General features: G+C 66.3%; 52 protein-coding genes and 3 tRNA genes (2 of these 55 cut by a window edge). 34 read left to right on the top strand and 21 right to left on the bottom strand.

Annotation, left to right across the window (positions count from 1 at the left end; genetic code table 11):
* The 3 genes from murJ to trxA form a co-directional block, all read left to right on the top strand.
* Positions 1–462, top strand: partial view of a murein biosynthesis integral membrane protein MurJ gene (gene murJ / locus ACQ3HE_RS11965; protein ID WP_079704314.1) — the final stretch only. Its footprint begins 1155 nt before the window's first position; 462 of the gene's 1617 nt are visible here — the last part of the coding sequence; the start codon falls outside the window, past its left edge; its stop codon occupies positions 460–462.
* A gap of 151 nt (positions 463–613) precedes the next feature.
* Positions 614–1624, top strand: a complete 1011-nt coding sequence (trxB, locus tag ACQ3HE_RS11960; protein ID WP_086472471.1) for a thioredoxin-disulfide reductase — start codon at positions 614–616, stop codon at positions 1622–1624.
* Positions 1625–1669: 45 nt separating this feature from the next.
* On the top strand, positions 1670–1990 hold the full coding sequence (trxA, locus tag ACQ3HE_RS11955) for a thioredoxin (RefSeq protein WP_064294045.1): 321 nt from the start codon (positions 1670–1672) through the stop codon (positions 1988–1990).
* A 227-nt stretch (positions 1991–2217) separates the two neighbouring features.
* Here the strand turns inward: trxA and ACQ3HE_RS11950 are convergent, their stop codons facing one another.
* The 8 genes from ACQ3HE_RS11950 to rpmH form a co-directional block, all read right to left on the bottom strand.
* The gene (locus tag ACQ3HE_RS11950; protein WP_430892903.1) at positions 2218–3276 is read right to left on the bottom strand and encodes a ParB/RepB/Spo0J family partition protein; all 1059 of its coding nucleotides are present in this window, start codon (positions 3274–3276) and stop codon (positions 2218–2220) included.
* On the bottom strand, positions 3276–4178 hold the full coding sequence (locus ACQ3HE_RS11945; RefSeq protein WP_274500041.1) for a ParA family protein: 903 nt from the start codon (positions 4176–4178) through the stop codon (positions 3276–3278). Before ACQ3HE_RS11945 ends, ACQ3HE_RS11950 begins: the two co-directional genes overlap by 1 nt.
* 2199 nt (positions 4179–6377) lie before the next feature.
* The gene (gene rsmG / locus ACQ3HE_RS11940) at positions 6378–7019 is read right to left on the bottom strand and encodes a 16S rRNA (guanine(527)-N(7))-methyltransferase RsmG (RefSeq protein WP_430892902.1); all 642 of its coding nucleotides are present in this window, start codon (positions 7017–7019) and stop codon (positions 6378–6380) included.
* Positions 7020–7049: 30 nt separating this feature from the next.
* The gene (locus ACQ3HE_RS11935) at positions 7050–7553 is read right to left on the bottom strand and encodes a Jag family protein (protein WP_064294041.1); all 504 of its coding nucleotides are present in this window, start codon (positions 7551–7553) and stop codon (positions 7050–7052) included.
* Positions 7554–7561: 8 nt separating this feature from the next.
* Positions 7562–8545 (bottom strand): membrane protein insertase YidC, encoded by a 984-nt coding sequence (gene yidC, locus ACQ3HE_RS11930; protein WP_124767832.1) that lies wholly within the window; start codon positions 8543–8545, stop codon positions 7562–7564.
* A gap of 9 nt (positions 8546–8554) precedes the next feature.
* Positions 8555–8866: a membrane protein insertion efficiency factor YidD gene (gene yidD / locus ACQ3HE_RS11925; protein WP_079003764.1), complete on the bottom strand. Its 312-nt coding sequence runs from the start codon at positions 8864–8866 to the stop codon at positions 8555–8557.
* A complete protein-coding gene (gene rnpA / locus ACQ3HE_RS11920) occupies positions 8863–9225 on the bottom strand; it encodes a ribonuclease P protein component (RefSeq protein ID WP_274498867.1) in 363 nt (120 codons plus the stop codon). Before rnpA ends, yidD begins: the two co-directional genes overlap by 4 nt.
* Before the next feature lie 7 nt (positions 9226–9232).
* On the bottom strand, positions 9233–9370 hold the full coding sequence (gene rpmH / locus ACQ3HE_RS11915) for a 50S ribosomal protein L34 (RefSeq protein WP_056010217.1): 138 nt from the start codon (positions 9368–9370) through the stop codon (positions 9233–9235).
* A 327-nt stretch (positions 9371–9697) separates the two neighbouring features.
* Here rpmH and dnaA point away from each other — a divergent pair, with 327 nt between their 5' ends.
* The 11 genes from dnaA to ACQ3HE_RS11860 all read left to right on the top strand — a co-directional run bounded on the left by dnaA (position 9698) and on the right by ACQ3HE_RS11860 (position 21601).
* Complete coding sequence (gene dnaA / locus ACQ3HE_RS11910; protein WP_064294038.1) at positions 9698–11119, top strand: chromosomal replication initiator protein DnaA; 1422 nt, start codon at positions 9698–9700, stop codon at positions 11117–11119.
* Between the two features lie 468 nt (positions 11120–11587).
* Positions 11588–12739 (top strand): DNA polymerase III subunit beta, encoded by a 1152-nt coding sequence (dnaN, locus tag ACQ3HE_RS11905; RefSeq protein ID WP_064294037.1) that lies wholly within the window; start codon positions 11588–11590, stop codon positions 12737–12739.
* A gap of 17 nt (positions 12740–12756) precedes the next feature.
* Entirely contained in the window at positions 12757–13647 is an 891-nt protein-coding gene (gene gnd / locus ACQ3HE_RS11900; RefSeq protein ID WP_064294036.1) for a phosphogluconate dehydrogenase (NAD(+)-dependent, decarboxylating), read from the top strand.
* 160 nt (positions 13648–13807) lie between these two features.
* The gene (gene recF / locus ACQ3HE_RS11895; RefSeq protein ID WP_430892901.1) at positions 13808–15037 is read left to right on the top strand and encodes a DNA replication/repair protein RecF; all 1230 of its coding nucleotides are present in this window, start codon (positions 13808–13810) and stop codon (positions 15035–15037) included.
* Positions 15030–15554, top strand: a complete 525-nt coding sequence (locus ACQ3HE_RS11890; RefSeq protein WP_079704322.1) for a DciA family protein — start codon at positions 15030–15032, stop codon at positions 15552–15554. The genes recF and ACQ3HE_RS11890 overlap by 8 nt, the downstream gene beginning before the upstream one ends.
* Before the next feature lie 123 nt (positions 15555–15677).
* Complete coding sequence (gene gyrB, locus ACQ3HE_RS11885) at positions 15678–17687, top strand: DNA topoisomerase (ATP-hydrolyzing) subunit B (RefSeq protein ID WP_079704323.1); 2010 nt, start codon at positions 15678–15680, stop codon at positions 17685–17687.
* 107 nt (positions 17688–17794) lie between these two features.
* Complete coding sequence (gyrA, locus tag ACQ3HE_RS11880; RefSeq protein WP_159876516.1) at positions 17795–20419, top strand: DNA gyrase subunit A; 2625 nt, start codon at positions 17795–17797, stop codon at positions 20417–20419.
* Complete coding sequence (locus ACQ3HE_RS11875) at positions 20409–20816, top strand: DUF3566 domain-containing protein (RefSeq protein WP_056010202.1); 408 nt, start codon at positions 20409–20411, stop codon at positions 20814–20816. Before gyrA ends, ACQ3HE_RS11875 begins: the two co-directional genes overlap by 11 nt.
* An 87-nt stretch (positions 20817–20903) precedes the next feature.
* A tRNA-Ile gene (locus tag ACQ3HE_RS11870) sits at positions 20904–20977 on the top strand.
* Positions 20978–21032: 55 nt separating this feature from the next.
* Positions 21033–21105: transfer RNA gene (locus ACQ3HE_RS11865), tRNA-Ala, on the top strand.
* Between the two features lie 73 nt (positions 21106–21178).
* Positions 21179–21601 (top strand): NUDIX hydrolase, encoded by a 423-nt coding sequence (locus ACQ3HE_RS11860; protein WP_430892900.1) that lies wholly within the window; start codon positions 21179–21181, stop codon positions 21599–21601.
* A gap of 70 nt (positions 21602–21671) precedes the next feature.
* Here ACQ3HE_RS11860 and ACQ3HE_RS11855 read toward each other — a convergent pair whose 3' ends face one another.
* On the bottom strand, positions 21672–22196 hold the full coding sequence (locus ACQ3HE_RS11855) for a hypothetical protein (RefSeq protein ID WP_079704327.1): 525 nt from the start codon (positions 22194–22196) through the stop codon (positions 21672–21674).
* Positions 22197–22300: 104 nt separating this feature from the next.
* Between ACQ3HE_RS11855 and ACQ3HE_RS11850 the strand changes: the two genes are divergently transcribed.
* Together ACQ3HE_RS11850 and ACQ3HE_RS11845 are read left to right on the top strand one after the other, a co-directional pair.
* The gene (locus ACQ3HE_RS11850) at positions 22301–22858 is read left to right on the top strand and encodes a peptidylprolyl isomerase (protein ID WP_064294028.1); all 558 of its coding nucleotides are present in this window, start codon (positions 22301–22303) and stop codon (positions 22856–22858) included.
* Between the two features lie 165 nt (positions 22859–23023).
* On the top strand, positions 23024–23716 hold the full coding sequence (locus tag ACQ3HE_RS11845) for a rhomboid family intramembrane serine protease (protein WP_430892899.1): 693 nt from the start codon (positions 23024–23026) through the stop codon (positions 23714–23716).
* A 488-nt stretch (positions 23717–24204) separates the two neighbouring features.
* Here ACQ3HE_RS11845 and ACQ3HE_RS11840 read toward each other — a convergent pair whose 3' ends face one another.
* Positions 24205–24450, bottom strand: a complete 246-nt coding sequence (locus ACQ3HE_RS11840) for a cell division protein CrgA (RefSeq protein ID WP_064294026.1) — start codon at positions 24448–24450, stop codon at positions 24205–24207.
* Between the two features lie 78 nt (positions 24451–24528).
* Between ACQ3HE_RS11840 and ACQ3HE_RS11835 the strand changes: the two genes are divergently transcribed.
* The 3 genes from ACQ3HE_RS11835 to ACQ3HE_RS11825 are packed head-to-tail and all read left to right on the top strand — an operon-like array spanning position 24529 to position 26131.
* A complete protein-coding gene (locus tag ACQ3HE_RS11835) occupies positions 24529–25335 on the top strand; it encodes a class E sortase (protein WP_139382341.1) in 807 nt (268 codons plus the stop codon).
* A 2-nt stretch (positions 25336–25337) separates the two neighbouring features.
* Entirely contained in the window at positions 25338–25499 is a 162-nt protein-coding gene (locus tag ACQ3HE_RS11830; RefSeq protein ID WP_164486886.1) for a hypothetical protein, read from the top strand.
* The gene (locus ACQ3HE_RS11825) at positions 25496–26131 is read left to right on the top strand and encodes an anthranilate synthase component II (RefSeq protein ID WP_430892898.1); all 636 of its coding nucleotides are present in this window, start codon (positions 25496–25498) and stop codon (positions 26129–26131) included. The genes ACQ3HE_RS11830 and ACQ3HE_RS11825 overlap by 4 nt, the downstream gene beginning before the upstream one ends.
* A 94-nt stretch (positions 26132–26225) precedes the next feature.
* Here the strand turns inward: ACQ3HE_RS11825 and pknB are convergent, their stop codons facing one another.
* The 7 genes from pknB to ACQ3HE_RS11790 form a co-directional block, all read right to left on the bottom strand.
* Positions 26226–27917: a Stk1 family PASTA domain-containing Ser/Thr kinase gene (pknB, locus tag ACQ3HE_RS11820; RefSeq protein ID WP_079704330.1), complete on the bottom strand. Its 1692-nt coding sequence runs from the start codon at positions 27915–27917 to the stop codon at positions 26226–26228.
* Between the two features lie 104 nt (positions 27918–28021).
* On the bottom strand, positions 28022–29767 hold the full coding sequence (locus ACQ3HE_RS11815) for a protein kinase domain-containing protein (RefSeq protein ID WP_079704331.1): 1746 nt from the start codon (positions 29765–29767) through the stop codon (positions 28022–28024).
* Positions 29764–31239 carry a peptidoglycan D,D-transpeptidase FtsI family protein gene (locus ACQ3HE_RS11810; protein ID WP_079704332.1) on the bottom strand — a complete coding sequence of 492 codons (1476 nt, stop codon included), beginning with the start codon at positions 31237–31239 and terminating at the stop codon, positions 29764–29766. The genes ACQ3HE_RS11815 and ACQ3HE_RS11810 overlap by 4 nt, the downstream gene beginning before the upstream one ends.
* Positions 31236–32633 (bottom strand): FtsW/RodA/SpoVE family cell cycle protein, encoded by a 1398-nt coding sequence (locus tag ACQ3HE_RS11805; protein ID WP_079704333.1) that lies wholly within the window; start codon positions 32631–32633, stop codon positions 31236–31238. Before ACQ3HE_RS11805 ends, ACQ3HE_RS11810 begins: the two co-directional genes overlap by 4 nt.
* A complete protein-coding gene (locus ACQ3HE_RS11800; protein WP_229939185.1) occupies positions 32623–33867 on the bottom strand; it encodes a Stp1/IreP family PP2C-type Ser/Thr phosphatase in 1245 nt (414 codons plus the stop codon). Before ACQ3HE_RS11800 ends, ACQ3HE_RS11805 begins: the two co-directional genes overlap by 11 nt.
* A gap of 4 nt (positions 33868–33871) precedes the next feature.
* Positions 33872–34408 (bottom strand): FHA domain-containing protein FhaB/FipA, encoded by a 537-nt coding sequence (locus ACQ3HE_RS11795; RefSeq protein WP_430892897.1) that lies wholly within the window; start codon positions 34406–34408, stop codon positions 33872–33874.
* Positions 34405–35151, bottom strand: a complete 747-nt coding sequence (locus ACQ3HE_RS11790; protein ID WP_124767843.1) for an FHA domain-containing protein — start codon at positions 35149–35151, stop codon at positions 34405–34407. Before ACQ3HE_RS11790 ends, ACQ3HE_RS11795 begins: the two co-directional genes overlap by 4 nt.
* Before the next feature lie 238 nt (positions 35152–35389).
* Here ACQ3HE_RS11790 and ACQ3HE_RS11785 point away from each other — a divergent pair.
* Positions 35390–35476, top strand: a tRNA-Leu gene (locus ACQ3HE_RS11785).
* 433 nt (positions 35477–35909) lie between these two features.
* On the opposite strand, the gene ACQ3HE_RS11780 is transcribed toward ACQ3HE_RS11785, so the two are convergent.
* Together ACQ3HE_RS11780 and ACQ3HE_RS11775 are read right to left on the bottom strand one after the other, a co-directional pair.
* A complete protein-coding gene (locus ACQ3HE_RS11780; protein ID WP_411557290.1) occupies positions 35910–36566 on the bottom strand; it encodes a response regulator transcription factor in 657 nt (218 codons plus the stop codon).
* Entirely contained in the window at positions 36547–37833 is a 1287-nt protein-coding gene (locus ACQ3HE_RS11775) for a sensor histidine kinase (RefSeq protein ID WP_430892896.1), read from the bottom strand. The genes ACQ3HE_RS11780 and ACQ3HE_RS11775 overlap by 20 nt, the downstream gene beginning before the upstream one ends.
* A 292-nt stretch (positions 37834–38125) precedes the next feature.
* On the opposite strand from ACQ3HE_RS11775, the gene lanKC reads away from it, so the two are divergent.
* The 4 genes from lanKC (at position 38126) to ACQ3HE_RS11755 (ending at position 45252) form a co-directional block, all read left to right on the top strand.
* The gene (gene lanKC, locus ACQ3HE_RS11770; RefSeq protein ID WP_430892895.1) at positions 38126–40732 is read left to right on the top strand and encodes a class III lanthionine synthetase LanKC; all 2607 of its coding nucleotides are present in this window, start codon (positions 38126–38128) and stop codon (positions 40730–40732) included.
* 145 nt (positions 40733–40877) lie between these two features.
* Positions 40878–41600 (top strand): ABC transporter ATP-binding protein, encoded by a 723-nt coding sequence (locus ACQ3HE_RS11765; protein ID WP_124767847.1) that lies wholly within the window; start codon positions 40878–40880, stop codon positions 41598–41600.
* Positions 41597–43525: an FtsX-like permease family protein gene (locus ACQ3HE_RS11760; RefSeq protein ID WP_430892894.1), complete on the top strand. Its 1929-nt coding sequence runs from the start codon at positions 41597–41599 to the stop codon at positions 43523–43525. Before ACQ3HE_RS11765 ends, ACQ3HE_RS11760 begins: the two co-directional genes overlap by 4 nt.
* 59 nt (positions 43526–43584) lie before the next feature.
* Positions 43585–45252 carry an ABC transporter ATP-binding protein gene (locus ACQ3HE_RS11755; protein WP_430892893.1) on the top strand — a complete coding sequence of 556 codons (1668 nt, stop codon included), beginning with the start codon at positions 43585–43587 and terminating at the stop codon, positions 45250–45252.
* Positions 45253–45773: 521 nt separating this feature from the next.
* Here ACQ3HE_RS11755 and ACQ3HE_RS11750 read toward each other — a convergent pair.
* On the bottom strand, positions 45774–46943 hold the full coding sequence (locus tag ACQ3HE_RS11750) for a low temperature requirement protein A (RefSeq protein WP_430892892.1): 1170 nt from the start codon (positions 46941–46943) through the stop codon (positions 45774–45776).
* A 122-nt stretch (positions 46944–47065) separates the two neighbouring features.
* On the opposite strand from ACQ3HE_RS11750, the gene ACQ3HE_RS11745 reads away from it, so the two are divergent.
* The 5 genes from ACQ3HE_RS11745 to ACQ3HE_RS11725 are packed head-to-tail and all read left to right on the top strand — an operon-like array spanning position 47066 to position 50505.
* On the top strand, positions 47066–48139 hold the full coding sequence (locus ACQ3HE_RS11745; RefSeq protein WP_430892891.1) for an ABC transporter permease: 1074 nt from the start codon (positions 47066–47068) through the stop codon (positions 48137–48139).
* The gene (locus tag ACQ3HE_RS11740) at positions 48136–48558 is read left to right on the top strand and encodes a hypothetical protein (RefSeq protein ID WP_192018859.1); all 423 of its coding nucleotides are present in this window, start codon (positions 48136–48138) and stop codon (positions 48556–48558) included. The genes ACQ3HE_RS11745 and ACQ3HE_RS11740 overlap by 4 nt, the downstream gene beginning before the upstream one ends.
* Positions 48555–48779: a helix-turn-helix transcriptional regulator gene (locus ACQ3HE_RS11735; RefSeq protein ID WP_079704339.1), complete on the top strand. Its 225-nt coding sequence runs from the start codon at positions 48555–48557 to the stop codon at positions 48777–48779. The genes ACQ3HE_RS11740 and ACQ3HE_RS11735 overlap by 4 nt, the downstream gene beginning before the upstream one ends.
* Entirely contained in the window at positions 48776–49735 is a 960-nt protein-coding gene (locus tag ACQ3HE_RS11730) for an ABC transporter ATP-binding protein (RefSeq protein WP_430892890.1), read from the top strand. Before ACQ3HE_RS11735 ends, ACQ3HE_RS11730 begins: the two co-directional genes overlap by 4 nt.
* Positions 49732–50505 carry an ABC transporter permease gene (locus ACQ3HE_RS11725; protein ID WP_430892889.1) on the top strand — a complete coding sequence of 258 codons (774 nt, stop codon included), beginning with the start codon at positions 49732–49734 and terminating at the stop codon, positions 50503–50505. The genes ACQ3HE_RS11730 and ACQ3HE_RS11725 overlap by 4 nt, the downstream gene beginning before the upstream one ends.
* 24 nt (positions 50506–50529) lie before the next feature.
* On the opposite strand, the gene ACQ3HE_RS11720 is transcribed toward ACQ3HE_RS11725, so the two are convergent.
* Complete coding sequence (locus ACQ3HE_RS11720; protein ID WP_124767854.1) at positions 50530–51495, bottom strand: LacI family DNA-binding transcriptional regulator; 966 nt, start codon at positions 51493–51495, stop codon at positions 50530–50532.
* 154 nt (positions 51496–51649) lie between these two features.
* Here ACQ3HE_RS11720 and ACQ3HE_RS11715 point away from each other — a divergent pair, with 154 nt between their 5' ends.
* The 5 genes from ACQ3HE_RS11715 to ACQ3HE_RS11695 all read left to right on the top strand — a co-directional run.
* The gene (locus ACQ3HE_RS11715; RefSeq protein ID WP_430892888.1) at positions 51650–53167 is read left to right on the top strand and encodes a mannitol dehydrogenase family protein; all 1518 of its coding nucleotides are present in this window, start codon (positions 51650–51652) and stop codon (positions 53165–53167) included.
* Positions 53164–54168, top strand: coding sequence for an L-idonate 5-dehydrogenase (locus ACQ3HE_RS11710; RefSeq protein ID WP_430892887.1), 1005 nt, complete (start codon positions 53164–53166; stop codon positions 54166–54168). The genes ACQ3HE_RS11715 and ACQ3HE_RS11710 overlap by 4 nt, the downstream gene beginning before the upstream one ends.
* A 57-nt stretch (positions 54169–54225) precedes the next feature.
* Positions 54226–55617 (top strand): MFS transporter, encoded by a 1392-nt coding sequence (locus ACQ3HE_RS11705; protein WP_430892886.1) that lies wholly within the window; start codon positions 54226–54228, stop codon positions 55615–55617.
* 30 nt (positions 55618–55647) lie between these two features.
* Positions 55648–56889 carry a D-mannonate dehydratase ManD gene (gene manD, locus ACQ3HE_RS11700; protein ID WP_430892885.1) on the top strand — a complete coding sequence of 414 codons (1242 nt, stop codon included), beginning with the start codon at positions 55648–55650 and terminating at the stop codon, positions 56887–56889.
* Positions 56890–57046: 157 nt separating this feature from the next.
* Positions 57047–57432: the start of a hypothetical protein gene (locus ACQ3HE_RS11695; protein WP_430892884.1), read on the top strand. It continues 703 nt past the right edge of the window; 386 of the gene's 1089 nt are visible here — the first part of the coding sequence; its start codon is at positions 57047–57049; its stop codon lies beyond the right edge, outside the window.

Below are 57432 nucleotides of genomic sequence, written 5' to 3'. Positions count from 1 at the left end.
TTCTACGCCCTCGGAGACACGAAGACGCCCTTCTTCTTCACCCTGTTCCAGACCCTCCTGTTCGTCCTCCTGGCGCTGATCGTGCTCCTGGTCCTCCCACCGCATCTGGTGGGTGCCGGCGTCGCGCTCGCCATCACGATCGCGTGCATCGCACAGACCGTGGTCGCCGCACTGCTGCTCCGGCGCCGGCTGGGGGGTCTCGACGGCCGACGTATCGTCCTGAGCCTGGTCCGGTTCATCGCCGCCGCCGTGCCTGCGGCTGTGGTCGGCGTCGTCGTGTTGCTGCTGCTCGGCGGTGTCAGCGAGGAGGGGTTCCCGACCGCCACGATCCCCGGCGCCATCGTCACCATGGCCGTCGTCGGGGCGGCGATGGCCGCCGTGTACCTCGCGGTGCTCGCCCTCCTGCGCACGCCGGAGCTCAAGGCGGCCTTGGCGCCCGTCCTCGCCCGGTTCGGGCGCTGACACCCACGCGTCGACACCACCTCACGCACACCGGCTGAGAGCTGCCCGAGGCCCCGGGGGGAGCGGAATAGCGGCCGGTTAGGATGTGTTACACCACTCGGAACCCCGGAACCCACCTGGTCCGGGAGCCCACGAACCACTGAGGAGCATCGTGCGTCAGGTCATCATCATCGGATCAGGACCCGCCGGCTACACGGCGGCGATCTACGCTGCCCGCGCCTCGCTGCAGCCGCTGCTCGTCGCGTCATCGGTCGAGGCCGGCGGCGAGCTCATGAACACCACCGAGATCGAGAACTTCCCCGGCTTCCCCGAGGGCATCCAGGGCCCCGAGCTCATGATGAAGCTCCAGGAGCAGGCAGAGCGGTTCGGCACCGAGGTCCTCTACGACGACGTCACCGAGCTCAAGCTCGACGGCGACGTCAAGACGGTCACCCTCGGCAACGGACAGGTGCACGAGGCCCACACCGTGATCTTCGCCACCGGCTCCGCCTACCGCAAGCTCGGCCTGCACGACGAAGAGCGACTCTCCGGCCACGGTGTGTCCTGGTGCGCCACCTGCGACGGCTTCTTCTTCAAGGAGAAGACGATCGCGGTCATCGGCGGCGGCGACAGCGCCATGGAGGAGGCCACCTTCCTCACGCGGTTCGCGTCGAAGGTGTACGTCATCCACCGCAAGGACACCCTGCGCGCGTCGAAGATCATGCAGGACCGTGCGTTCGCGAACGAGAAGATCGAGTTCATCTGGAACAGCGAAGTCGCCGGCATCACCGGCGCCGACGCGGTCGACGGCGTGACGCTGCGCTCGACCACCGACGGCACCGAGACACACCTGCCGCTCGGTGGCCTCTTCATCGCGATCGGCAACGACCCGCGCACGCACCTCATCCACGGCCAGCTGGAGCTCGCCCCCGAGGGCACGATCGCGGTCAAGGGCCGCTCGTCGAAGACCAACCTCCCCGGCGTCTTCGCCGCGGGCGACGTCATCGACCCCACGTACCGACAGGCCATCACCGCGGCCGGCAGCGGCACCATCGCCGCCCTCGACGCGGAGCACTACCTCGCAGACCTCGAGCAGGCTGCTGGGGAAGCGTCGGCCATCGGCGAAGCACAGACGGCCGGTCGTCCGCAGCCGGCCGACCCCGTGCTCACCACCACCGTTTGATCGACGGCCAGGCTGTCGGCCTGGCCACCACGAAGGAGAACACTCATGTCAGATGCAGTCACCGAGGCCACGTTCGACGAACTGGTCATCAACAGCGACAAGCCCGTCCTCGTCGACTTCTGGGCCGCCTGGTGCGGTCCGTGTCGCGCGGTCGGCCCGATCCTCGACACGATCGGCTCCGAGAACAGCGACAAGATCACCGTTCTCAAGCTGAACGTCGACGAGAACCCGAACCTGGCCATGAAGTACCAGATCACCTCCATCCCCGCGATGAAGGTCTTCAAGGGTGGCGAGGTCGTGCAGACCGTCATCGGCGCCAAGCCGAAGGCCGCACTCGAGAAGGATCTCGCGGCTTTCCTCGCCTGATCAGGTCTTTCTGAACTACGGAACCGCCCGGCTCATCTGAGCCGGGCGGTTTTTCGCTGTCGAGGAGTTTCACGTGAAACATCTACGAAACCGTCGCTTATCAGGGATTAGCTAGTCCGAACAAGCTCCGTTCAGACATAGCGATCTCGACCGTCTCGGTCCCTGAGCTTGTCGAAGGGCGTGAGTAACCTTGCGGCCGAACGCCCCATGTTTCACGTGAAACAGTCTCAGGAGGACTGGCCGAATCCCGACTCGCCAAGCTCGCTCAGAATGCGGTTGAGGTCGGCGATGGTCGCGAACTCCACGACCATCTGTCCCTTCTTCGCACCGAGCGTCACCTTCACGCGGGTGTTCAGGCGGTCGCCGAGGCGGTCTGCGATCTCATCGAGTTGTCCGCGTCGCGATCCGGCCACCGGACGCGGCTTCTTCGCCTGAATGCCCTGAGCCGCAGCAGCCTCGGCCGCGCGAACCGACAGGTCCTCGTTCACGATCTTGTCGGCCAAGCGCTGCTGTGCCTCAGGATCGGTCAGCGACAGGATGGCGCGAGCATGTCCGGCGCTCAGCACACCGGCCGCGACGCGCTGCTGCACGGCCGCCGGCAGCTTGAGCAGGCGGATGGTGTTGCTGATCTGGGGGCGGGAACGACCGATGCGGTTGGCGAGCTCGTCCTGAGTGATTCCGAAGTCGGCCAGGAGCTGCTGGTATGCAGAAGCCTCCTCGAGCGGATTCAGCTCCGAGCGGTGCAGGTTCTCGAGCAGCGCATCGCGCAGCATGTCCTCGTCGGCGGTGTCCTTGATGATCGCGGGGATGCGGTCGAGACCCACCTCCTTGGAGGCGCGAAGACGGCGCTCACCCATGATGAGTTCGTATCGTTCGTCGTCGCCAGGGATCGGTCGGACCACGATCGGCTGCAGCACGCCTACCTCACGGATGCTCGTGACGAGTTCGGCGAGGTGGTCTTCATCGAAGACCGTGCGCGGCTGGTTGGCGTTCGGCACGATCAGTTCGGGGGAGAGGTACGCCAGCCGGGCACCGGGGACGGCCACGAGCTGCGGCCCATCTGTCGTGGGCGCAGCGGCGTCCGGTGCAGTGGGCGCGTCGGCTGCCGCCGCCTCTGCTGCGGCGGCGTCCGCGGCGGCAGTAGCCGCGTCCTTCGCCGCCTTGCGGGCAGTGCCCTGGTTGTCGGGGAAGAAGACGTCGACGGGACGGTTCGCCTGCGAGTCTGAACTCGTCGTCGGAATGAGTGCACCGATCCCGCGACCGAGTCCAGTTCGTTTCGTTGCCATCAGTGACTGACTCCCTCAGGGTGGTTCGTATCGGGTGTATCGGAGGAGCCTGCGGCCCATCGGTTGGCGATCTCCGCCGCTGCTTCGAGATAGGACACCGCGCCGAGTGACGTGGGGTCGTAGCTGATGACGCTCTGCCCGAAGCTGGGGGCTTCGGAGATGCGCACCGCTCGTGGGATGACCGACTCGAGGACCTGCCCGGTGAAGTGGTCTCGGACGTCCTGGGCCACCTGCTGCGCGAGGTTGGTGCGCCCGTCGTACATCGTTAGGAGAATGGTGCTGACGGCGAGCCCTGGGTTCAGGTGCCGCTGGATCAGCTGGATGCTACTGAGGAGCTGACTCAAGCCCTCGAGCGCGTAGTACTCGCACTGGATCGGGATGAGTACCTCTTTGGCCGCGACGAAGGCATTGATCGTCAGGAGGCCCAGGGACGGCGGGCAATCGATCAGGACGTAGTGGAACGGCTCCTCGGCGTCCTGGATGAACTGTTCAAGCGCAGTGCGGAGTCGGTGCTCACGCGCGACCTGTGACACGAGTTCGATCTCCGCGCCGGCGAGATGGATCGTCGAGGGAGCGCAGAAGAGCGTGGGGAACTCGGGGCTCTGCTGGACGACATCAGCCAGTGGGAAGTCGTCGATCAGGACGTCGTAGACACTCGGGACATCCGAGTGATGCTCGACACCGAGTGCGGTGGACGCGTTCCCCTGGGGATCCAGATCGATCACGAGGACACGTGCACCCGAACGGGCGAGGGCGGCGCCGATGTTGACAGTGGTGGTCGTCTTGCCGACTCCACCCTTCTGGTTGGAGACCGTGAAGACCCGAGTGTGGTCGGGCGTCGGCAGGGTTGCGTGAGCCAAGGCTTTACGCCTCTCAGTCAGATGATGGAGCTCGCGAGCCAACGGCGTGGACGCGTCGAAGGCGCCACCAACGGAGTCGCGCTCGGGAGCCGCGGAATGCGTTGGTTCGGGTTGTTTCACGTGAAACCTTCTTGCTCGAAACGTGTACTTCAACCGTACCAGCGTGGGCTGACGCCAGGGGGGCGAACTCCGACAGTGATCGGGGGAGTGCGTACGCGTGGCGACCCCAGAGCGCCGTTTTGCGACACCCACATATCGTTGAACGACCCGAATGGTGCCCAGAACGGACGCCTCGCCCTCCTTCGTCCACAGGGTTATCCACAGGGCGCCGAGATACCCAATGCCGCGTAGCCACGTGCGCCTCGGGCGTGCAGGTCGAAGCTGGTCGGATCAACACGAGACGAGCCCGGCGGACGTGTGTTGACAACCATGGGGGAAGTTCCTCTGTAATCAGGCAGAGATCCGCGTCTTTCCGCGGAAGTTCGCATCCGATAGCCCCACTCCGGGTCCAGTACGTCCAGGCTCTTGCCCCGGTTCGGGTTGACCACAGTGCGGTGGTACGCCGGTTGGGGCCCGCTTCTTCACGGAGGATCGCCAGTTCCTCCGCCTACGTGCGAGAACTGTCCACAGAGTTATCCACAGGCGCCGTCTCCACGCGCTCATATGGTGGAACACTGCACGACTGGCACGAGTCCGCGCCAGCGTTTCACGTGAAACCAGGATTCCGTGCACGCCGAGCCGTCCCTCGGCCCACATCGATAGGCGCCATTTCAGCCTCTCGCCACAGCCCACTGTCCGCCTCACCGGTGTGATCCGGCAATGGGGGAGTGGTAGCGACCAAGCATCACGAATCGGGCCGATCCCGCACTCGATCCGTCCCACCCGCCCGCTGTTTCACGTGAAACACTCTGGAGAGGACCAACGCAACGGATGGGTGTGATCTCGAGCGCAAGCCAGCTTGCTACCGCGCACTGTGCTCGTCGAGCTCGACCCGTCTGCGCCACCGCGTTGCAGACACGCAGGAGCAGACCGCCACCCATGTTCCACGTGAAACATCGAACACCGTGCCAGTCAGCCGTGACGACCTCACTCGCGTATGCATTCACTCAGAGAGCCGGGACACACGGCTCCGGGTCGACGGGAACCATTTCTGAGAACGAAGAACTCAAGCGCGTGGCGCATTCCCACGTTCCACGTGAAACGTCGCTCGATCTCATCCTTACGGCAGTAAGCACGCTCCGTCGAGGCGATCTCGGCTCGAAATCATACGTCGGGAATCGGGAGTACGCCAGCTCCTTCCAAACTGACGGTAGTGACGAGCACGATTTCCGCAATGCCGACACCCTTCGACACAGCGTGACGCCGAAGTTCCCCCATGCGCCGTACGTCGCCGTCCGTGGGGGAGCGCTCGGAGTAGCAGCAGGGTGCTCCGCATGACCGCACCGCACGGCGCCAGAACCTCCACGAGCGCGGCGCCTTCGACGCACGCGAGAGCGACAGGCAGACCATCTCTCCTTCTCCGGCCGGCAGCTCACCCAACACCTCACCCAGGACCGACCCGCCGGTGGACATGAACCTGCCGATAGTCGGGCGCCAGTCGGCCCGCAGGCAGGTGAGGAACTGGCGGACTGCGCATCTCGCAGCAGGTCTCCAACGACGGATCAGCCACGTGAAGCACCACCGCGAGTCAGTTGAACGTGTGGAACGCGGGGACGGGGCCGACGCATCTTCCCTGCAACCAACGACCGCCTCGGACCTACCCAGGATTCGAACCAAGGCCACAGATCCCTGACAAGCCCGACCGGATCACCAACCGGGGAGGTCCCACCGTTGCCACCCGCACTCGTCCGTCATATCCGGAGGGGCAGCTAGCTGGCCGGCCACAGCGCACAGCATCGACACCTGGGTGCGCCGACCACCGGAGCGCGGAGCATCGCCGTCCGTCGATGGCGGTGCCGGCTCCGCGTCACGAGACTGGGCTACAGGCCAATTGAAGAACATATGTGAGATATCAGGCGCAACACTGCTGACAAAGGCCAGAAGACACTCGAATCCAGCCCACCGAGCGGGCCTGATCCGCGTCGGAATGGGCCGGAGAATCGTTCCTGACGAACTCAGGACCCCTGAAATGGCCTCGTTTTCCAGCGGGGTTCGTCAGGAGCCATTCTCCCGAGAGCTCGCAAACCGCCGAACATCGTCTGTGAGGCCCCTCGCGGAGGCCCCAAGAGCTCTCGCCCGACTTCAGCCGCGGACGCTTCCCACGATGACTCGGGTCGGCTCCGCGAGAACGCCCTCGCCAAGCGTTCGAACCTCGACGCCGGAGACCCGGTACTTGCGAAGCTCCTTGGTCGATGCATCGACCTCCGCCTGCGCGCCGGCACCCTTCATGAGGACCAGCTCTCCGCCGTCCCGAAGCAGGGGAGCGGTGAGGGGGAGCAACTTGCGGAGCGCACTGACCGCGCGCGCGGTCACCTGGTCGAGGGGCTCATCGAGACGAACCTCCTCAGCGCGCGCTCGCACGACGGTGACGTTCTCGAGCCCGAGGACTCCGACCTGATCGTTGAGCCAGGCGACCCGACGTTCCATCGGTTCGATGAGTACGAACTCGACGTCCGGCCGGGCGATCGCGAGGACCAGTCCAGGCAGCCCAGCGCCAGTGCCGACATCCCCGACTCGTCCGGGATGAAGGAGCGGGGCCACGATCACACTGTTGAGGATGTGGCGCGTCCAGAGACGCGGAAGCTCCAGGGGCCCGATCAGCCCGAGTGGCTCACCGAACTCCGCCAGGTTCGCGGCGAATGCACGACCGACATCGATCCGGTCGCCGAACAACTCGGCTGCTTCCGCCGGTTCCGATTCGAGTCCTGCAGGCACGTCAGTCATCGCAGTTTCACGTGAAACGATCAGGCCGCGTCAGCCGCGGGTGATGACGGTGTGACGGTCGCGGCCTTCGCCGTGGGACTCGGACACGAAGCCGCGAGCCGACACGATGTCGTGGACGAGCTTGCGCTCGTAGCTCGACATCGGGGGGAGTGCCGCCTCGGTGGAACCGGCCTCGATGCGCTCGACGGCTCGCTCCACGAGGGCGCCGAGCTCCTGCTGACGTGCTTCGCGGGATCCGCCGATGTCGAGGATGAGCCGGGAGAAGCCACCGGTGCGGTTCTGAACAGCCAGGCGGGTCAGCTCCTGCAGTGCGTTCACCGTGTCGGGACGCGACAGGAGACGCAGGTTGCTCTCAGTGGGGGAGTCGATCGACACGTACGCACGACCATTGCGGGCATCGATGTCGATGTCGCCATCGATGTCGCAGATGTCGAGGAACTCCTCGATGTAGTCCGCTGCGACGTCGCCCTCTTCTTCGAGCTGCGTGATGGTGGGTGCTTCGTCCTGGGCCGGGGCCAGTTCCTGGTCAGTCACCGATACTCCTACTTGTCTCGTCCGTCGGTCTGCTGCTTCTTCGCTCGCGCCTTGCCCATGGGCTGCTGGCGCTGCGTCGGGGTCTTCTTCTCGGGTACCGGCGCCTCGGAGATCGAGATGACGTCGCCGTTCGGCGTCATGAGCTTGCCCTTCCGCGCGAGACGCTCCTCCCGAGCCTTCGCAGCGTCGGAACCAGGCGTCGGCATGTTCCGGATGACGAGGAACTGCTGCACCATCGTCCACGCGTTGGACGTCAGCCAGTAGAACATGACGCCGAGCGGGAAGGCGAAGCCGGAGAAGAGGAACACGAAGGGCAGGATGTAGAGGAGGATCCGCTGCTGCTTGAACTGCGGGCTGGCCTTCGTCTCGGCCGACATGTTCTTCGACACGATCTGCAGCTGCGTGATGAACTGCGACGCGCACATGAGGATGACCATGACGGCGGCGATGATGACGACCGCCCAGTTGACCGGGTTGCCGGCGAGTGCCGCCTGCATGCTCGTGTGCAGCGGAGCGATCCCGAACAGGTTCGCGTCGCCGAACTGCACCGCGAGGGTCTCGTTCAGGGGACCGACGCCGGCCTTGCTCTTCTGGGCGTCGTTGAGCACGGAGAACAGGGCGAAGAAGATCGGCATCTGGACGAGCAGCGGCAGACATCCGCTGACGGGGGAGGTGCCGTGCTTCTTGTACAGCTCCATCGTCTCGCGGGACATCGCCTCACGGCTGGCCTGGTCGCGCTTGCCCTTGTACTTCTCCTGAACCTTCTTCATCTGCGGCGCGATCTCGAGCATCTTGCGCTGGCTCTTGATCTGCTTGATGAACAGGGGGATCAGGGCGGCACGGACGACGAGGACGAGCCCGACGATCGAGAGGACCCAGGTGATACCGGCCGCGGGGTCGAGTCCGATGGCCGTCCACAGCAGGTGCCAGCCCACGAGGAGCAGCTCGACCGCCCATTTGAGCGGCCAGAGAATTGTGCCGATGATGTCCATAGGTGCGGGTCAGCCCTTTCCGTGGCTCGGTTGCACGACAAATCCGTGAGAAGTGACGCTGTACCGGAAGTTCTTCTTGGGTGGCACCTCGTCGAAGCGAGGTGCTGCCCAGGGGTGGCATCTCGCGATGCGGGCCGCTGCCATCGCCGAACCGACGACGACACCGTGTTGCTGCACCGCTCCCAGAGCGTACGCGGAACAGCTGGGGTAATACCGGCAGACGTCGCCGTACAGCGGAGAGATCGCGGCGCGATACCCGCGAAGCGCCAGCACCGCAGCATTGCGGGGCGCGAGGCAGGTGGCAGCGAGGACGCCGTTCATCGGTGCGCGTCCGAACTCTCGACGATCACGCCGCGTTTGGCGAAGGCGCGATCGACCTCGGCATGGAGCGAGGCGAACGGCGCCGTCGCTGCAGACGGCAGCGCCCGGATGACCACGTCAGCGCCGTGGGCAGCCTGAACGACGCTGTCGTGGCAGATGGCCTTCAAACGACGTCTGACAAGATTGCGGGTCACTGCGTTACCGACCGTTTTCGCAACGATGAACCCGAAGCGCGGCTGTCCGCCCTTCGGGTTCATGCGTACGTACGTGACCGTGTGCTCGCCGACGAACCGGGACCCGCGACGAACTACCCCTCGGTAGTCGTCGCCGGACGTGATCCGGCTCGCACGCTCGAGCACGACGGCTCTACGCGGAGAGTTCGGTGCGGCCCTTGGCGCGACGAGCCGACAGGATGCCGCGGCCGGCACGCGTGCGCATGCGCAGACGGAAGCCGTGCTTCTTGGCGCGACGACGGTTGTTCGGCTGGAAGGTTCTCTTGCTCATAATTACGATCTCCGGATCATGACCCACCACTGCACAGGTGGCAGCAGGGTACGGAAGGGTGCCCGTGGGCAGAAGTCAACTGATTAAACCTACGGTCTACTCGCGCGAAGGTCAAACCAGCGGCGCCCAAACGAATGATTATCCACAGGATTCACAGAAATTGTAGCAGTGACACGCAGGGCGGCCGTACAGTGATTTGGGACTGGGGCGACGTGTTGTTAGCGTAAGCCCTCGGGTTATGCACAGCGTGTGGATAGCACCGCGCTCAGCCCCGAATACTCAGGGGAGAGCCTGTGGATGAACCTGTGAGTATGTGTGGGGAGAACTATGTCGGACGCCGACGATGCGATCGCTGAGACCTGGCAATCGGTGCTCGAGATCCTCTCCGTCGACGACCGCATCACCCCGCCGCTCCGCGGGTTCCTCAACCTCATCGTCCCCAAGGGCATCATGGGCGGCACCTTCTACCTGGAGGTGCCCAACGAGTTCACGATGGGCATGCTCAACCAGCGCATGCGGGCACCGATCCTCGCCGCACTCGCGTCCATCGTCGACGGCGGCCCCGTCGGCAACTACGCGATCGTCGTCAACCCCGACATCGTCGAGGAACGGTACGAGCAGACCGGCTTCCAGCACATCGACCCGGCACCGCTCGAGTCACCGCAACCGCAGCTGACCCCGACCCCCACGCTGCCGGCTCGCGAGAACGACACCCGACTCAACCCGAAGTACAGCTTCGACAACTTCGTCATCGGTCAGTCCAACCGGTTCGCGCACGCGGCCGCGGTCGCCGTGGCCGAAGCGCCGGCCAAGGCCTACAACCCGCTGTTCGTGTACGGCGACTCCGGGCTCGGCAAGACCCACCTCCTCCACGCCATCGGCCACTACGCGATGAACCTCTACGCGGGGATCCGCGTCCGGTACGTGTCCAGCGAGGAGTTCACGAACGACTTCATCAACTCGATCGCCAACAACCGCGGCTCGTTCTTCCAGTCGCGCTACCGCGACATCGACATCCTGCTGATCGACGACATCCAGTTCCTCCAGGGCAAGGCGGAGACGCAGGAGGCGTTCTTCCACACCTTCAACACCCTGCACGATCACAACAAGCAGGTGGTCATCACCAGCGACCTGCCGCCGAAGGCGCTCACCGGCTTCGAAGAGCGGATGCGTTCGCGCTTCGAGTGGGGACTCATCACCGACGTCCAGGCTCCCGACCTCGAGACGCGCATCGCGATCCTGCGCAAGAAGGCGCAGAACGAGAAGCTGCACATCCCGGACGAGGTCCTCGAGTTCATCGCCACCAAGGTGTCGAGCAACATCCGTGAGCTGGAGGGCACGCTCATCCGGGTCGTCGCGTTCGCGAGCCTGAACCGGACCGCCGTCGACATGACGTTGGCCCAGACGGTGTTGAAGGACGTCATCAGCCTCGACGACGACAACGTCATCTCGCCGATCGACATCATCAACACGACGGCCGACTACTTCAAGCTCTCGGTCGACGACCTGTACGGCTCGAGCCGGTCGCAGGCGGTCGCGACGGCGCGTCAGATCGCGATGTACCTCTGTCGCGAGCTCACGAACCTCTCACTCCCGAAGATCGGTCAGCTGTTCGGCAACCGGGACCACACGACGGTCATGTACGCCAACCGGAAGATCACCGACCTCATGCAGGAGAAGCGCTCGATCTACAACCAGGTGACCGAGCTCACGAGCCGCATCAAGCAGAACCTCCGCTACGGCGCCTGACGCGTCCTGGTGAACGTTTCCGGCCCCTCGACGCACTCGGTGCGCTCGAGGGGCCGATTTCGTTCATCAGGCGACGACGAGCGCTCATTCGACGACATGATCCGAGCCCGATCTGTCCACATTCGGACCTCGCAGCCCTGTGGATAACCTGTGGAGAGATGTGGAAGCTCCGGGCAGGCTTGTGAGTGAACATCGTTCACCGGCCTCCGCGTCCCACACCCTCGTGTCGTTCTCTCCACAGGCCACCACCAAGTTACACACATGTAGTTCCCTGTGTTCGAGCGGGTTCGGCGGACTTATCCACAGTTTCCACACCGGTTAAGACTGTTAACCGTTAATTCAATGATCTCTCCGCCAAACAACCTTTCCCCAGGCTCGCTTCTCCACAGCACCTCGTCCCACTCGACCCCGGAAGCAGACCCACTAGCATTGGTGACGTCATCGAGAGCCAGAGACAGGGGACTTGTCGTGCGATTCAGCGTCAACCGGGATGTATTCAGCGAAGCCGTCTCGTTCGCAGTGAAGCTGCTCCCGCAGCGCCCGACGCTGCCGATCCTGAACGGCATCCTCATCGAAGCCGGTGACGACGGTCTCATCCTGTCCTCCTTCGACTACGAGGTCTCCAGCCAGACCGGCATCGCGGCCGAGGTCGAGGAGGCCGGCACGGCACTCGTCAACGGCCGGCTGCTCTCGGAGATCGCCAGCCGCCTTCCGAATGCACCCGTCCGGTTCAGCAAGGTCGAGAACCGCATCGAGGTCACCTGTGGTTCTGCCCGGTTCACGCTCGGATCGATGCCCGTCGAGGAGTACCCGACGATCCCGCAGGTCGACGCCGACTTCGGCCTCGTGCCCGCCGACGAGTTCGCCACCGCAGTGAGCCAGGTCGCTGTCGCCGCAAGCCGCGACGACGTGACCCCGGTCATCACCGGCGTGCAGCTCGAGGTATCCAAGACGAGCCTCAGCCTCGTCGCGACCGACCGCTACCGCGTCGCGGTCCGCGAGATCGACTGGGACTCGGGTCAGGGCGACGGTTCCAGCGAGACGATCACGGCCCTCGTGCCGGCCCGCACGCTCCAGGAGGTCGGCAAGACCTTCGGCCACAGCGGCAACATCAACGTCGCGATCACGAATCGCGACGACCGCGAGCTCATCGCGTTCCGGGCCGACCGCAAGACGGTCACCTCGCTGCTGATCAAGGGCAACTTCCCGCCGGTCAAGCGGCTCTTCCCCGAGACGACCGACAACTACGCGATCATCAACACCGCGGAACTCATCGAGGCGACCAGGCGCATGTCGCTCGTCCTCGAGCGCGAAGCGGCTCTCCGCTTCACCTTCACCATCGACGGCCTCACGCTCGAAGCCGTCGGATCCGAGCAGGCGCAGGCATCCGAGGGCATCGACGCCCTCCTCACCGGCGACGACATCGTGCTCTCTCTCAAGCCGCAGTTCCTGATCGACGGTCTGACCGCGGTCCGGAGCGAGTACGTGCGGTTCTCGTTCACGAAGACGGAGAACACGAACAAGCCGGGACCCATGCTCATCACGAGCCAATCCTCCAAGGATCAGCCGGGTGCCGACAGTTACAAGTACCTGCTGCAGCCGAACCTGCTGCTGCGCTGACACGCAAAGGATCCTCCATGCACATCGGTCTCGTCGGTCTCGGCAAGATGGGCAACAACATGCGCACGCGCCTGCGTGCGAACGGCATCGAGGTCACCGGTTTCGACCGGAACCCCGATGTCACCGACGTCGCGACGATCAGCGACCTCGTCGCTGCGCTCCCGGCACCTCGCACGGTCTGGGTCATGGTCCCCGCCGGGGCCATCACCGACTCCGTCGTCGAGGAGCTGAACGGCCTGCTCGAGGCCGGCGACCTGATCATCGACGGCGGTAACAGCCGCTTCACGGACGACTTCAAGCACGCTGAACTGCTGTCGGCGAAGGGCATCGACTACATCGACGCCGGCGTCTCCGGCGGTGTCTGGGGTGTCGACAACGGCTACGGCCTCATGGTCGGCGGTTCCAAGGAGCAGGTGGAGCGGGTCATGCCCGTCTTTGACGCCCTGCGTCCTGAAGGACCGCGCGATGAGGGTTTCGTCCACGTCGGAGAGGTCGGCGCCGGCCACTACGCGAAGATGGTGCACAACGGCATCGAGTACGCGCTCATGCAGGCGTACGCCGAGGGCTTCGAGCTCCTCGACAAACGCGAGGACATCATCAAGGACGTGCCCGGCACCTTCAAGGCCTGGCAGCGCGGCACCGTCGTGCGGTCCTGGCTGCTGGAGCTCCTCGTCCGTGCCCTCGAGGAGGACCCGGACTTCGAGCAGATCGAGGGCTACGTCGAGGATTCGGGTGAGGGCCGCTGGACGATCGAGGAGGCCATCGCGAACGCGGTGCCCGTCCCGACCATCTCGGCATCGATCTTCGCCCGCTTCGTGTCGCGCCAGGAGGACTCGCCGGCCATGAAGGCGGTCGCCGCCCTCCGCAATCAGTTCGGCGGACACGCGGTCAAGAAGGCCGACGACTGACGACACGACGTCTCCTGACGAACGAAATCGACTCTCCCGGAGCCTTCCGCTCCGCTGGAGGGTCGATTTCGTTCACCCTGCGTCGTCGTGACGGGCGCGCTCGGACGTCCGACGGCGCCCCGACCCGTTCGGCGTCAGGGCGAGGCGGTAGGGTGACGTGGTGATCGTGCGGCACTTGAATCTCACCGACTACCGCAACTACGCGGTGGTCGATGTGGCGCTCGAACCCGGACCCAATCTGTTCGTGGGTCGCAATGGCCAGGGCAAGACCAACCTCGTCGAGGCGATCGGATACCTCAGCAGCCTCGGGTCCCATCGGGTCTCCTCCGAACAGGCGCTCATCCGACACGGTGCCGACGCGGCGATCATCAGGGCGCGCATCGTGCATGACGGTCGTGAGCTGCTCGCCGAGGTGCAGCTCAACCGGGGTTCGGCCAACCGCGCGCAGGTGAACCGGTCGCAGATCAAGCCGCGCGAACTGCCGAGGTACGTGTCCACCGTGCTGTTCGCCCCGGAGGACCTCTTGATCGTCCGAGGCGACCCGTCGGCGCGCCGACGGTTCATCGACCAGCTCCTCGTGCAGCGGATCCCCCGCCTGGCCGGGGTGATGGCCGACTACGACCGCTCCCTGAAGCAGCGGAACTCGCTCCTCAAGTCGGCGAGGGCGCGTGGGCTGAAGTCCGGGCCCCTGGCGACGCTCGACCTCTGGGACGACCGACTCGTGCAGTACGGCACGGAGATCATCGCTGAACGTCTGCAGCTCCTGGCCATGCTCGGTGGGCCACTGCGTGCCGCGTACGAGGCCGTGGCCGGCGACGATCACCGACCGGTCCTCCTGCCCGTGCTCAGTATCGCCGGCACCGATGCCGAGGACGAGTCGGCAGCCGCCGATCCCACGGAGGGTGTCGAGCCTGGCGCGCCCGTCGATCTGGCGCGCATCGCCGAACGGTTCCGTGCGGCGCTCGCGCAGCGTCGGTCCTCCGAACTCGAGCGGGGCCTGACGCTCGTCGGACCGCACCGCGACGACGTGTTCTTCGGTCTCAACGGGCTGCCGGTCAAGGGCTACGCGAGCCACGGCGAATCGTGGTCGTTCGCGCTCGCCGCCAAACTCGCCTCGGCCGAGCTCCTCCGGGCCGACTCGTCCCTCGGCGATCCGGTGCTCATCCTCGACGACGTCTTCGCCGAGCTCGATTCGCGTCGCCGGGAACGCCTCGCGGCCGCGGTCGCGGAGTACGACCAGGTCATCATCACCGCGGCCGTGTTCGACGACGTCCCCGAACGGTTCACCGCGCACGTCGTGCGCATCGAAGCCGGACGGATCGTCGACGGTCCGGAAGAGACGGCCGGCCCAGTGAACGAGCCGCTCCTCACGGAGTCGACGCATGACTGAGCCGCGGCGACTCGGACGGGACGCCGACCCGGCGGGGGAACTCTCCGCCACGGTGTACCTCCGGTTCAAGGAGATCTTCGGTGGCGAACGGATCTCCCGTGATCGCAAGCGCCGCGAACGCTCGGCCGAGGGGCCGCAGGACTCCGTGCCGTACGGTGTCGGTCGCGACCCCAAGGGCCTCGGGACGGTCATCGATTCGTTGACCGCCGGACTCGGGTGGAACTCACCACTCGCCCAGCACGAGGTCCTCGGGAACTGGGCGGAGTTGTGCGGCGAGGACACCGCCAGGTACTCCGAACCGGTGTCGATCGCGGACGGCGTCCTGCTCGTCCAATGCCAGTCGACGGCCTGGGCGACACAGCTGCGACACATGCGTCACGAGATCCTCGTCCGCATCGCCGAACGCTATCCCGACGCCGGTGTCGACACGATCCGTTTCCAGGGCCCCGGAGCACCCTCCTGGAAAAGAGGCCCCAGGTCGATCCCAGGGCGTGGTCCACGCGATACTTACGGCTAGGGAGGCAAATACGGCCTCTGGGCATGGAAAAGTGCCTCAAACGGGCGTTTTCTCGCGGCTTCACGGGGTCTGTTTGGTAGGATGGAACGGTCGAATCTCGACGGTTTGGAGCCCTCTTTTCCTATGACATCAGAACCCAACACGCACGCCCAAGACTCTGATTACGGCGCAAGTGCCATCCAGGTTCTCGAAGGTCTCGAAGCCGTCCGGAAGCGGCCCGGTATGTACATCGGGTCCACCGGTCCACGTGGTCTGCACCACCTGGTCTACGAGATCGTCGACAACTCCGTGGACGAGGCCCTCGCCGGCTACTGCGACACGATCCTCGTGACCATCCTGGAGGACGGCGGCGTCCGCGTGATCGACAACGGTCGAGGCATCCCGGTCGACATCCACCCGGTCGAGAAGAAGTCGACCGTCGAGGTCGTCCTGACCATCCTCCACGCCGGCGGCAAGTTCGGTGGCGGCGGGTACGCGGTCTCCGGTGGGCTCCACGGCGTCGGTTCGTCCGTCGTCAACGCACTGTCCACGCGCCTCTCGGTCGAGGTCCGTCGTCAGGGTTCGGTCTGGCGCCAGAGCTTCCAGCACGGTGTCCCCGACGCCCCGCTCCACGAGGACGAGCCGTCCTCCGAGACGGGCACCACGATCACCTTCTGGCCGAGCGCCGAGACGTTCGAGACGACGGAGTTCGACTACGAGACCCTCCGGACCCGCTTCCAGCAGATGGCCTTCCTCAACAAGGGCCTCCGCATCGAGCTCGCCGACGAGCGGCCGTTGCGCGACGCCATCGAGGCCGAGGACGTCGACGACAACTCGGCGGCACACTCGCAGCGCAAGGACGTCTTCTTCTACGAGCGCGGTCTCGAGGACTACGTCGAGTACCTGAACAAGGCCAAGCGTGCCGAGCTCGTCCACGACGAGATCATCTCCTTCGAGTCGGAGAACACCGAGCGCAAGATCGCGCTCGAGGTCGCGATGCAGTGGACGACGGCGTACAACGAGAGCGTCCACACCTACGCGAACACGATCAACACGCACGAGGGCGGCACCCACGAAGAAGGGTTCCGTGCGGCGCTCACCACGCTCGTGAACCGGTACGCACGTGAGAAGGGCATCCTCAAGGAGAAGGACGACAACCTCTCCGGCGACGACGTCCGCGAGGGCCTCACGGCCGTCATCTCCGTCAAGCTCTCCGAGCCGCAGTTCGAGGGCCAGACGAAGACCAAGCTCGGCAACACCGAGGCGAAGGCGTTCGTGCAGAAGGTCGTCAGCGAGCAGCTCAACGACTGGTTCGACCGCAACCCCAACCAGGCCAAGGAGATCATCCGGAAGGCGCTGCAGGCCGCGACCGCTCGTCTCGCCGCCCGCAAGGCCCGCGAGACGGCCCGTCGCAAGGGTCTCCTCGAGGGTGGCGGCATGCCCGGCAAGCTGAAGGACTGCCAGTCGAAGGACCCGTCGCTGTCCGAGATCTTCATCGTCGAGGGTGACTCCGCAGGCGGCTCCGCCGTGCAGGGTCGCAACCCGGAGACCCAGGCGATCCTCCCGCTCCGCGGCAAGATCCTCAACGTCGAGAAGGCACGCCTCGACCGCGCGCTCGCGAACAACGAGGTCCAGGCCATGATCACGGCCTTCGGTGCCGGCATCGGTGAGGACTTCAACCCCGACAAGGTGCGGTACCACAAGATCGTGCTCATGGCCGATGCCGACGTCGACGGCCAGCACATCACGACGCTGCTGCTGACGCTCCTGTTCCGCTACATGCGCCCGCTCGTCGACCTCGGATACGTGTACCTCGCGCAGCCGCCGCTCTACCGCCTGAAGTGGTCGAACGCCGACCACCAGTACGTGTACAGCGACCGCGAACGCGACGCCCTGCTCACCGACGGTGTCGCCTCGGGCAAGCGCATCCCGAAGGAGAACGGGATCCAGCGCTACAAGGGTCTCGGCGAGATGAACTACAAGGAGCTGTGGGAGACCACGATGGACCCACAGACGCGGACGCTCCTCCAGGTCACCCTCGACGACGCCGCGGCTGCCGATGAGATCTTCTCCACGCTCATGGGCGAGGACGTGGAGTCCCGCCGGACCTTCATCCAGAAGAACGCGAAAGACGTCCGCTTCCTCGACATCTGAGTGGCACGAACCACCCTCATCCATCGGTCACTGAGCTTGTCGAAGTGATCCACCTCGCATCAAACAGGCCCTTCGACAAGCTCAGGGACCAGGAGAAGTAAGAGAACATGGCAGACGAAACCAACGACGAGATCACGGTCCCGGACGAGGACCACGGCGTGCACGGACGGATCGACCAGGTCGACCTGCAGCTCGAGATGCAGCGCAGCTACCTCGACTACGCGATGAGCGTCATCGTCGGCCGCGCCCTGCCCGACGTCCGCGACGGCCTGAAGCCCGTCCACCGTCGCGTGATCTACGCGATGTACGACGGCGGCTACCGCCCCGACCGCTCGTTCTCCAAGTGCGCGCGCGTCGTCGGCGACGTCATGGGTCAGTTCCACCCGCACGGCGACACGGCCATCTACGACGCGCTCGTCCGCCTCGTGCAGCCGTGGAGCCTGCGGTACCCGTTGGCGCTCGGCCAGGGCAACTTCGGCTCACCGGGCAACGACGGCGCGGCCGCCCCTCGGTACACCGAGACGAAGATGGCCCCGCTCGCCATGGAGATGGTGCGCGACATCGACGAGGAGACCGTCGACTTCCAGCCCAACTACGACGGCGAGTCCCAGGAACCGGTCGTCCTGCCGGCGCGCTTCCCGAACCTCCTCGTCAACGGTTCCGTCGGCATCGCGGTCGGCATGGCCACGAACATCCCGCCGCACAACCTCCGCGAGGTCGCCGACGGTGCCCTGTGGCACCTGGCGAACCCCGAGGCCAGCCGGGAAGAGCTCCTCGAGGCGCTCATGCAGCGCATCAAGGGGCCGGACTTCCCGACCGGCGCGCAGATCCTCGGCATCAAGGGCATCCAGGACGCCTACCGCACGGGTCGCGGTTCCATCACGATGCGGGCCGTCGTGAACGTCGAGGAGATCCAGGGCCGGACCTGCCTCGTCGTCACCGAGCTCCCGTACCAGGTGAACCCCGACAACCTCGCGCTGAAGATCGCCGACCTCGTCAAGGAGGGCCGTCTCGGCGGCGTCGCCGACATCCGCGACGAGACCTCCGGTCGTACCGGCCAGCGGCTCGTCATCGTGCTGAAGCGCGATGCGGTCGCGAAGGTCGTCCTCAACAACCTCTACAAGCACACGCAGCTGCAGGACAACTTCGGCGCGAACATGCTCGCGATCGTCGACGGCATCCCGCGCACGCTGCCGCTCGACGGGTTCATCACCAACTGGGTGACGCACCAGGTCGAGGTCATCGTCCGCCGCACCGTGTTCCGGCTCCGCAAGAAAGAGGAGCGCGCACACATCCTCCGCGGCTACCTGAAAGCGCTCGACGCACTGGACGAGGTCATCGCGCTCATCCGTCGCTCGCCGTCCGCCGACGAGGCGCGCACGGGACTCATGGACCTCCTCGAGATCGACGAGCTCCAGGCCAGCGCGATCCTCGACATGCAGCTGCGTCGTCTCGCCGCCCTCGAGCGTCAGAAGATCATCGACGAGGCAGCCGAGATCGAAGCGCAGATCGCCGACCTCAAGGACATCCTCGCGAAGCCGGTCCGCCAGCGCGAGATCGTCAGCGAGGAACTGACCGCGATCGTCGACAAGTACGGCGACGACCGCCGCACCGAGATCATGTTCGGTTTCGACGGCGACATGAACATGGAAGACCTGATCCCCGAAGAGGAGATGGTCATCACCGTCACCCGCGGCGGCTACATCAAGCGCACGCGCAGCGACAACTACCGTCAGCAGCACCGCGGTGGCAAGGGCGTCAAGGGTGCCCAGCTGCGCGCGGACGACGTGGTCGACCACTTCTTCGTGACGACGACGCATCACTGGCTCCTCTTCTTCACGACGAAGGGTCGCGTGTACCGCGCGAAGGCCTACGAGCTGCAGGAGGCCGGCCGCGACGCCAAGGGCCAGCACGTGGCCAACCTGCTCGCCATGCAGCCCGACGAGGAGATCGCCGAGATCCTCGACATCCGCGACTACGAGGCCGCGACGTACCTGGTCCTCGCGACGCACGACGGCCTCGTCAAGAAGACGGCGCTCTCGGAGTACGACACGAACCGCTCGGGCGGCATCATCGCGATCAACCTGCGCGAGGGCGACGAGCTCACCTCTGCGCTGCTCGTGGAGAACGACAGTGACGTCCTGCTGGTGTCCCGCAAGGGCATGTCGATCCGCTTCACGGCGAGCGACGAGACCCTGCGACCGATGGGACGCGCGACGAGCGGCGTCATCGGCATGCACTTCCGCGACGACGACAAACTGCTCTCGGCGTCGGTGCTGCCGTCGGTCGAGGGTGAGGAACGCGAGGCGTTCGTCTTCGTCGTGACGGAGGGCGGCTACGCGAAGCGCACCAACATCGACCAGTACCGCGGCCAGAACCGCGGTGGTCTGGGCATCAAGGTGGCCAAGCTGAACGACGATCGAGGCACCCTCGCGGGCGCCCTGATCGTCGACGAGAGCGACGAGGTCCTTGTGGTTCTTGCCAGTGGCAAGGTGGTAAGGTCTGCCGTGGCCGAAGTTCCAGCGAAGGGGCGCGACACGATGGGCGTCGTCTTCGCACGTTTCGCGGAGAGCGACCGAATCATCGCGCTGGCCAAGAACAGTGACCGAAACCTTGAGACCCAGGATGTTCCGGAGACGGTTGCAGACGCAGCCGCCCCGGAGGGTGCAGAACCCGAGGCATCCGTGCCGGACGAGACTCCGGCGATGAAGGAAGAAGTAGATGAGCAGTAGCGTCGCAGAGAAGTTGGCCAAGAAGTCGACCAAACGCACCAGCACCAAGCAGGTGCGCCTGAAGCTGGTGTACATCGACTTCTGGTCGGCGGTGAAGCTGTCGTTCCTGGCGGCGATCGCGGTCGCCGTGGTCATCGTGGTGTTCTTCTTCCTCGTCTACACGGTGCTCAACACCACCGGTGTCTTCACGAAGGTCGGTGGCCTGTTCACCGACATCGCCGGACCGGGGAACAACATCCTGCAGTACGTCAACCTGCCGCAGGTCATGGCCTTCGCCGGCATCGTGGCGCTGCTCAACCTCATCGTCATCACGCTGATGGGAGCGCTCCTCGCGGGGCTCTACAACCTCAGCGTGAAGATCACGGGTGGCCTCCTCGTCGGGTTCACCAACAACTGACGCTCCGTCGGGTCGGCGCCGCCCCGTGCGGCGCCGCTCGATTATGAGTTGCGGCGGGAATCGGGTAGTCTCAACAAGGTTCAAAACGGGGCTATAGCTCAGGCGGTTAGAGCGCTTCGCTGATAACGAAGAGGTCCCAGGTTCAAGTCCTGGTAGCCCCACCCTGCACGACCAGCAACACGCCGATTGGATCGGATCTCCGGATCTGTTCCATCCGGGGCCTTAGCTCAGTTGGTAGAGCGCCTGCTTTGCAAGCAGGATGTCGGGAGTTCGATTCTCCCAGGCTCCACAGTCCAGAAACGCCCTCGGCAGACGCCGGGGGCGTTCTCCGTTGTCGCGGGCCCGGCGGTTAGGCTGACGGCATGGATATCCGCGTCGCTGCATATGCCGTCATCGTCGACGAACGGGGCATGCTCCTCTCCCACTGGAACGAGAGCGGACACAGCGGATGGACGCTCCCCGGCGGCGGGATCGACCCCGGTGAGGACCCGGCCGACGCGGCCGTCCGCGAGGTGTTCGAGGAGACCGGCTACCACGCCGAGCTCGACGACTTGATCGGCGTCGACTCGCAGGTCGTTCCGGTGGAGCGTCGCCTCAACACGACCGCCACCGGGCCGCTCCACACGCTGCGCATCGTCTACCGGGCGCACCTCACCGGCGGCACGTTGACCTACGAGGCCGACGGCAGCACCGACTACGCCGCGTGGTACCCGCTCGAGGAGGTCGGCTCACTCGACCGCGTCAGCCTCGTCGACGTCGGACGACGCTTCGCCGGCCTCATTTGAGCACAGCCGTCACAACACGAAGCCCCTCCCCGGTCGGAACCGGCGAGGGGCTGCGTCGTGCGAAGCGTGATCAGGAAGCGGCAGGCTCCTCGTCGGAGACCCACAGCTCGTCGTCTGCGCGGAACGTCTGCCAGACGGCGTAGGCGACACCGGCAGCGGCGAGGACGCCGAGGCCGATCGCGATGACGGTACCGGCGCTCGCGCCCTTCTTGGCGGGCAGCACCTGCTCGGGCACGTGGAGGCGACGGAGAGCCGCCTGCACGCGGGTGTCCTTGGCGATGTCGCCGATGCTCAGCACCGTACCGACGACGCCACCGACAGCGGGGACGACGCCATCCGAGATGCCCTTGCGCACGCCGTCGACGGCGTTGCGGGAGACCTTGATCCCCCGGTCGACCGTGGGGACGACGCGGTGCTCGTAGGTGTCGCGCACGACGGGGACCACCTGCTCCTTCGAGAAGTTCCCGAGCTGACGGCTCACCTCACGAGCGACTTCGTTGGCGTGGTTCAGGACATCCTGCTGGGAGTCCCAGAGGTCGGCAGCGGAACCCTTGAGCTTCTTGAGCTCTTTCCGGCGCTTGCGTGACAGGCTCATGTGGTCATCTCCAATGATCGCGGCAACAACGTAACCTCCATCTTGCCACTTAGACCCCTGGATACCATCCGAGAGTCCCGAACCCTTGTGCAAGAATTGGGAGTATGTCAAAGCACACCGCAGTCGCCACGTTGCACACCAACCACGGTGAGATCAAGGTCAACCTCTTCGGGGACCACGCACCCAAGACGGTCAAGAACTTCACCGACCTGGCGACCGGCGGGCGCGAGTGGACGGATTCGAAGACGGGCCAGACCCGGAACGACGCGCTGTACAGCGACCTGATCTTCCACCGCATCATCCCCGCGTTCATGATCCAGGGCGGTGACCCGCTCGGAACCGGCACCGGTGGCCCGGGCTACAACTTCGACGACGAGATCCACCCGGAGCTCAACTTCGACGAGCCCTACATCCTCGCCATGGCGAACGCCGGCAAGCGCCGCAACGCCATCACGGGCGCCGTCGAGGGCACGAACGGTTCGCAGTTCTTCATCACGACCGTTCCCACGCAGTGGCTCCAGGGCAAGCACACCATCTTCGGTGAGGTCGCCGACGCCGAGTCCCGCGCGGTCGTCGACGCCATCCAGGCCGTCCCGACCGGTGCCGGCGACAAGCCGATCGAGCCCGTCGTCCTCGAGAGCGTCACCATCTCCGAGGCCTAGACCCCGCTCGGAGGACAGACCGTGACCCTGCCCCGGGATCCGTCGGCCAACTTCTGCTATCGCCACCCCGACCGACAGAGCTTCGTGCTCTGCCAGCGTTGCGGTCGGACCATCTGTGGAGAGTGCCAGACGCCCGGGGCAGTCGGTTTCATCTGTCCGGAGGACATGAAGGCGCAACGACAGAGCGCCCCTCGCAACCGTCTCGGCGCGAGGATCAGCAACTCCTCCCCCATCGTCACCTACGCGATCATCGCCGTGACGGCGTTCGTGTTCCTGTTGCAGTGGATCCCCGGGCTCGGCGTCACGAACGCGCTCCTGTACGCCGGCGTGTACTCCGATCCGTCGTACGGCGCCCTCCAGCCCTGGCGGATGCTGACCGCCGTGTTCGTGCACTCGCAGGGCTTCATCTTCCACATCCTGCTGAACATGTACACGCTCTGGATCTTCGGCCGGATCCTCGAGACGATGCTCGGGCACTGGCGGTTCCTCGCGCTCTACCTGGTCGCCGGGTTCGCCGGTTCGGTCGGTGTCCTGTTCCTCGCGGACCCGAGGACGGCCGTCGTCGGCGCCTCGGGCGCGATCTTCGGTCTCCTCGGGGCGTTCCTCGTCATCCAGCGACGCATGGGTGCCGACACCCGCGGGCTGCTGGTGCTCCTGGGCATCAACCTCGTCATCGGCTTCATCCCCGGCGTGAACATCGCCTGGCAGGCCCACCTGGGCGGTCTCATCGGCGGCGCCCTCATCGGCCTCATCCTCGTCAACACCCGCAAGCGCACTCAGCAGCCACTCCAGGCAGTCCTGATCGGCGCCGTGAGCGTCGTCCTCGTGGGCGCCAGCCTGCTGCCCGCGCTGCTCTGAGCGGGACTGCACTTCGACAGGCTCAGTGACCGGGTGTGGCTCAGTGACCGGGCTCGGACCCGTGACCGGGTTCGGCTCGGTGACCGAGTGTGGCTCGGTGGCCGGGTTCGGCTCGGTGACCGGGTTCGGCTCGGTGACCGGGTGTGGCTCGGTGACCGAGTTCGGCTCGGTGGCCGGGTGCGGCTCGGTGACCGGGCACTGCCCGGTGACCCGCGTCGATCACTGGTGCGGTCGGTCGTGCGCCGCAACCATGCAGCAGACCTTGAAGGTTGACGGAGTTATCCACAGAGTTATGAACACTGGGGATAATTACACCGGTGTGGTTCCCCGTGTTTCCGGGACTCCCGGCGGTTCTCCACACGGACATGTGGATAACTCGGAAGTTCTCCACATTCCTGTGGAGAACTCGCTACAACGGATGCCCGGTACACGAAACAGCGGGCCGTCCGAGAGGACGACCCGCTGTGCACGACGTGAAGTGAGGGAGGCTAGCGCCACCTGGTGGTCATGAGGAAGCCGATGAAGGCGATGCCGAAGCCGACGAGGATGTTCCACGGCCCGAGTGACTGGATCGGGAGCAGCGTGCCGCTCAGGTAGTAGACGACGATCCAGGCGAGGCCGAGGAGCATGAAGCCGAACATGACCGGCTTGAACCAGACCGCGTTCGGTGCGGGTTCGCCGCTCGTCTGCTCGGGTTCGCGGGACGGTTTGCTTCGTGACTTCGTGCGTGCCATGCCGACATTCTACCTGTTCACCCCAATCGGTGCCTTGGGGATCAGCCGATCCCGAGTTCTTCTCGGTAGAATCCATGCGTGACCGACGACCTACCTTCGCGAGCGAGCGCACGCGCCGCTGAGCGCAGAGCGCCGTCGAAGCACCGCATCAGCGTCTTCGGGGTGGCCGGCGAGCTGCTCATCACCGCAGGCATGGTGGTCCTGCTGTTCCTCGCCTGGCAGCTCTGGTGGAACGACATGATCATGGCCGGCAGCCAGGCGAACGCCGCGTCGAGCCAGTCGCAGGAGTGGATCAAGAACGCCGAGACCGCTCCTGCGCCCGAACCGACCGTGGATGCGACCGGCGCGCCGAACTACGGTGAGCCGCCCGTCACCGCCCGCCCCGCGCCGGGCGACCCGTTCGCGGTGCTCTACGTGCCGCGATACGGCGCCGACTACCGCCGCGTCGTCGCCGAGGGTGTCGACACCGCGACCGTCCTCAACAGCTTCGACCTCGGTGTCGGTCACTATCCGAGCACCCAGATGCCCGGAGAGGTCGGCAACTTCGTCGTCGCCGGTCACCGCAAGGCTTACGGCGGTGCGATGACCCTGATCAGCGACCTGCAGATCGGCGACAAGGTCTACGTCCAGACGGCCGACGGCTACTACACCTACGTGTTCCGGAACATCACCTACGTGTTGCCCACCCAGGTGGACGTCCTCAACCCCGTCCCCCAGGTCGACGGTGTCGCACCGACGCAGCGCATCCTCACCCTGACCACCTGCAACCCGCTCTATTCGACGGCGGAACGCAGTATCGCTTACGCGGTGTACGAGTCCTGGCAGCCGCTGTCCGCCGGGCCGCCCGCCGAGATCGCCGCGTCCGTCGCGGCCGCTGGAGGCTGACGATGTACGGCGCACTCTGGAGGGTCCTGCCCGGACCCGTGTGGCTGAGGATCATCATCCTCGTCGTCCTGTTCGTCGCGGTCGTTGCCGCACTCTTCACCTGGGTGTTCCCCTACGTGGACTCGTTCATCGTCGATCAGAATGTGACCGTCGGAAACGAATGACCCGCGTCCTGGTCATCGACAACTACGACAGCTTCGTCTACACGCTGAACGGGTACGTCGAACAACTGGGTGCAGAGACCGTCGTCGTGCAGAACGACGGCATCGCGCTCGACGACCTCGAGCAGCGGATCCTCGGGTTCGACGGCGTACTCGTCTCACCCGGACCCGGTCGGCCCGCTGACGCCGGGATCTCGCTGGCCTCCGTGCGCGCGGCGTACCGAACCGGGACGCCACTCCTCGGAGTGTGCCTCGGCCACCAGGCGATCGCCGAGGCGTTCGGAGCGACCGTGCACACCGCCGACGAGCTGATGCACGGACAGAGTTCGCTCGTGGAACACGACGGCAGTGCCCTCTACCGCGGAATCCCGCAGCAGTTCAACGCCACCCGGTATCACTCGCTCGCGGTCGTCGACGTCACCGTGCCCGAGGAGCTCGTCGTGACGAGCCGCACGACCGGCGGCGTGATCATGGGGCTCCGCCACCGCGACGCCCCGGTCCATGGGGTGCAGTTCCATCCGGAGTCCGTGCTCTCCGAGGGCGGCTACCAGCTCCTGGCGAACTGGCTCGAGACGACCGGGCTCACCGGAGCGCATCAGCGGGCACGAGGCCTCAGCCCACTCATGACCCGGTAGGCCCTTCGACAGGCTCAGGGACCGGAGAGCCTGTTCAGGGACCGGAGAGCTTGCGCAGGGACCGTCCTTCGACAGGCTTAGGAACCAGCGCAGCCTACGGACCGGTGCAGTAGGTGAGCGTGATGACGGACTTCTGGGGGATGTCGCCTGGTGCGGGAGACATGGCCGTAACCGGGTCGCCGGCGACCGCCTTACACGTCGCGTCGGCCTGCGGCTGCACGGTGAACTGCCTCGTCGCATCCTGCAGGTAGTTCGTCGCGTCGAGGAGCGGCTGCCCGACGACGTCGGTCAGCGTCACGTTTCCGCTGGAGACGACGAGGTTCACCGTGGACCCCTGGTCGACGGAGGTACCCGCTCCGGGATCCATCCGCAGCACGACACCCGCCGGCACGGTCGGCGAGTTCTCCCGGGTCACGGAGCCTTGCGTGAGGCCGGCGGCGGCGACCGCAGCCCACGCGGCCTCGGAGGATTGGTTGACGACGTCGGGGACCTGGACCTGCGCACGGCCGGTCGACACGTAGACCTTGATCTGTGTGTTCTTGGTGACGGTGGTGCCGCCGGGTGGGTCCGTACGGATAACGTGCCCGGCGTCGTAGTCGCTGCTCGCTTCATCGAACTTGGTGGGGACGAGTTCGAGCTGCTCGATCGTGCTGTTCGCACTCTCCCACGTGGCGTCGACGAGATCCGGCACCTCTCGCGAGTCCGTGGAGATGCTCGTCGCGGGCGGCAGCTGCACCACCCAGAACACGAGGGAGAAGAGGATGACGGCGATACCGGCGATGGCAGCCCAGATCCACACGACCGGCGGCCGGCGCTGGGTACGCGTGACGGTGTCGTCCGAGGTGAGCTGACGGATCGCCTGCTCGGTGCTGGACGCAGCCGTCGGTGATGGACCGAACAGTGAGTCGTGGTCGTCGCGTCGGACCGGAACATGGCCGGCCCCGGCTTCGTCGAGATCCTCACGGAACTCGACGGCGCTCTGATAGCGCTCGAAGCGATCCTTCGCGAGGGCGCGGAGGACGACCTGGTCGAGCGCCGGCGACACCTTCGGGTTGATCGAGCTCGGCTTCACCGGGCGCTCGCTCACGTGCTGGTACGCGACGGCGACGGCGGTGTCGCCGCGGAAGGGCGCTTTACCCGTCAGCATCTCGAAGAGGACGACGCCGGTGGAGTAGAGGTCGGTCCGGGCGTCGACCGTCTCGCCCTTGGCCTGCTCGGGCGAGAAGTACGCGGCCGTACCGAGGATGGCTGTCGTCTGGGCGACCGTCGTGGACGAATCGGAGACGGCGCGTGCGATGCCGAAGTCGGTGACCTTGACGTCGCCGGCCGTGGTGATCATGACGTTGCCCGGCTTGATGTCGCGGTGCACGACGCCGGCGCGGTGGGAGTACTCCAGCGCGGTGAGGATGCTGTGCGCGATGCGCACCGCCTCCTCGGAATCGACAGGGCCCTCGGCGATGAGGTCCTTGAGCATGCGCCCTTCGACGTACTCCATGACGATGAACGGCTCGATGAGGTCGTGCCCCGAGCCGTCCTTGACCCGCTCCTCGCCGGCGTCGTAGACACGGACGATCGTGGGGTGGGCCATCCGTGACGCGGCCTGGGCCTCTTGACGGAAGCGGGACCGGAACGCGGGGTCGGTGGCGAGCGTCGACTTCAGGACCTTGATGGCGACGGTGCGACCGAGCTTGGTGTCTACGCCGCGGAAGACGTTGGACATGCCCCCGCGACCGATGAGGTCGCCGACGACGTATCGGCCTGCGAGCAGGCGTTGATCGTCAGCCACGTACCACCCCTGAATTCGCTTGGAGGACAAACACTAACAGCTTACTCGGGCACCCTTCGAGTGCTCTCAGGGATGACCCTGAGAGCACTCGTCGCGGCATCCGCCTACTGCTCCTTGATGACGTTGACCGACTCCGAGGAAGGCGATCCGGAGGAGGTACCCGTGCTGCAGCGGATCGAGTACGACACCGAGAGCGTGCCCACGGTGTCGACCGTGATGGTGCCCGTCGTGGTGTTCGCGTCGAACTGGCCCGAGGAGTTGTTCTGGAAGTACCCGCCCGAGACGGCGACGGTGTAGCCGAGGAAGTCGGCCCCGGTCGGGCAGGCGTTCTGCACGGCGAGCCAGTCGACCTTGATCGAGGTCGAGGTCGCGTCCTTCGGGATGACGAGCGAGCCGTCCTCCAGCACCGACTTGTCGAGCTTCGGTGCCTCGGTCGGCGGGTTGATGACCGCGATCTCGTCGTAGACGGTCAGCGTGATGGCCGAACCGGTCTTGACGTTGCCCGTCGGGTTGACGTCGTAGACCGTGTCGACCTGCTCAGGCGTCGTGGCGGGGTTGCCGACGTTCTTGGAGACGCTGAAGTTGTACGGTGCAGCACTGAAGATCGTGTTGAGCTCGTCGAAGGACCGGCCCTGGAGGTCGCTCAGGTTGATCGGGAACACCGTGGGCGTGGGCGTCGGTGTCGGCGTCGGGGACTTCGTCGGCTTCGGAGTGGCTGAAGTGGTGGTCTCGGACGGCGTACCGCCCCCGGCATCGTTGCCCTGGTTGGCGAAGACCGCGATCAACGAGCCGACCAGCACGATGACGAGCAGGGCGACGAGACCGATGAGCGGCCAGGTCCACTTGCTGCGCTTCTTCTTCTCGCCCTCTCCCTCGACGTCGTCCTCGAGCTGGTCCGCCTCGGCGGCGGACAGCAACTGCGTGGTCGCGTCGTCGGCTGCGGGCATCCGGCGGGTCTGGTCCATCACGGTGGTCGCGGCGTCGCCGGCTCCACCGAGGATCATCGGCACGGCTGCGGCGGCGGCGTTGAGGTCGCCCCGACGGAGCGCCTGAGCGGCGCGCGCGACGTGGGCGGACGATGCCGGACGGTCGACCGGGTTCTTCGCGATCATCGACATGACGAACCGGCGGACCGGCTCGGCGATCGTGACGGGGAGCTCCGGTGGCTGCTCGTTGATCTGCGCCATGGCGATGGCGACCTGCGACTCGCCCGTGAACGGACGGCGTCCGGCGAGGCACTCGTACGCGACGATGCCGAGCGAGTAGATGTCCGTCGACGGCGAGGCGGGGTGTCCGCTCGCCTGCTCGGGCGAGAGGTACTGCACGGTGCCCATGACCTGACCGGTGGCCGTGAGCGGCACCTGGTCGGCGATCCGGGCGATGCCGAAGTCGGTGATCTTGACGCGACCGTCCGGCGTGATGAGCAGGTTGCCCGGCTTGATGTCGCGGTGGACGAGGCCTGCGGCGTGCGCGGCCTGGAGCGCGGACGAGGTCTGCGCGACGATGTCGAGCACCTTGTCGGTGGGCAGGACACGTTCGCGCTCGAGCACGGTGGACAAGGCCTCACCGGGCACGAGTTCCATGACGAGGAACGCGCTGCCGTCCTCCTCGCCGTAGTCGAAGACGTTGGCGATGCCCTCGTGGTTCACGAGTGCGGCGTGCCGCGCCTCGGCACGGAAGCGCTCGAGGAACCCGGGGTCCCCCATGTACTCGTCCTTGAGGATCTTGATGGCGATGGTCCGGCCGATGACCAGGTCAGTGGCCTGCCACACCTCGCCCATGCCACCGATCGCAATGCGAGATTGCAGTTCGTAGCGACCTCCGAAGGTCAGCCCGGCTGTCGGTCTCATTTGTTCAGCACCGCCTCTAGTACTTTCTTCGCGATCGGCGCGGCCACGAGGTTGCCGTAACCGTCCTGTCCGAGTCCACCGCCATCTTCAACAACGACCGCCACGGCGACCTTCGGGTCGTCCGCGGGTGCGAAACCGGTGAACCACAGCGTGTACGGATCGTCGGATCCGTTCTGTGCCGTGCCTGTCTTTCCAGCCACATCGACCCCATCTATTCTTGCATTAGTCGCAGCACCGCTCTGGACGCCCTGGACCATGATGTCCGTGATCTCCTTGGCCACCGAACTCGAGATCGGCTGCGACAGCTGCGCCGGTTCGAACTCCTTGAGGACACTCAGATCGGGGTTCACGACGCGGTTCACCAGCTGCGGGTTGCAGACGATGCCACCGTTCGCGATGCCGGCCGAGACCATGGCCATCTGGAGTGCCGAGGCCCGCACGGTGTACTGCCCGAAGGCGGCCATGGCGGTCTGGTCGTCGCTCAGCGCGTTCGGGAAGGTGCTCGGCTGCATCGGCATGGGGTTGAGTCCCGTTCCGGTGATGTTGACGTCCATGTTGAAGCCGAAGCTCTGCGCCATGTCGCGGATCTTCTCGTAGCCGAGTTCGACACCGAGTTCCGCGAGCGGGATGTTGCAGCTGAGCTCGACGGCTGTCGCGATGGACACCGTCGCGCCTCCGCCGCAGCTTCCGCCCTCGGAGTTGCGGATGACGGTGCTCGTCCCGGGGAGCGTGTATGTGGACGGGTTCGGGAACTCCGACTCCGGCGTGTAGTCGCCCGACGCGAACGCGGCGGCCGCGGTGACGAGCTTGAACGTGGAGCCGGGCGGATCGAGGTCGCCGTCGACACCCTTGTTGAGGAGCGGCTGGCGGTCGTCGTCGTCGAGGGTCCGGTAGGCGTCGAGCACGGCCGCGTTGTCGTGGCTGGCCAGGACGTTCGGGTCGTAGCCTGGGCTCGACACCGAGGCGAGGATCTTGCCCGTCTTCGGCTCGATGGCGACGATCGCGCCCTCCTGGTCGCCGAGTGCGTCGAAGGCGGCCTGCTGCACGACGGGGTCCAGGGTGACCTCGACCGCCGCACCCTTCGGAGCCTGGCCGGAGATGAGCCGGTTGATGGAGTCGAGGAACTGGGAGTTCGACGTACCGCTCAGGTACTCGTTCGTCGCGAGTTCGAGACCGGACGAGCCCTGGGTGGGCGAGAAGTAGCCGGTGACGGGCGCGTACAACGGGCCGTTCGCGTAGACGCGCTGGTACTTGTATTCGTCGTCACTGGCGACGGACGAGGCGATGGCGGTCCCGTCCGTGAGCAGGATGGGACCTCGCTCCGTCCGGTAGCTGTCGTAGAGCGTCCGTGTGTTGCGACCGTCGGCGTTGAGGGTGTCGGCCTGGAACATCTGGATGATGGTGGTCGACCCGAAGAGCGCCAGGAACATCGCCAGGACGACGATGCTCACCCGCTTGAGTTCGCGATTCATGAGACCACCGCCTTGGGTTGGGTTCGGACCGTGTCGGAGATGCGGAGCAGGACGGCGATGATGATCCAGTTCGCGACGAGCGACGACCCACCGGCCGCCAGGAAGGGTGTGGTGAGCCCCGTGAGCGGGATGATGCGGGTCACGCCGCCGACGACGACGAAGACCTGCAGCGCGACGGTGAACGCCAGGCCGATCGAGAGGAGCTTGCCGAAGTCGTCGGTGCCGGCGTAGCCGACTCGGAAGCCCCGCGAGACGAGCAGCAGGTAGAGCGCGAAGATCGCGAAGAGGCCGGCCAGACCGAGCTCCTCACCGAGGCTGGCGATGATGTAGTCGCTCTGCGGGACGGGCGTGATCTCGGGCATGCCCTGGCCGAGCCCGGTGCCGAGCAGTCCGCCGTGGGCGAGGCCGAAGATGCCCTGCACGAGCTGGTAGCTGCCGCCGTCGCGGTCGAAGACCTCCGGGTTGAAGGCGTCCCACCAGTTGTGGAAACGACCGGCGACGTAGGAGAGGGTCTGGCCGGCGATGAACGCACCGGCGAAGAACATCGTCAGGCCGATGATGATCCAGCTGGCGCGGCTCGTCGCGACGTACAGCATGACGAGGAACATGCCGAAGTAGAGCAGACCGGTTCCGAGGTCGCGCTGGAAGACGATCACGCCCATCGCCATCGCCCAGACCACGAGGATCGGGCCGAGATCGCGCAGACGGGGGAACTGGATCCCGAGGAACTTCTTGCCGACCATCGAGAGGCTGTCGCGCGTTCGCACGAGATAACCGGCGAAGAAGACCGCCAGAGCGATCTTCGCGATCTCGCCGGGCTGGAAGGTGACCGCGTCGCCGATGCCGATCCAGACACGGGCGCCGTTGACCTCGCGACCGATGCCCGGCAGCAGGGGCAGCAGGAGGAGGACGAAGGCGAAGAGGCCGGCGATGTAGGTGTACTTGAAGAGGACGCGGTGGTTGCGGATGATCAGCACCACGGCGATGGCGCCGGCGATCGCGATCGCACTCCACACCATCTGTCGGACCGCGGCGCTCGCCCAACCGGAGTCGCCGAGCGCGATGTCGATCCGGTAGATCTCGGCGATCCCGACGCCGCCGAGCACGGTGGCGATCGGCAGCAGGAAGGGGTCGGCCTCCGCCGCGGTGTAGCGCAGCACGATGTGGAAGGCGAGGACCAGCAGTGACAGGCCCGAGCCGAAGGTGATCAGGGCGAAGTCGAGGTGTCCGAGGGCCCCGAGCTGCACGAGCATGACCGCGACCGCGTTGATGGCGAACGCGAAGATGAGGAGCGCGAGCTCGAGGTTGCGGAGCTTCTTCGGCAGCCGGAGCCGGCGCATCGTCTTGATGACGCCGGTGTCGGCTTGGATGGGGGCTGCGACGTCACTGGTCATCGGTCACCCGCAATCGCTTCACGATGTCGAGGGCCTCGGTGAACGAGGACGCGCTGATGGTCTGGTCGACGGCCTGGCGGTCGAAGTCGGAGAGCGAGCCGAGCGGGATGCCGGTGTCCTCCTTGACGTTCGAGAGTTTGATGGGGCCGACGTCCTGCTGGATGCCCTGGTAGATGACCACTGTGTCGTCGTCGCCGCCGACGAAGTACCGGGTCTGGGTCCACGCGTACCCGAGCACGACACCACCGACGATCGCGACGATGACCACGATGAGACCGACGAGCCAGGTGATGCGCCGACGTCTCGCGCGACGCTCGTCCTCTTCGATGAGCTCGTCGAGGTAGTCCTCGGAGGCGGGCTCGAAGTGGGAGTTGCCGAGCGAGGTGACCCGACCGGGGTGCAGCCAGCTGTTGGGGATGAGTGAGGGCTTCTTCACCGACGGGGTGAGTGCGAAGGCCACGGGCTTCGAGGCCGAACCGACGACGACGGGCTCGCCGTCACTCACCGGCTCGTCGACGATGTCGACGACCACGACGGTGACGTTGTCCGGTGCACCGCGGTCCAGGCTCTGCCGGACGAGCTTCTCGGCAGTGCGCTGCGCCGACAGCTGCTCGGTGAGGGTCGCCGTGATGTGCGTCTCGTCGACCACGCCCGAGAGACCGTCCGAGCAGAGGATCCAGCGGTCACCCGGCTGCGTTCCGAGCGTCATCGTGTCGATCTCGGGGGAGGCGTCGACGTCGCCGAGGACGCGCATCAGCACGGATCGGCGGGGATGGACCATCGCCTCCTCCGCCGTGATCCGGCCGGAGTCCACGAGACGCTGGACGAACGTGTGGTCGACCGTGATCTGGCTGAGCTCGCCCTCACGGAAGAGGTAGATCCGGGAGTCGCCGATGTGGGCGATGGCGACCTCGTTGCCGATGACTGCGAGCGCGGAGACCGTGGTGCCCATGCCGGTCAGCTCGCGGTGCTTCGAGACCGTGTCGCCCAGGATGGAGTTCGCCGCGAGGATCGCCGACTGGAGCGTCGCCTCAGCGGCTTCGGAGGACGGGTACGGCTCGTCGGCCTCGATGATGCGGTTGAGTGCCATCGCCGAGGCGACGTCACCGCCGGCGTGGCCGCCCATGCCGTCGGCGACGACGAACAGGTGGTGCCCGGAGTAGCCGGAATCCTGGTTGTTTGAGCGCACTTTACCCACGTGGGAGAGCGCTGCGCCGGCGCCGCTGGTCGTCACCGGGTTACCGCCGCAACTCGAAACTGGTCTGGCCGACCTTGACGGGGGTGTCGAGTGGGATCTGCGTCGGGACGCTCACGCGCTTGCCGGCGAGGAAGGTGCCGTTGGTGGAGTCGAGGTCCTGGACCATCCACTCGTCGTTCCAGAGCATGAGGCGCGCGTGATGCGTGGACGTGTAGTCGTCGCGGATGATGAGGCCGGAGTCCGCTGAACGACCGATGGTGATCGGCTCGCGGCCGAGCGGGAGCTCGGTGCCCTGCTTGGGGCCGGACACGATGACGAGGCGCGAGGTATTGTCGACCGTGGCGCGCGGAGGCGTGCCGCTCGATCCACCGACAGCGGGCCGACTGGGGGCCGGGGCGGTCGCGGCGCGCATCGGCTGCGGTGGGGTGGCCGGAGCTCCGTTCGACGACTGCTGCTGCGGCTTCCGGACGCGCGGTCCGAAGAGGTCGGTGCGGAGGGCGTAGACGATGCCGAAGACGAACGTCCAGAGCAGGAGCAGGAAGCCGATGCGGAGGACCAGCAGGGTCAGTTCGCTCACGCGCCGTCCCCCCACGAGTCGCCGAAGGACGACACATCGTGACGTCGGGTCGCATCGCTCATCTGGCGATCGGATCCACCGGCCTTGGCGACCACCCGGAACACGATCCTGGTGCGGCCGATCTCGATGACGGAGTCGGGGGAGAGGGCCGCCTGGCGGAAGGACTGGCCGTTGAGCTTCGAGCCGTTCGTCGAGCCGAGGTCGCGCGCCTGACCGGCGTTGCCGTCCCAGAGGATCTCGACGTGCTTCCGTGAGGTGCCGGTGTCGGGGATCGTGATGTCGGCCTCGGTACCGCGGCCGATGACCGTGCGGGCCTGCGTGATCGGGTAGCGCTTACCGCCGATGTCGAGCACGGGTGCCCAGGTGACGGAGCCCTTGAGGTTGACGCTGTCGATCTGCACGAGGCCGTCGGGGAGGGAGCGGTCGCCGGAGAGCTTGATGGTCACGGCACCTGGAAAGGAGTACCCCTGGCTCTTGGCGTGCTTCTGGACGAGCGAACCGAGCTCGTCGATGAGGGAGGGGCCGATGGCGTCCATGCGCTCGAAGTCGGTGGGGGACATGCGGACGGTGAACTTGTTCGGCACGAGGATGCGGTCGCGGGAGACGACGGCGGCCTTGGTGTCGAGCTCGCGTCGGAGCGCGCTCGTGATCTCGACCGGCTGGAGTCCGGACTTGAAGGTCTTCGCGAAGGCGCCGTTGACGGCGCGCTCGAGTCCCTTCTCGAAGTTGTCCAGAATGCCCACGGTCTCTCGATTCGTGTCGGTGTCCAGGCAATGTTAGACGGTTTGCCTGCACGCGAGGCCAATCGACGCGGGCGCCGACGCCAGGTGTTCACCCGCTCGGCAGCAGGAGATCAGCATCGGCGCAGGGCCGTCCGACCCGTTTCCTCCTGCCTTGGCGCGGATCTCCGGTGTTCTACCGCGCGGGTTCCGCGTGCTATCCTCGATAAGTTGCCGCGAGAGCGGTGACGTCTGGTGTCTCGCGCGAGTGGCGGAATTGGCAGACGCGCTGGCTTCAGGTGCCAGTGCTCGAAAGGGCGTGCGGGTTCAAGTCCCGCCTCGCGCACCAGGGCGGGTTCACGTAAAAACGCGAATCAGTTCATGAAATGCGAGTTCGGCGGTTGCCTCGGTGAAAATCGAGGCAACCGCCGCTTCATTTTCGGGCCTCAGCGTGGTTCGTGAGCGCGGATCCGCGCTCGCCGCGTTCTGTGTCCACGACGAATAGCCTCTTGAGGGGTTGTTCGGTCTTGCTTTTCGATTGCGAGCGAGTCGTTCGGACTACGCGGGAGGTGCGAGCGCGCCGACTGTTGCCGGCCGAACATTAGCCAGGTTCGTGGCGGAGAACTTCTTCCTGTGCTTGATGCCCTTGTTCACAGACTCGACCTGGTTGCGCTGACCGTAGGCCTTCTTCCACTCAGCGGTTCCCCACGAGTATCGCTGAAGATGACGGCGTGAGTCTTTCCAGGAACATCGTGCCTCTTTCTGCGGTGCTGTCGGGGAGATCAGGGGGTACGTGATGCTTGCAGGTACGTGAGCACTGCTTTCACACGCCGGTTCTCATCTACGGGGCTCAGGCCGAGCTTCTGGAAGATGCGTCCGACGTGCTTACCGACCGCGGGGTCGCTGAGCACGAGCTTCTCGGCGATGGCGGCGTTTGATTGGCCGTCCGCCATGAGAATGAGGACTTCGATCTCCCGTGGCGTGAGCGTATCCAACGGGCCGGGGTGTGCGCTGCTGAGGAGGTGCTGGACCACATGAGGGTCGATAGTCGTCCCCCCGCTGGCGATGTTCTGCAGTGCGCCGGCGAAGTCACGCACCCGGTTAATGCGGTCCTTGAGCAGATACCCGACGGCCCCTTCGGGCAGTGTGAGGAGACGGCGGGCGTTCATGTCCGCGAGGTACTGCGAAAGGACGAGGATCGGCTGGTGCGGGTGCTGCTCCCGGATGCGAAGGGCGGCCTGCAGGCCGTCGTCCTTGTTCCCGGGTGGCATGCGGACGTCGGTGATGATGATGTCGGGAGCACTGTCCAGTCGCGCGTACGCTTCCTCCAGCTGGGGTGCCGTCTCGGCGGCGCCCACCACCGTGTGGCCCAGCCGCTCGAGCAGAGCGATGAGTGCTTCACGCAGTAGCGCTGAGTCCTCAGCGATCAGTATTCGCATGTAAGGCGTTCCCTTCTTCGGGTAGGGGGAGGTCCATTCGCAGGACGGTGGGTCCGCCGGCGGGGCTTGTGACTTTCAGATGACCGTTGAGAGCCTCTGCACGTTCGGTGAGTCCCCGTAGTCCGGTTCCGTTCCGTTTGTCGGCACCGCCTGTTCCGTTGTCGGTCACGGTGACGATGAACGTCTTGCCATCGGTGCCGGTGGCGACCACGGCGGAGGAGGCGGATGCGTGCTTGGCGATGTTCGTGAGGGCCTCTGCGACCAGATAGTAGACGGTGGTCTCGTGTGCGGCGGGGAGGTGAACGCTGGGGTTCCCTTCGACGGTCACTCGAAGGTGGCTGCGCTCAGCGAGCTCCTCGAGGGCCGCGCGGAGTCCGTAATCGGTGAGTACTGAAGGATGGATCCCGCGGACCGTGTCACGGAGGGTCGTCATCGCATGCTCCGCCTGAACCTGGGCTTCGTCGACCGCTCGCAATAGCTGAGTGGTGTCAGTGCCTCTCGCGGCGAGCTCGTCCACTTCGAGGCCGATCATCCCGAGTCGTGCGCCGAGCGCGATGAGTTCTTGCTGTACGCCGTCGTGCAGGTCCCGTTCGATGCGACGGCGCTCCGCGTCTGACGACTCGGCGAGAGCACGGCGCGAGTTGATGAGACGCTGGATGTTCGCGTCGACGCCGCGTGCTTTCGGCCCGCACAGGAGTCGCAACACACATGCTTGACCAGTTGCGAGACACGCGTTGATGTAGCCGAACAGGATCAGCACGACGAGGGTGATGAGCGCGACTGGCCACCAGTTTGTGGGGGTCATGACCCCTTCGGCGTCTCCGAAGAACTGGGTCGGTGTGGGTCCGGTGATACCGGCGGCAGCGACCATGCCGAGCGCCAGAAGTGTGATGGTCTCGAAAAACAGCACGATGAGTGCGAGGAGGGCGCAGACAAGGTCCCAGATGAGCGCCAGTGCCTCGCGCCACGTCGCACGTTCTGTGAGGCGGATGTTGATCCAGTGGTGACGCTCGCTGGCATCGACCGTGGCGTGGTCGCTCATCTGCACGGGGAACCCGAGAAGGCGTGTGCGTCGGCGCTCCATGGATCCGAGGACGAGACCCCAGAACGGCAACAGTAGGAATGTGAAGATCACAAGCGGGACGAGAGCTGCTCCAACGAGCACACTCAGCATCAGGTAGATGAGTGCCCGCCACGGCCAGCGGCTGAGAACGAAGCGCCACGGGGGCAACCTCATCGCCTTCCACACGTGACTCGCCGTCGTCATGGGTCCAGCCTAGGGATCCCCCACGCCGGGCATCGCCAGCGGCACCGAAAGGTATAGCCAGCCCTACCTCGAAGAGTAGGGCAGGACCCATCGTGCGGGTGCTCAGGGCTGAGATTCGATGGACGTCAGGCGCCACCCGCCAGGAGGAGTCAGCCAGGAACGCAGCGGAAGGAGATGCCATGACAGACAGCCGATGTCAGGCATCGTCAACGCTCGGGGCCGCAGCGACAAAGCCGGTGCGGGTCGCCCGGACCAGTCAGCCACGTGAGGCCTGATGTACCGCAATCACTCCATGCTGCGGTTGCAGCACTGCACGCCCGGCGAGGCGTACTACGAACAGTCGACCACCGCTGCATCGGGTCGCCACTTCTCACACCCCGCGCCCCCCACCTGGTCGCTCTCGAAGTTCGGCCCATGGGCGACGCTTCACCCGGACGATGGTGGCGTTCTCCCGCGCCAGGGGTGGAAGGTACACGTCAGCACTCGCCCGGAGCAGGCGCGAGACGCGCTCCGCACCGTCGGCGACATCTGCGTCGAGCGTGGTGTCCCCTTCAAGTACCTCTCTGACGAGACCGAACTGCGCCGAACCAGCATGAAGTACGCCAACCGTGGGTCGGCAGGCAAGTTCATCACTGTCTTCCCCCGCACCGATGAAGAATTTTGCGAACTCCTGCCACTGTTCGATGAGGCTCTTCGCGGATTCGACGGCCCATACATTCTGTCGGATGTGAAGTTCGGCGAGAGTCCCGTCTACTTCCGTTACGGCGCCTTCTTCCTGGACCGCCTCGAGCATGCGGACGGTTCGGCGGGCTACGCCATTCAGAGCCCAGACGGAGAGAAAGTTCACGACAGTCGCGCCGCCGTCTTCACGCTGCCGAGCTTCGTTGATCCCCCGGCCTTGATCCGTGAACTTGTCGAGGAGCGACTCAGTCCGACGCCGGGGGTGTTGGAAGAACTTCTGCATCCGTACGTCGTGCGCTCCAGCTTGCATTTCAGCAATGCCGGCGGTGTGTACCTTGCTGACGCCGGATCGAGTCAGGTGGTCTTGAAGGAGGCGCGGCGATGGTCGGCGTACAGCTCGGACTCCACCGACGCGACCTCGCGGCTGCGGAGTGAACACCGGGCTCTGAAGCAGCTCGCCAGCGTGGGCGCCGTCGTCAATGCCATCGAGTACCGGGTTATCGGCGAGCATGAGTTTCTCGTCGAGGAGTACATTCCCGGGCTCACGCTCCAGTCCTGGGCAGCCAGCAACTATCCGTTCAGCACGGAGGAGACTGTCCTCGCCGACTACGCTGCACGAGCTCTGCCACTCGCCCGGCAGGTGATCACCACGGTCGATCAGATTCATGATGCAGGCTGGAGCATTCTCGACCTGCAGCCGAAGAACATCCTGGTCGACGGCGACCGTGTCCGACTCATCGACCTCGAAGCCGCCCGTGAGATGGATGACTCCGCGGTCGGCAGTATCGGCACCCCGGGCTTCATACCCCACGCGCAGACTTCGAACCGTGACCGCGACAGGTACGCGCTCGCTGCCGTTGTCCTGCACTTGTTCTGGCCGTCGCTGGCCGGGGCGTTCGACCCGTCCGTGCTGACCTACCGGGCACAGAAGGTTGCGGAGCAATTCCCGGAAGACGTCGCGAACGTCGTCAACACCTTGGTCGACGCTGTGCCCCCGGACGCGATGGCAACGTCGCACCCGTACCGCCACGCCACAGGCCTTGCTGTGACTCCAGGTAGACAAGTCTTGGAGCAGGTGTGCAACGGCATCGAAGGAACCCGACGTGACGGACCCCGCCGATTCCCCGGGGACGCGACACAGTTCGCAGACGGAGCCAGCGCCTTGCTGAACATCGAGACGGGAGCCGCAGGCGTGATCCTCATGCTCGCAAGAGCCGGCCGCGACGTCACGCAGGACCACAGGTGGTTGAGCGCGCGCCTTCGAGAAGTGGACGACATTCCGTTTCACGGTCTCCTCCGCGGAACCGTGGGCATCGCGGCCGCACTCGCCCAGCTCGGCGACACTGCAAGTGCCGAAGTGATCCTCGCGGCTGGAGAGGTAAGCGCCGACCCCGGACATGACCTATCCGTGCGGAGTGGCTTGGCAGGCACGATCCTCGCTCTGTGCGATGCTGCCTTCGCGGACACAGACTCCGCTCGCGACATGCGCGACCGATACGCCTCGTTGCTCGCCGCCCGTGTCACAGGCGGAGGGGACCTCCGTAGCCCTCACTCGGAAACCGGTAACACCATCGGGTTGTTCGACGGGTGGTCGGGTGTCGGAATGGTCTGCCGCCGGCTCGCGGAAGTCACCGGGGACGCCTCCTGGGATCACCTGATGCACCTCTGCTTCCAGCGCGAGCTGCAGCAGCTCACCGCAGCGGACAACGGGACCCTTCGTGTGGACTACTCGCGTGTCTCCTACGGCTACCTGTCGGAGGGTGCCGCGGGGATCGCGTTCACTCTCGCACAGTGCGCGCCGACCCACTACCGGGACGAGATCGCACGACTCGCTCAGACGGTCGACGGCATCATCAGCATGAACGGCGGCCTGTTTCGGGGGACTGCTGGCATCGCCTGCGCGCTCCTGTCCGCTCCGCTCTCTTATGGGGGCAGCGAACGGGTCCGGTTGATGTCTTTCACCGCCGAGAACTTCCTCTTCCGTGGGAGCGACCCTGACGCGCTGGTGATGCTCGGAGACAACGGATACCACCTCTCCGCGGACTACTCCACGGGAGCTGCCGGCTACGTCGGCGCGCTCCTCGCCTTATTCGAAGAGAACCCGGACGACTGGTTCCCGGTGACTCTTCCCAGACCATTTGACGATGACATGGAAGGAGGTGAACACAATGAGCGCATTGCTTTCTTTGCAGGGCCTGTCGAACGAGTCCGGGCCTGAGGTCGGTGTCTTCGGATCCGGCATCAGCATGTGGTGTGACGGCGACAACAGCGGTATCAGCATCTCCTGCGGACCGAACTGATACACGGACGTGTGGGGCGCGCGGCGACGCGCGTCCCACGCTTCTTCTACGAAAGGGCAGCACATGCTCACAGCAACCGGACTCGGGCACACGTTCTCGAACGGGCGGGTGGAGACGCTCGCGCTTGACGGTGTCAGCTGCACATTCGAGCCTGGTTCCTTCACCGCCATCATGGGCCCGTCTGGCTCCGGGAAGTCCACCCTCCTCTACTGCCTCGCCGGTCTCATCCGCGCGTCAGCGGGAGCCGTCACCTTCGACGCCACGGAACTGACCACCGCGAAGCAACGTCAGCTCGATCTTCTCCGACGTGACGAATTCGGTTTCATTTTTCAGAGCTTCAACCTCATCGATGCTCTGACAGCGTTGCAGAACGTCACACTGCCCTCCCTCTTTGGGGGAGCGGCGATACCGCGTGAGCAGGCCGTGAATGCCCTGGCCAACGTTGGGCTCTCTGAGAAGGTCAAGTCGTACCCGGCAGAGCTTTCCGGTGGGCAGCAGCAACGCGTGGCCATCGCACGCGCCCTCGCTCAGACCAGGCGCGTGATCTTCGCCGATGAACCGACTGGAGCGCTGGACCGCAAGAGCGGTTTCCTGGTGATGGACCAGCTTCGTCGGTTCCGGGACGTCGGCACTTCTGTTGTCATGGTCACTCATGATCCCCAGATCGCTGCATACGCCGACCGGGTCCTGTTCCTTGTCGACGGGCGACTCGTGGACACGATGGACGCCCCGACTGCGGAGGCCGTCAGCTCTCGCATGACGGGGCTGGAGAGCGCCGCGCGATGACTGTGGCTCAGCAGCTGCCCGTCTCTCTGGGGTTTGTGCGTCGCCATCGAGCGGCGTATGTCGGGGTCGCCATCCTTCTCAGTATCGCCACGGTCGTCGCGACTGCGGAGATGGTCTTGTTCACCGGCCTTGCAAGCGGGCAGGCGGTCCGGATCGATTCGATGTCGGAGTTCGATGCCCGCGTCGTTCGGGCTGCTGTCAGCGCATCGCAGGGCATCCTGCAGGTCATGTGCTTCACCACGGTGGTGATCGCACTCGTGCTGGTCTACTTGGGCTTCCGGAACATGCTCGCCTTGCGGCGCAGAGAACTCGGCCAGCTTCGTCTCGCAGGAGCGAGTGTGTTGCGCGTTCGCGTGATGGTTACCGGTGAGGCGTTCGTCTTCGCCACGTTGGTCGTGATCCCGAGTGTCCTCATCGGTGGGCTGCTCGCCCACCCCTTCTATCTCCTGCTCCAGGCCGTGGGCGTGTTCGGGAAGACTCTGCGGGTGGATTTCGGTTTCCCGGTCCTCACTCTGGCCCTGGTCGCGGGAGGGATGATCCTCTGCTCTATGGTCGCCGCGTGGTTGAGCCTTCGCTCCAAGCAGACCAACGATGTTCTCGCCGCTCTCGAGGCGTCTGCGACGGGCACACAGGGCAAGAAGATGAGCGCGATTCGTATCGTCATCGCAGCCGCGTCCGTCGTCGGGCTCGCCGCATTCCTCATTTTCATGCCGGACACCGGGAGCGAGAACCCTGTCGCCTCAATCATCGTCCCGCTGCTGATCATCTTCCCCCTCGGCGCACTTGCACCAGTCCTCGTTCCGGTGGTCGCGCGAGCGTTGGGCTGGCTCCTCAGGCCCCTGATCGGCGGCTCGGGTGTCCTCGTCGCGCAGCGCGCCTCCCGCGACTCGCAACGGTTCGCATCCAACGTCCTCCCGCTGCTCATCCTGATGGGCGTCATGGGCGGGTTCGCCATCGGTGCAGGGCCTGATCAGGCAACCATGCAGGATGATTATCACTCCAAGCTGGATGCTGACCTCATCGTCGAGCCGTCATCCGTCAAGGATGCCGACACCGTCACCGGCGACATCGGGAATATGCAGGGCGTGAACGCGGTCGTACGTTCCGCAGCAACTACCCGGCTCATCGAACAGGGGCGCGCGGACGGCACCTTCCTCACCGTTTTCAACTTCGTAGACCTCGACGCTTACCAGGACGTCTTCGAGACGGACGTGACAACAGGCGACTTCGACAGCGCCGGTGGCGCGGCCGTCGTCTCCACACGGGAGAGCGACAAGGTCGGAGACACCGTCACGGTCGAGGCACCGAGCGGAACCACGGCCACCCTCACCGTCGCCGCCGTCATCACCTCCCGGATCTACACCGGACTCCTCGTCGACTGGGAGATGCTGCGGACCCTGGACCCGGAGGTGTGGGACATCCGTGTGTTCGTGAGTGCGCACTCCGCCGCCGTCTCCGACATCACCGCGCGCGTCGACGACCTCGCCCCGACGATGACGAAAGACGAGTTCATCCAGACGCGTGTCGAACTTCGCCAGAGCAACGCTGCCACCGGAAACATCGCCTTGTTCGGCACCATCTATGGTCTCGCCATCGTCGCCATGATCCAAGGCCTCACCGCGTCCGTCATGAATCGCCGGGGCGAGTTCCGACTCCTGAGCCTGCTCGGGATATCCCGCGCTCGGACGATAGGCACACTGCTCTCAGAAGCCCTCGTTCTCATCGTGTCCAGCGGTGTGCTGCTTGCCGGCGCGTTCGCCTTCATTGCATGGCGATATCTCGCGCAAGACCCGACGAAGATGGCCACCGCTGTCGGCGCCATTCCATGGGGCGACATCGCTCTCACGTTTGTGGGTATGGGTCTCCTTTTCACCGCCACAGTTTTCATCGCCGCAGTGGTCGCGACCAGGAACACCCAGCGATGATCCGAAGCAACACCCTCCGAGACTTCATCCGACGCCATCGTTGGCGACTCGGAGGACTGGTGGCGCTGTCCCTCGTGGGAGCGGGGCTGGGGCTTGCCCAACCGTTGCTGCTGCAACAGATGTTCGATGCCGTGACTTCCGGGTCAGCGCCGCTTCCTGCGGTGCTGATCCTGACTACGGTGGTTGTCGCTCAGGCGCTACTCGCCGGGGTGGAGTCGTATGCTCTTGCTCGCACCGCACACGACCTCATCCTCGAACTGCGGACACGCGTGTCGGCACGCATCGTGTCGTTGCCAATGAGTCGCGTGCAACGGGTGCCACAGGGTGAGTTCCTCTCTCGAATGATCTCCGACACCGCCGCCTCATCATCCGTTCTGACGACGGGTGTATTCAAACTCCTCGCTGCGGTCGTCACCTTCGCGGTCGCGGCCGTCCTCATGGCCACCATCGACCCGATTCTGTTCGCTCTCTCGTTGGTGATCACCGTTGTTGCTACGGTGCTGTCCACCGTCGTGGGGCGACTGGTGCGCTCAGCGTCCGGGAGAACTCAGGCGGCGACCGCGACGCTCGCAGGCAGCTTCGAACGCACGCTGACTGCGCTACCGCTGATCCGAGCCTACGGAGTGGGCGGACAGCAGCTTGCCCTCATCGCAGCCGACGCCAGTGACGTCAGGACGAACGCAATCAAGGTGGCGCGGTTGGGTGCATACATGCAACCAGTCATGACCCTCGCCACCCAAGCGCTCCTCATCGTCACACTTGCTCTCGGTGGCGTCCGAGTCGCTGAGGGCAGTCTGTCACTCGGAGGGCTCATCGCGTTCATGATGTACCTCATGATGATGGTCGGACCGGTCTCTCAGGTCGGTTCGACGTTCGTGAGCATTCAGACGGGACTTGCGGCGATAGACCGCGTCGATGAAATTGTCTCCGCGCCGCAAGAGAGCGATCTCCTGTCGGATGACACTCACGCCGACTTGGGGTGCGCGGGTGAGGTGCTCGTCGAACTCGAGAGCGTTACTTTCGAGTATCCGCAAGCGTCGGCCGGGTCGGCGACTCGCATCGGGCCGCTCGATGTCACGATCCGTGACGGTGAGCACGTCGCTCTCGTGGGCCCGTCCGGGTCTGGGAAGTCCACCGTGTTCGCTCTTCTCGAGAGGTTCTACGAACCCAGCAGTGGCACCATACGGATGCGTGGAGTGCCGGCTCACGACGGCCCGCTCGGCGATTACCGAGCTCGTATGGCGTGGGTGCCGCAGAACTCGCCGCCGGTGGGAGGAACCGTTCGAGACAATCTCGACATCGAGCACCGCGGCCTTCCGGACAGTGCGCTCTTGCAGACGTTGGCGGACGTGGGGCTGTTCGCCAGTATAGGCGGGGACGTCCTCGACCGACCTGTCGCAGTGTCAGGTAGCAACCTCTCAGGAGGTGAGCGGCAGCGGCTGGGTGTTGCCCGAGCATTGCTCTCTGAACGAGAGATGCTGCTCCTTGACGAACCGACATCGAGCCTTGACGCCATCTCCGCCGAGGGACTGTCGTCGCTGCTGCGGGAGCGTGCGCAGGCGAAGACCATCGTTATGGCCTCCCACCGTCTGGCGGAGGTACGCGACTTCGACAAGATCATCGTGATGGAGCACGGACGCATCGTGGACGTCGGAGCGCACGACGAGCTCCTCGACAGATGCGAGCTCTATCGGACACTGTGCACGCAGCAGCACGTTCCTGCGTGAAGGCAACCCTCATGGCAGCATGAACACACGACCCAGGGTATGAGCGTCATGACCGAGAAGCCGCGTTGCTCCCATGGGCCTAGGATCGCGTACCCGTCAGCAGCGGAATAACGGTCGGCGGCCGCTCCCCGTCCGTGGGCGTGTACTCGCTCCCGTGCGGGGTGCGTGCCGTGGCGATATCGAACAAATCTCGAGGCGCGCGAGCCTGGTCGATGAGGGATTCCCGGGTAATTCCTGCGGAGTAAGTAGCTCGATGGGGGCCGGCAGCAGTGAAGGTTGCTCTGTCGCAGTGGCGAGCCCGGGCTCTTGGCGGCGCGCGCAGGCAAGTTCAGATCCGCGGAATCTCAAGGGTTTCCGGGGCATCGCGGAAAAATCGGGGGGCTTAGCGTGGAAAGCACCAAAAACCCCCTTCTGCGAGCCCCGCTCCCGACTGGGATCGCGGATTTCATGAACCCTCCCACCAGTGAATGTGACACGAAGGCCCCCGAGGAACCGGGGGCGTTCGTCGTTTCCGGGGTCGTTCAGCGAGCCGGTTCCCGTCGTTCACGGACGCGCTGCACCTCGAGGACGACGACCGCGACACCGACCGCCGTGGCCGTCCCGAGCACGGTCACGATCGGGAGTGCCGCTGAGGCGAGGACGACCGCGGCCGCCCCGAGGAATAGCGCGGAGGCACCGGTGGAGATCCGCCCGCGGAGGAGTACGAACCACACCGCGACCATGAACACGGCGACCGGCACTGTGAGTGAGAACGAGGCGTCGGCAGCTGGGAGATGCTCGCTGGCCTCGGTCAGCAGGTCGAGTTCCACCTCGATCCCCGCGGAGACGGCACCGGCGGCGGCGAAGACGACGTAGTGGGCATACCCGAAGGCGAACCCCTGGCGGGACGAGGCCAGGCGACCCCCCTGCTCCCGGCTGAAGTAGATCCACCACATCCCGGCGGCGAGGACGATGCCTGCCACGGCCAGGCCGACGAGCCCGTCGATCCGCTCGTCACTGTTCGCCGCGTCGATGATGGCGTTCGCCGAACCGAGCAGGCTCTCGCCGAGCAGGATCAGCGTGAACAGGCCGTACCGCTCGGCGACGTGATGCGGGTGCCAGGGCGTGCGGTGGACCCGTTCCGCCCAGACGGGCACGAGCACCTCGAGCAGCATCGCGGGCCAGAAGGTCCAGAACTGCCCCTCCACCGGAAGGGCCAGTCGCGCGACCCAGAGGACCTGCACGAGGCTGATCCCGATCGCGAACCGGAGGGCCACCGCGCGTTGCTCCGGATCCGACAACGCGAGTCGCAGCCACTGCGCCACCATCGCCAGTCGCATGATGACGTAGCCGATGGTGATGATCGCCCACTCGCCGTCGACCATGGCGTCGTGCACGCCGGCGGCGAGCACGAGGACCCCGCCCATCTGCACGATGGTGGTCATGCGGTAGAGCCAGTCATCGGTGTCGAACGCGGACGCGAACCAGGTGAAGTTCATCCACGCCCACCAGATGGCGAAGAAGATCATCGCGTAGGAGACGGTCGTCTCCGCCGCGTGACCCTCGACGATCCCGTGGTGGAGGTTCTGCGAGGCCTGGGAGACGGCGACGACGAACACGAGGTCGAAGAGCAGCTCCAACGGGCTCGCCACCCGGTGCCCCTCGCCGGGGTCGCGGCCGGTCATACGGAGGAGACCCAGTCGGTTCAGCACGATCCCATCCTGCCGTGCCTGTCGTTGCCAAGGAAGCTTGACACGTCGCCGGATGACAAGCATGCTTGACGTATGTCAGGTTTCCTTGTCATTTCGGACTCGATCGTCCAGATGCGCCGACGATGACGAACGACAGGTCGGCCCGCTGCGGCGGCGCCGCGTTCCGGCGGCTGGCGTCGATGAGCGCTCGCGACGTGCTCAGGAACCCGCTCACCGGGATCTCGATGTGGTTCATGACCGGCATCATCCTCGTGATCTACGTCTCCATGTGGCTCGCGTTCGTCGTCCTGGGCCCTGCTCCGGTCGCAGCGCTGGACACGGACGAACCGGGAGTCTCGTCGGCGCTCGAGCGGGCCGGTGTGCAGGTGGTCGCCCCCGACGACCCCGATCGGAACACGCGGGTGACCGTGCACGAGGGGCGCGCCCTGGTGGTGCTCGACGCTGCGGACCAGGCTGCATGGGACCCGATCTGGCGAGGGATGCGCGACGCAGGCGTCCCGGCCCACGGGGTGACGGTGATGGACGACGAGGGTGACGTGAAGATCGACCCGCTCCAGGAGAACCTCGGCATCGTGGTCCTGGTCGGGGTCGCGAGCCTGGCGTTCATCGGCACGACCGTCCCACTCGTGGCGATGCGGGAGCGCGGGCTGCTCCGGCTGCTCGGCGTGACGCCGCTCCGCCGGTCGACCTTCCTCCTCGCGCAGCTCCCCTTGCGCGCGCTGGTGGCGGCGGGGATCCTGGTGCTGACGACCGGGATCGCGGTCTGGCGCAGGTACGTCGACGGTGTGGACCTCCTGGCCCTGGGGGTCTCGTTCCTCCTCGGAGCGGCGATGCTGTTCGCTCTGGCGCTGGTGTTCGCCGCGCGATCGCGGAACGCCGAGGCGACACAACAGACGATGGTGATGGTGACGATCGGGCTCGTGTTCGCGTCGGGTGGGCTCCTGCCGCAGTCCATCCTTCCCGCCGCCGTGCAGGTCGCCATGAACTGCCTGCCGACCACCTGGTTCGTCGCCGCCGCGAGTGCCTCACTGACCGGGGCCGAACCGTTCCTCCCCGTCCCCGCGCTCTGGGGGCTCATGTCGCTCGTCACCGTCGCAGCAGGCGTGCTCGCCGTGCGGTGGTTCGAGTGGGATCAGTCCGAGCGTGATGGGCGGGCGACCACGATGTCCGACACGCAACGAGAGGTGGCTGCATGAACGAGCACACGACACGGGGATCGACACCGCAGGAGCGTCGTGCGTCCCGTAGATACATGTGGGAGATCGCGGCCGGTGCCGTCGGGTTCCTCGTGACGTTCCTCTTCCTGCCGGAGCTGTTCCCCACCGAGCCGGGATCGCCCGCAGCCGTCGCGGTCGCACTCGTCCCGCTCGTGCCGGTGGTGTGGATCGTGATCGCACTCATCCGACACGTGCGCCGCGTCGACGAACTGCAGCGCGGCGTGATCGTGCTGAGTCTCGCCATCGGGTTCGGTGCGGCGATGCTGATCAGCCTCGCGGTCGTGTTCCTGTCGACCGCCGGTGTCGTCGTCCCCCAGCCGGAATGGTGGGTGTTCATCGGCGGGATGGCGGTCTGGGGCGTGACCATCGGTGTCGTCTCCTTCCGGGCCACCCGATGAAGAACGACGTCCGCGCCCTGCGCACCGAACGCGGGTGGACCCAGGTCCAGTTCGCTGAAGCACTCGGCGTCTCCAGGCAGACGGTGAACGCACTCGAGACCGGGCGTTACGACCCGTCCCTGCCGTTGGCGTTCCGGGTCTCCGCACTGCTCTCCCGCCCGATCGAGGAGATCTTCTTCCCGGGTGAACACGATGCCCCGCCGTCTGGAGGACGACGATGAACGAAGCGGACCGAGTGGTCGTCACCGTCGACCGGCTCAGCAAGCGCTACGGCGACCGGAGCGTCCTGCGCGACGTCTCCCTCCGAGTCCACGCGGGGGAGGTGTTCGGGCTGCTGGGACCGAACGGCGCCGGGAAGACCACCACGCTCGAGACCATCGTCGGACTCCGCCGTCCCACCGACGGAACCGTCCGGGTGCTCGGGCGCGACCCGTCGGTCGACCGCCGATACGTGACCGAGCGGATGGCGGTGCAGCCGCAGGCCGCCACCCTGTTCCCGACGCTCACGGTCGCGGAGACGCTCGACCTCTTCGCGTCGTTCTACCGCGACGTGCGGCGTCCCGAGGAGGTCTTGGACGAGCTCGATCTGGGGGAGGCACAGCGCGTGCGCGTGAAGCACCTCTCAGGTGGCCAGGAGCGTCGCCTGTTGATCGCCATCGCGTTGATCGGCAATCCCGAGATCGTCGTCCTCGACGAGCCGTCGGCCGGACTGGACCCGCAGGCCCGACGGAACCTCTGGGGCATCATCCGGCGCCAGCAGGAACGCGGGACCACGATCCTGCTCTCGACGCATCACATGGACGAGGCCACCCAGGTCTGCGACCGGATCGCCGTCCTCGTAGACGGCTCGATCGCCGCCTCGGGGGAGCCGGAGACCCTGGTCCGGGAACACGCCGCGACGGCCACGGTGACCTTCGAGGTCCCCGGCCGGACCACCGCGGACGAGCTGCGTTCCCACGACATCCCCGGCGAGATCACCGTGACGGCGAAGGGCGCCGTCAGCCTGGTCGGGATCGTGACCGACGACCCCGACGCCGTGCTGCGCCGACTCACCTTCTCCACCGGTCTCAGACCGCGGGGGTTCCGAGTGGCGCACGGGTCGCTCGAGGATCTCTTCATCGATCTCGCGAATCGGCCGACGTCCGCAGCCGACGGCGACCGGGCCCACAGCCCATGAGCACGACGCCTGCGTTCCCAGCGCAGGTCCGGAGCTTCGCTGCGGCCCACGCGCGCGACCTCGTCCGGGACCCGCGCTCGATCATCGCACTCGTGGCGAGTTTCCTCGCCTTGATCGGACTGCTCGGGGGTGTGGACGCCCTCGTGGCGACGGCGTCCGGTACGCCTGCCGGTGTGCTGGAGCGCGCCCTCCCGCTCGTTTCGAGCACGGGATCGATGGCGATCGCCTTCATGCTCACCACGGTGCCGCTGGTCCGGCATCGCAGCACTGGCCTGCTGCGGGCGCTGTCGACCTCGCCGGCCCGTCGCGACGCCTATCTGCTCGGACACCTGCCGATCCGCGTGGGGTTGGTCGTCGTCGAGGCCGCGGTGATCATCGCCCTGGCCGCCTGGACGGTGCCCACCCGTCCACTCTCCGACCTCGTCGCGATCGCCGGCACGATCCTGCTCGGTGGCGCGATGCTGCTCGGCTTCGGCTACCTCCTCGCGGCGCGGTTGTCGAACCCGGACATCGCCATGCAACTCGCGTACCTGCTGCCGATGCTCGCTCTCGCCACGTCCGGGGCCCTCTTCCCGCTCGCGATCCTTCCGGAGTGGGTCGCCGGTCTCTGCCGGCTCCTGCCCACGACCTGGATCGTCGGCGCGCTCGAGGCGACCATCTCCCAAGGCCCTCAGCCCGTGCCGCTCGCGGTGGTCTGGGGCCTGATGGCGGCGTGCGCGCTCGTGTCGGGTCTCGCGGCCGCTCGGCTCCACCGATGGGACGTCGGCTGATCGGCGGAGCTGCCGTCCGCCGCGTCAGTCCCGACGCGGGGCTGCGGTCGAATCGCGCACGATGAGCTGCGAGTCGAGACTCGCGACCGAACGGGGTGACCCTCCGGCCATGGCCTGGAGCAGCACCTCGACCGCCAACGACCCGCACCGGTTGATCGCGAGCCGCACGGTGGTGAGACCGGGCTGGCGGATGGACGCCATCTCGATGTCGTCGGTGCCGATGATGCTGAGGTCGTCGGGGCAGCGCTTGCCCATCGACGTGATCCCGGCGTCGATGCCGAGGGCGACCAGGTCGTTGTAGGCGATGACCGCCGTCGCGCCGCTCGCCACGATCGTGGCCGCTGCGGCGAGGCCGCCCTGGATCGAGGCCGCCTGGTGGCCCAGGCGGGTGAACTCGATGTCGAGCTGCTCGCATGCCGCCGCGACTGCGTCGCCACGGCGGAGGTCCGCCCAGGAGTGCTTCGGACCGGCCGCATAGGCGATGTGTCGGTGACCCAGTGCGGCGAGGTGTTCGACCGCCTGCCGTGGCCCGCTCTCGGTGTCCATCACGACGTAGGGCAGGCCGTCGATGATGCGGTTGACCACCACGACCGGGGTGTCGCCCACGAGCGCGCGGATCTCGTCGTCCGGGAGCCGCGGCGAGCAGAGGAGCATCCCGTTGAGCTTCCGCGCCAGTTCGAGCTGCTCGTGCTCCCGATGCAGGTCCTCATCGGTGTCGAACAACACCGGGCGGTGTCGTCCCTGCCAGGCCTGCGCGTGGACGCCCTTCAGGAGGGTCGCGTAGACCGGGCTGGCGATGTCGGGGACGATGACGCCGAAGGTCTTCTCCGCCGTCGAACCGTTCGGGTTCGAGTATCCGAGGTCAGCCGCCGCCGTGAGGACCCGCTCGAGCGTCGCGTTCGCAAGGCGATCCGGCTCGCCGAACGCCCGCGACGCGGTGGCGATGGAGACGCCCGCGTGACGGGCGACATCGGTGAGGGTGGCGGTCACGGTTGATCCTTTGCGGGGTCGGGTGTACTCATGATGCGGCATCGTGCTGCCATGAAACTACTTGACAAACTTTGTACAAACCATTCAGAATCGCTTTCATGATGATCGACGTGGATCTCCTCCAGCCGACGACGCAGAGCCCCGAGGCTCGGCGATGACGGCCCTGCCGCCGCGACTGGGCGCCGGCTCGGGCCCGCGTCCGGAGCACCCGGCACCGTCCGCCGCCGGCATCCTGCACCTCGGTCTCGGCAACTTCCACCGAGCGCACCAGGCCGTCTACACGGCGGCTGCGCTCAGCGCGGGCGGCGATGAATGGGGCATCGTCGGTGTCGCATCCCGGTCCCGAGCGGTCGTCGACGCCATGCGGGCGCAGGATCTCCGCTACACGGTCGCCGAGATCTCACCCACCGGGGCCTCGTTCTCCGTGCCCGCCGTGCACACCGACGCGTTCGTCGCGGCGGAGGATCCGGAGCGCGTGGTCGGCACCCTCGCGGACGACCGCATCCGGGTCGTCACGCTGACCGTGACGGAGCACGGCTACAGCGCCTCGCCGTCGACCGGCCTCCTCGACCTGAACGACCCGCTGATCGCAGCCGACCTCCGGGGAGGTGCCCCGCAGACGACCATCGGCCAGCTCGCCCGCGGTCTGCAGTTGCGGGCTTCGGGTAGTGGAGCGCCGATCACGATCCTGAGCTGCGACAACCTGAGCGAGAACGGCGCTCGCACGGAGGCGCTCGTCCGGGCGTTCCTCTCCGAACTGCGCGGCACCGAGGGCGCGGAAGCGCTCGCCTACCTCGACAGCGCGGTCGCCTTCCCGTCCAGCATGGTCGACCGCATCGTCCCGGCGACGACCCCGCAACTGCGCGAGCTCGTGGCCGCCCGCCTCGGCGTCCGGGACGACGCACCCGTCTCCGCCGAACCGTTCACGATGTGGGCGATCGAGGACCGCTTCGCCGCCGCCCGCCCCGCCTGGGAGGCCGGAGGTGCCGTGTTCACCGACGAGGTCGGGGCGTACGAGCAGATGAAGGTGCGGCTCCTCAACGGGACGCACTCGCTCATCGCCTACCTCGGTGCGCTCCGGGGGGTGGCCACGATCTCGGAGTCGATCGCCGACACCGCCGTCGAATCCGCCGCACTGGCGATCCTCCGCGACGAGTACGAACCGTCGGTGCGGTTCCCGTCCGGCGTCGACGTCCGCACGTATGAGGGGCAGCTCTTCGAACGCTGGGCGAACCACGCCCTCGGGCACCGCACAGCTCAGGTGGGCACCGACGGATCGGTGAAGCTCCGCCAGCGCATCCCGGAACCCGCCCTCCGCCTGCTCGAGGCCGGATCCGTTCCGCACCTCATCGCCCTCACGGTCGCGGCCTACCTGTCCTGCATCGCCCCGATGCCGGGGTTCGACCCCGGTCCGCACGCGCGCGCCATGGTCGATCCGGCCCGCGAGGAGCTCGCCCGGCTGGCGGAAACGTCGACGGACGGCCGGCACCTCGCACAGCGGGTGATCGCCGAGCTGCACCTCTTCGGGCAGGACCTCGCCGAGCAGCCGACCTTCGTCTCGCGGGTCGGCGAACTGATCGACACCATCCGCCGACACGGCGTCGACGCGGCCATCCGCGACAGCATCGCCGCCTCGCAGGCACCCATGACCACGACAGGAGCCCACCGATGAAGACGCTCGCGATCCACGGCGCGGAGGACATCCGCTGGGAGGATGCCCCCACCCCGGAACCACGCGACGGCGAGGTCCGCCTCCGGGTGCGGTACGTCGGTATCTGCGGCTCCGACCTGCACTACTACTTCAACGGAGCGAACGGCGAGTACGTCATCCGCGAACCGCTCACCCCCGGCCACGAGCTCTCGGCCGTCGTCGACGTGGACCCCTCCGGGCGGCTCGCCCCCGGCACCCGGGTCACCGTGCACCCGGCGCGATACGGCCCGAGCCTGCAGGGGCTCGAGGACCGCCCACACCTGCGACCCGGCGGCGACTACCTCGGGAGCGCCGCGGCGGACCCGCACCGACAGGGTGGGGCCTCGGAGTACCTGATCGTCGAACATTCGATGGTGCGCGTCCTGCCCGACGGGCTCCCGCTCGAGCGGGCGGCGCTCGCCGAACCCCTCGCGGTCGCCATGCACGCGGTCGGGCTGGCCGGCGCCGTGCGCGGTGCGCGGATCCTCGTCATCGGTGCAGGGCCCATCGGTCTGCTCGTGATCGCCGCAGCCGCCCGGGCCGGTGCAGCGAGGATCGCGGCGAGCGACATGCGCGAACAGGCACTGGAACGCGCCGCGACCGTCGGAGCCGGTGAGCTCCTCCTCGTGGGTCGCGACGCCGTCGCCGACGAGTCCTACGACGTCGTCTTCGAATGCTCCGGCGCACCGGTCGCCCTGACTCAGGCGGTTCGTGCCGCGAAACGAGGCGGGTCGATCGTCCAGGTCGGCATGCTCCCCGACGCCGACAGCCCGATCAACCTCGCCCCCATGCTCGCCAAGGAGCTCACCATCCGCGGTGCGTTCCGCTTCTCCACCGAGATCGACGACGCGATCGCGTTCCTCGCCGAGGGCGATCTCCTCGACGCCGTCGTGACCCAGGTCATCCCAGCCGAGGAGGCCGTCGACGCCTTCGCCGTCGCGCGGGACTCGTCCCGCTCGGCGAAGGTGCTCCTCGCCTTCTGAGCCACCCACCGCACACACCCACTTCCGCTGCATCCCGTAGGTCCGAAGGAGTACCTCATGTCAGAACCCAAGTCGTCCGTCGCCACCGGCGACCCCACCGCGAGCCGATCCGTCCGCGACCTCGTCCGGGCCGCCATCTCCGGGTGGCTCGGCACCGCGCTCGAGTTCATGGACTACCAGCTCTACTCGCTGGCCGCCGCGCTCGTGTTCGCCGACCTCTTCTTCTCCAACGAGGACCCGGCCATGGCCGTCGTCGCCGCGATGGCGACGTACGGGGTCGGCTACGTCGCCCGTCCGGTCGGCGCGTTCTTCTTCGCCCGGCTCGGCGACAAGACCGGCCGGACCAAGGTCCTCTTCTACACGATCCTGCTCATGGGCCTGTCGACGACGCTCATCGGATTCCTGCCGACCTACTCGCAGGTCGGCATCCTCGCGCCGATCCTGCTGGTCCTCCTGCGGATCGCGCAGGGCTTCGGAGCCGGTGCCGAGATCTCGGGCGCCGGCGTCATGCTCGCCGAGTACGCCCCGGCCAAGCGCCGCGGCATCATCGCGTCGCTCGTGGCGCTCGGGACCAACTGCGGCACCCTGCTCGCCTCCGCGCTGTGGGCCGGTCTGCTCCTGGCGTTCAGCGAGGACGAGGTCATCGCCTGGGCCTGGCGCATCCCCTTCATCGGCAGCGTCGTGATCATGCTCTTCGCGGTCTGGGTCCGTTTCAACCTCAAGGAGAGCCCGGTCTTCGAGGAGCGCGACGACGTCGTCGACGGCAAGGCGCTCACCAAGCAGGAGACCATCGCCCTCGCGACCGAGACCGGCAACCTCCGCACCCTCGAGGCCATGAACCGCAAGCCGATCAAGGCGTTCAGCATCGCGCTCCTGCTGCGGTTCGGTCAGGCCGGCAACTCGGGACTCGTCCAGACCTACCTCATCAGCTACATCACCGTCGTCCTGCTGCTGGACCGGTCGATCGGTGTGAACGCCGTCATCGTCTCCTCGCTCGTCGCCTTCATCACCGTGCCGCTCTCCGGTTGGCTCGGTGACCGGTACGGACGGAAGCGCATGTACATGGTGTGGGCGATCATCGCGCTCATCATCATCGTCCCGACCATGCTCATGATCCACAGCAAGGACACCGTCCAGGTGTTCGTCGGCTACGTCGTCCTGCACAACCTGGCCGTGATGAGCTTCGCGTCGCTCGAGAACCTGACCCTGCCGGAGCTCTTCGGCGCGCGGAACCGCTACACCTACACCGCGATGGCCCGGGAGATCGCCGCGATCGTCGCGACCGGCGCTGGCCCCGTCATCGCCGCCGCCTGGGTGTCCGCCGCCACCGGTTCGTTCATCCCGATCATCATCATGCTCGGCGTCTTCACCCTCTGCGCCCTGGTCGCGTCCATCTGGATGCCTGAGGTCGCCGGTCGGGACCTCACCGACCCGCGCGACGCCATCTGACCGGCACCCGACCTCCTCGAAAGGAACCTCATGAGCATCGAACGCGCGGACGTCATCGTGACGAGTCCCGGCCGGAACTTCGTCACCCTGAAGATCACCACCAGCGACGGCGTCGTGGGCTGGGGCGACGCGACCCTCAACGGACGCGAACTCGCCGTCGCTTCGTACCTCGGCGACCACGTCGCGTCGATGCTGATCGGTCGCGACGAGGACCGCATCGAGGACACCTGGCAGTACCTGTACCGCGGACCGTACTGGCGGCGCGGCCCCGTCACGATGGCGGCCATCGCCGCGGTGGACATGGCGCTCTGGGACATCAAGGCCAAGAAGGCCGGGGTGCCGTTGTACCAGCTGCTCGGCGGGGCGAGCCGATCAGGGATCCGGGCGTACGCCCACGCCTCGGGGACGGACTACCAGGCGCTCGCCAACGCGATCACCGGGTACCAGGAGCTCGGGTTCACCGCGGTGCGGGTCCAGACCGGTGTACCGGGGCTCGGGCAGGTCTACGGGGTGTCCGCCTCAGGGCCCGGTGTCCGCTACGACTACGAGCCGGCGAAGCGCGCGGCGGACGGCTCGGCAGCCACGGCACCGATCGAGGAGTCCTGGGACACTGCCGGCTACCTCGCGCACATGCCGGGCGTCTTCGAACGGATCCGCGAGGACTTCGGGACGGGCCTCCGGATCCTGCATGACGGACACCACCGCATGTCGCCGATCGAGGCTGCCCGGTTCGCGAAGGACATCGAGCCGTACAAGCTCTTCTGGCTCGAGGACTGCACACCGGGGGAGGACCAGACCGCCCTGCGACTCGTCCGCCAGCACTCGACCACGCCGCTGGCCATCGGCGAGGTCTTCAACTCGGTGTACGACTACCAGACCCTCATCACCGAGCGCCTCATCGACTATGTGCGCTCCGCGGTGACGCACACCGGTGGCATCACGGCGATGAAGAAGCTGCTCGACTTCGCGGCGATCTACGGGATCCGTTCCGGCATCCACGGCCCCACCGACATCTCGCCCATCGGGATGGCCGCAGCGCTGCACCTCGACCTCGCCATCCACAACTTCGGGATCCAGGAGTACATGCCGCACAACGAGCAGACCCTCGAGGTGTTCCAGACCTCCTTCACCTTCGACGACGGCTTCCTGCACCCCGGCGAGCAGCCCGGCCTCGGCGTCGAACTCGACGAGGACGCGGCCGCCGCATTCGAGTACACGAAGGCGTACCTGCCGGTGAACCGGCTGACGGACGGCACCGTCCACGACTGGTGAGCGGCGGCGGCATCTGGTGCTCAGCGGCTGTGAGGTGAGATGATGCGGTGCTGCCTCGAACGCGTGCGGTCCTCCGCCACGTCCGTCCCGATGCGCGAGGCGCTGCGGGTTCCGGGACGGCAGCTCCTCCCTGCGACCCGGAATCGAAGGATGCCCGGTGCACGAGGACCCGACCGTCAGCGCGGCCGACACCGCTGAACCAGTCACCCGCGGCGTCAGCGCCGCCCCCGTCGCTTCGCCGTCGCACCGACTGCGTCCGGTCGCTTTCGGCGGTGTCATCGCCGCCACGGTCGTCGTCGCCGCGGCCTGGGTGGTCGGCGCGTCGGTGTCGCTGACGGCGGCCACGGCACCGTCGGTGATGCTGCAGCCGTATCTCGACGCACTGGAGGACGGGCACCTCGAACGGGCCGTCGCGATGGACGGGACCGTTGCCGCCGCCGCCGAACTCGGCTACAGCGTCGACCTCCTGACCGATGAGCGGTACGCGCTCGCGACCGACCGCCCGACGGCCTATCGCGTCGGAGCGACCCGGACCGAGAACGG

It is taken from the genome of Plantibacter auratus, from assembly GCF_050587365.1.
Taxonomy (GTDB): domain Bacteria; phylum Actinomycetota; class Actinomycetes; order Actinomycetales; family Microbacteriaceae; genus Plantibacter; species Plantibacter auratus.
The sequence above is the reverse complement of the archived record's forward strand: the minus strand, read 5'-3'. Positions and strand labels throughout refer to the sequence as shown.

Bases quoted from the DNA above. Each gene is read 5' to 3' on its own strand.
- trxA (WP_064294045.1), top strand. From the start codon at position 1,670: ATGTCAGATGCAGTCACCGAGGCCACGTTCGACGAACTGGTCATCAAC.
- ACQ3HE_RS11950 (WP_430892903.1), bottom strand. From the start codon at position 3,276: ATGGCAACGAAACGAACTGGACTCGGTCGCGGGATCGGTGCACTCATT.
- rsmG (WP_430892902.1), bottom strand. From the start codon at position 7,019: ATGACTGACGTGCCTGCAGGACTCGAATCGGAACCGGCGGAAGCAGCC.
- yidC (WP_124767832.1), bottom strand. From the start codon at position 8,545: ATGGACATCATCGGCACAATTCTCTGGCCGCTCAAATGGGCGGTCGAG.
- yidD (WP_079003764.1), bottom strand. From the start codon at position 8,866: ATGAACGGCGTCCTCGCTGCCACCTGCCTCGCGCCCCGCAATGCTGCG.
- rpmH (WP_056010217.1), bottom strand. From the start codon at position 9,370: ATGAGCAAGAGAACCTTCCAGCCGAACAACCGTCGTCGCGCCAAGAAG.
- dnaA (WP_064294038.1), top strand. From the start codon at position 9,698: ATGTCGGACGCCGACGATGCGATCGCTGAGACCTGGCAATCGGTGCTC.
- gnd (WP_064294036.1), top strand. From the start codon at position 12,757: ATGCACATCGGTCTCGTCGGTCTCGGCAAGATGGGCAACAACATGCGC.
- ACQ3HE_RS11890 (WP_079704322.1), top strand. From the start codon at position 15,030: ATGACTGAGCCGCGGCGACTCGGACGGGACGCCGACCCGGCGGGGGAA.
- gyrB (WP_079704323.1), top strand. From the start codon at position 15,678: ATGACATCAGAACCCAACACGCACGCCCAAGACTCTGATTACGGCGCA.
- gyrA (WP_159876516.1), top strand. From the start codon at position 17,795: ATGGCAGACGAAACCAACGACGAGATCACGGTCCCGGACGAGGACCAC.
- ACQ3HE_RS11875 (WP_056010202.1), top strand. From the start codon at position 20,409: ATGAGCAGTAGCGTCGCAGAGAAGTTGGCCAAGAAGTCGACCAAACGC.
- ACQ3HE_RS11860 (WP_430892900.1), top strand. From the start codon at position 21,179: ATGGATATCCGCGTCGCTGCATATGCCGTCATCGTCGACGAACGGGGC.
- ACQ3HE_RS11855 (WP_079704327.1), bottom strand. From the start codon at position 22,196: ATGAGCCTGTCACGCAAGCGCCGGAAAGAGCTCAAGAAGCTCAAGGGT.
- ACQ3HE_RS11850 (WP_064294028.1), top strand. From the start codon at position 22,301: ATGTCAAAGCACACCGCAGTCGCCACGTTGCACACCAACCACGGTGAG.
- ACQ3HE_RS11845 (WP_430892899.1), top strand. From the start codon at position 23,024: ATGAAGGCGCAACGACAGAGCGCCCCTCGCAACCGTCTCGGCGCGAGG.
- ACQ3HE_RS11840 (WP_064294026.1), bottom strand. From the start codon at position 24,450: ATGGCACGCACGAAGTCACGAAGCAAACCGTCCCGCGAACCCGAGCAG.
- ACQ3HE_RS11830 (WP_164486886.1), top strand. From the start codon at position 25,338: ATGTACGGCGCACTCTGGAGGGTCCTGCCCGGACCCGTGTGGCTGAGG.
- ACQ3HE_RS11825 (WP_430892898.1), top strand. From the start codon at position 25,496: ATGACCCGCGTCCTGGTCATCGACAACTACGACAGCTTCGTCTACACG.
- ACQ3HE_RS11815 (WP_079704331.1), bottom strand. From the start codon at position 29,767: ATGAGACCGACAGCCGGGCTGACCTTCGGAGGTCGCTACGAACTGCAA.
- ACQ3HE_RS11810 (WP_079704332.1), bottom strand. From the start codon at position 31,239: ATGAATCGCGAACTCAAGCGGGTGAGCATCGTCGTCCTGGCGATGTTC.
- ACQ3HE_RS11805 (WP_079704333.1), bottom strand. From the start codon at position 32,633: ATGACCAGTGACGTCGCAGCCCCCATCCAAGCCGACACCGGCGTCATC.
- ACQ3HE_RS11780 (WP_411557290.1), bottom strand. From the start codon at position 36,566: ATGCGAATACTGATCGCTGAGGACTCAGCGCTACTGCGTGAAGCACTC.
- ACQ3HE_RS11775 (WP_430892896.1), bottom strand. From the start codon at position 37,833: ATGACGACGGCGAGTCACGTGTGGAAGGCGATGAGGTTGCCCCCGTGG.
- lanKC (WP_430892895.1), top strand. From the start codon at position 38,126: ATGCTGCGGTTGCAGCACTGCACGCCCGGCGAGGCGTACTACGAACAG.
- ACQ3HE_RS11765 (WP_124767847.1), top strand. From the start codon at position 40,878: ATGCTCACAGCAACCGGACTCGGGCACACGTTCTCGAACGGGCGGGTG.
- ACQ3HE_RS11760 (WP_430892894.1), top strand. From the start codon at position 41,597: ATGACTGTGGCTCAGCAGCTGCCCGTCTCTCTGGGGTTTGTGCGTCGC.
- ACQ3HE_RS11745 (WP_430892891.1), top strand. From the start codon at position 47,066: ATGACGAACGACAGGTCGGCCCGCTGCGGCGGCGCCGCGTTCCGGCGG.
- ACQ3HE_RS11740 (WP_192018859.1), top strand. From the start codon at position 48,136: ATGAACGAGCACACGACACGGGGATCGACACCGCAGGAGCGTCGTGCG.
- ACQ3HE_RS11735 (WP_079704339.1), top strand. From the start codon at position 48,555: ATGAAGAACGACGTCCGCGCCCTGCGCACCGAACGCGGGTGGACCCAG.
- ACQ3HE_RS11730 (WP_430892890.1), top strand. From the start codon at position 48,776: ATGAACGAAGCGGACCGAGTGGTCGTCACCGTCGACCGGCTCAGCAAG.
- ACQ3HE_RS11725 (WP_430892889.1), top strand. From the start codon at position 49,732: ATGAGCACGACGCCTGCGTTCCCAGCGCAGGTCCGGAGCTTCGCTGCG.
- ACQ3HE_RS11715 (WP_430892888.1), top strand. From the start codon at position 51,650: ATGACGGCCCTGCCGCCGCGACTGGGCGCCGGCTCGGGCCCGCGTCCG.
- ACQ3HE_RS11710 (WP_430892887.1), top strand. From the start codon at position 53,164: ATGAAGACGCTCGCGATCCACGGCGCGGAGGACATCCGCTGGGAGGAT.
- ACQ3HE_RS11705 (WP_430892886.1), top strand. From the start codon at position 54,226: ATGTCAGAACCCAAGTCGTCCGTCGCCACCGGCGACCCCACCGCGAGC.
- manD (WP_430892885.1), top strand. From the start codon at position 55,648: ATGAGCATCGAACGCGCGGACGTCATCGTGACGAGTCCCGGCCGGAAC.